Here is a 57,671-nt window from a genome sequence, read left to right on the forward strand (position 1 = left end):
GCAGCCTCGCGGAAATAGGGAACAAGATGTTCCCTAATTGGCCTGTCAGACGCAGCCTCGCGGAAATAGGGAACAAGATGTTCCCTAATTGGCCTGTCAGACGCAGCCTCGCAGAAATAGGGAACAAGATGTTCCCTAATTGGCCTGTCAGACGCAGCCTCGCGGAAATAGGGAACAAAAGGTTCCCTAATTCGTCCTTCGAACGAATTGCTCCATCAAAAAGGACCTCGCCCGCCGAGCAGCGGAGAGCGAGGTCCTTGTTTGTTTCTTTGTTACGCGTGCGCGCGGACGTCGGCGTCCTTGGGCAGGAACAGCGTGAAGATGCCGAGCAGCGGCAGATACGCGCACAGCTTCATGATGAAGGCGATGCTGGTCGCGTCCGCGATTTCGCCGAGCAGCGCGGAGCCGATGCCGCCGAGGCCGAACGCGAGACCGAAGAACAGGCCGGAGACGAGGCCGACCTTGCCTGGCAGCAGCTCCTGCGCGTACACGACGATGATCGAGAAGGCCGACGACAGGATGAAGCCGGCGCAGATGCAGAGAACCGCCGACCATACCAGGCTGGCATAAGGCAGCGCGATGGAGAACGGCGCGGTTCCGAGGATCGACAGCCAGATGATGTTGCGGCGGCCGAAGCGGTCGGCGAGCGGCCCGCCCACAAACGTGCCGACCGCGGAGGCGGCCAGGAAGGCGAACAGGAACCACTGCGCATGCTGTTTGCTGACGCCATAGTCGTCGATCAAATAGAACGAGTAGAAGCTCGTAAAGCTCGACAGATAAACGTGCTTGGAGAATACGAGCAGCACGAGGATGGCGATCGCCCATTTGACCTTCCCCGGCGTCAGCAAGGAGCGGGACGCCTCCCTTGGCGCGGCCTTGCGACGCGGCATCACGTTCTGCCTGCCGTACCAGCGGGCGACGTAGGACTGGATGACGATGCCGGCGACGGCGGCGAGGACGAACCACATGACGCCGCGCTGGCCGAGCGGGATGAAGATGAGCGCCGTCATGATCGGACCGAGCGAGCTGCCGATGTTGCCGCCGACCTGAAAGATCGACTGGGCGAGCCCGCGGCTGTTGCCGGCGGCCAGATAGGCGACGCGCGACGACTCGGGGTGGAAGATCGCCGAGCCGATCCCGAGCGAAATGACGGACAGCAGAATCGTCGCGAAGTTCGGCGCGAGCGCGAGCGAGAAGACGCCGAGCAGCGTGAAACAGACGCCGAGCGGCAAAATGTACGGACGGGGCTTGAGATCCGAAAACCAGCCCACGACCGGCTGCAGGAACGAGGCGGTAATGTTCATCATGAAGGCGATGAGGCCGATCTGGCCGTAGGTCAGTCCCTGCGTGTCGCGCAGGACCGGGAAGAGGGCGGTGACGGTGGACTGCATCGTGTCGTTCAAGAGATGCACGGTGCTGATCATGAATAAGATCGGGAAGATGGTCGCGGCGGCGGGCATCGCTTTGGCGGCCATGACTTTGGCTGACATCGGGGTAACTCCTCTCCAATAAGTGCGGGGGCCGCGCGGAGGCGGCGGGTAGGGGGCCGGGTCCGGTTAGGGGATGTCCCAGCCCTTGTCCTTGCGGTAATGCTCCAGCAGCCTTTCATAGTTGTCGCCATAGGCTTCGGCGAGCGCCGATCCGAAGTCCCGCTCGATGTCCATCATGAGGATGTCGTGATGGAACGCCTGTGTGAGCATCTCGATGACGGACGGATGATCGGTCTCGAGCGCCGACGCCTTGCGGGTGCCGCCGAACGCGCTCATGAAGCCGACTTTCCAGTCGCACAGCACGTAGAAGTTGCGGCTGTCGCGGCTGTTCCACATCTCCATGCGCTTATGGGCGAGCAGATGCTTCAGTTTCGACTGCACTTGGCCGAGCGTGATCGCGACGACGGTCAAGCCGCGCCGCTCCGCGTCGAGGAGCAGATCCTCGACGGACCGGAAGTCCTCGGACCAGATGTCGATGATGATCGTGCGGGAAGCGCTTAGGATCGTCCGCTTGAGCGCCATCCGGACAGCTTCGTCGCCCTGCCAATTGTAAAAGGCGGGCGCGGCGAGCGGCGGCTTGAGCTCCTCGACGAGCGCGTCCGCGGTTTCGTCGAACTCCGAACGCAAATACTTCACCAACTGCTCGATCGGCACCGCGCTATAGCGGACGGGTTCGCCATCGATATGGCGGCAGATGCCTTTGTCCGTCAGCGACCGCAGTGCCGCGTAGACGTTCGTGCGGGATACCGAAACGCGTTTGGCGACCTCGTAGCCGCTGAGCTGCGCTTCTTCGTGCAGCGCCAGATAGCAGCGCCCTTCCAGCTCCGAGAAGCCGAGCTTTTTCAATTGTTCGAGCATGATCGCCCTTCTTTCAAGATAGTCGTACTGGGAAATACGACTATGTAGTGGTATGCGAAAATACTACTTCGGATTTCAATTGCTGTCAATGCTAAAGCGCGGAAAACACGCCAAAAAGCCCGACGCGAGGGCGCCGGGCTGCAAAGCGGTTGGGGCGGGGTTGCGAAGGAATGTACCGTTCCGGCGCGCAAAACGCGGAAACATCCGCTGTTACGGGCGGTTCATCGCGTCATTGAACGCTTGGGACTTGCCTTTCGGAATGCTGAGCGTCCGCCAGTCGGACGAGCGGTAGGCTTTGGCGACGTAGACGAGCTGGCCGACGTGGTAGCCGTAGTGGGAAATTTGGCGGTGGATCGCCTGCAGCACGGTGTGCGGCTGCCCCCGGATCGCGACGGTTCGCAGCACGTCGTCCGGCGTCAGCGCCTCGAGCGCGCCGAACAGGATCGCCCAGCCGTGTTCCCACAGCGCGAGCAGTCCGTCCGGATCCAGCTCCCCGGCATCGAATTCGTCGTCCCGGTCGCGATCCGGTTTTTCCCCGTCGGTCGTGAGGAAGTCGGTCCAGCGGGAAACCATGTTGCCGGCCATGTGCTTGACGATGATCGCCGCGCTGTTGCTCTCCGGCTCCGGCTTCCAATGGATGCCGGCCGCGTCGAACTGGGAGAGGGCGCCGTCGCCCAGCTTCTTCATGCTTTTGAAGTCTTGCACGGACGTTTCGAGCAGGTGGGCGGCCACGCGATGGTTCGTTTCGGTCATAACGTCAGCTCCTTTCGTATACGATTCATCATACAGCAATGCTTCCTCGCTGTCAGATTCGGTTTTTTATCGCCATGATCACGAAAACTTGGCATTTCGCCGCAAATAAGGGTTGAGAATAAATTCGTTATGTTGTATATTTATTCACATCCTCCAAATGATCGAAAGACCGGAAAGAAGGGACGCCACGTGAACACGACGATCGCATGCCGCAAGGCCGAGCCTCGGGATGTCGAAGCGCTGTACGAACTGATTCAAAGCTATGCCGCCAAGGGCATCATGCTGCCCCGATCCCGCGAAGCGCTGCTCAGGCATATCGAATCGTTCGTGATCGTCGAAGACGGCTGCCTGCTCATCGGCTGCGGCTCCCTGTTCCGGCTCGGTACTGATCTGGTGGAGATCCGCTCGCTCGGCATGTCCGAGGGCTATAAAGGAAAAGGCCTCGGCTCGATGATGGTCGACGCGCTGATTGCGGAAGCCCGCCGAATGGGCGTGCCCAAGGTGATGGCGCTCACCTACGAGGTCAAGTTCTTCGAGAAGAACGGCTTCGAAGTCGTGAGCAAGGAAATCTTTCCGGAGAAAGTGTGGACCGACTGCGTCAACTGCAGCAAGCAGCACAACTGCGACGAAATCGCGGTCGTGCGCGTGCTGGACGAAGCCAACTGAACAAACGCCCGCATACCCGCCAAATCGAGCCGATCGTTCTTGACAACGACCGGAACGGTTTGGTATTTTTGTAGTAGCGATTAGCACTCGATCGGTTTGAGTGCTAACGACACCGGGAAGGGGACGACGAGATGTTAAGCGAACGCCAACGGATGATCTTGTCCGCCATCGTGGACGATTATATTCGCTCCGCCGAGCCGGTGGGGTCGCGCAGCATCTCCAAGCGGAGCGACGTCCTGTTCAGCCCGGCCACCATTCGCAACGAGATGGCCGATCTGGAGGAAATGGGTTTGCTGGAGCAGCCTCATACGTCGGCCGGTCGCGTACCTTCCATTAAAGGATACCGCTATTACGTGGACCATCTGGTCCGCCTGGGCGGGGTGAAGGAACAGGACGTCCATACGCTGCGCGGCTTTTTCGCGGAGAAGATGATGCACTGGGAAGGCGCCGTCAGCCATGCGGCGACGATCCTGTCGCAGTTGACGAACTACACCTCCATCGTTCTCGGGCCGGAGACGTTCCACACGTCGCTCAAGCACTTTCAGCTCGTACCGCTGAACGAAACGTCCGCCGTGGCGATCATCGTGGCCAATACGGGGCACGTGGAGCACCGGAACGTATCGATCCCCGAGGGCATCGGCATGGACGACATTCAGAAGATCGTCAATTTGCTTAACGACAAGCTGGCCGGCATCCCGTTTTTCCGCTTGAAATCGGTGCTGCACAGCGAAGTGGCCAAGGAACTGAGCCGCTACGTGGACCATTGCGAACACATCCTGGCCATGCTTGAGCAATCGATCGAGGACGAGGCCGAACCGAAGGTATTCCTGAGCGGGACGACGAATATTCTCACTCAGCCCGAGTTCAAGGACGTCGACAAGGTCAAAAGCATTCTCGACATGTTCGAGGAGACGCCGAAGATCATGCAGCTGTTCCAGTCGTTGCCCGACGGCATTCAGGTGCGCATCGGCACCGAAAACGCCCTCGAAGCGATCAATCAATGCAGTCTCATTACCGCGACGTTTTCGGCCGACGGGCAGCCGCTCGGGACGATCGGCATCCTCGGACCTACGCGCATGGATTACGGCAAGGTGATCAGCCTGTTGGATTACTTGTCCAAGGATATGTCTCAGTTGTATAGTCGGTGGTATAAGTAAATAACGGCGAGACCGTCCCCTGAAGGGGAAAGCCCCGTGAAGGCGCCGGACCGAAAGGCCGGGCCGTCCGGGGACGATCCTCCCGTCCGCGTGCGGACGGGACGTACGTCTGCGCGCCGAACCGCCTCCTTGCGAAGAATAGCGCGGAGGGTGGCGTGGCACGGTAAGGCGGAAAGCCTGGCGCAGGCAGTCATGAGATGAAGGAGCCGGAAGCGATGGAACAAGATTTGAAGCAACAACCGTTCGTGAACGAAACGGACGCGGGATCGTCGAACGCGGAGGAGCGGCAGGAGACGGCGGCGCCCGAGGAAACGGCGGCCGACACCGGCCGCGAGGGCGCCGAAGGCGATGCAGCCGCCGAGGAGGATCCCCAGTACGCCGAGCTGAAGAGGCAGGCCGAAGAGCATCATCAGCGCCTGCTACGCGTCCAGGCGGACTACGACAACTTCCGCCGCCGGACGCAGAAGGAAAAGGAGGAGCTCGCCCAGTACGCTTCGCTGAAGCTGGTTACGTCGCTCCTCCCGGTGCTGGACAACTTCGGCCGGGCGCTGCAGACCGGCGGCGAGTCCACGGACATCGCAGCGTTCGCCAAGGGCGTCGAGATGATCAACCGCCAGCTGTGGCAGGTGCTCGAATCGGAGGGCCTGAAGCTCATGGAGCCGGTCGGAGAGCCGTTCGATCCGGAGATCCATCAGGCGATCATGCAGGTCGAATCCGACGAGCATGAGGATGGCACCGTCGTCGAGGTCGTCCAGCCGGGTTACTGGCTGAAGGACAAGGTCATTCGCCCCGCGATGGTCAAAGTCAGCGGCTAATCGTACTTAATTGAATTCATGCGCGTGAAGACGTGAGGAGGAACATGAGACATGAGTAAAGTTATCGGCATCGACTTGGGTACCACCAACTCTTGCGTAGCGGTCATGGAGGGCGGCGAAGCCGTCGTCATCCCGAATCCGGAAGGCAACCGCACGACCCCTTCAGTCGTCGGCTTCAAAAAAGACGGAGAGCGCATCGTCGGCGACACGGCCAAGCGCCAAGCGATCACGAACCCGGACCGCACGGTCATCTCCATCAAGCGTCATATGGGGACCAACCATAAAGAAACGATCGACAGCAAGGATTATTCCCCGCAGGAGATCTCCGCGATTATTCTGCAGAAGCTGAAGTCGGACGCGGAAGCGTACCTCGGCCAGACCGTTACGCAAGCGGTCATCACCGTGCCCGCTTACTTTAACGACAGCCAGCGTCAAGCGACCAAAGACGCCGGCGCGATCGCCGGCCTTGAAGTGCTGCGCATCGTGAACGAGCCTACGGCGGCGGCGCTGGCTTACGGCCTGGAGAAGGCGGAAGACCAAACGATTCTCGTGTTCGACTTGGGCGGCGGCACGTTCGACGTCTCGATCCTCGAACTCGGCGCGGGCTTCTTCGAAGTCAAGGCGACGAGCGGCGACAACCATTTGGGCGGCGACGACTTCGACCAAGCGATCATGGAATGGATGTCCGCCGAGTTCAAGAAGGAGCACGGCATCGACCTGCTGAAGGACAAATCGGCCGTTCAGCGTCTGAAGGATGCAGCGGAAAAGGCGAAAAAGGAACTGTCCGGCGTTCTGACGACGACGATCTCCCTGCCGTTCATCACGGTCGTCGACGGCGTTCCGCAGCACTTGGAAATGAATCTCAGCCGCGCGAAGTTCGACGAGATCACGGCATCCCTCGTCGAGCGGACGATGGCGCCGACGCGCCAAGCGCTGAGCGACGCGGGCCTGTCCGCTTCGCAGATCGACAAAGTCGTTCTCGTCGGGGGTTCCACGCGGATTCCGGCCGTGCAAGAAGCGATCAAGCGCCTGACGGGCCAAGAGCCGCACAAAGGCGTTAACCCGGACGAAGTCGTCGCCCTGGGCGCTGCGGTTCAAGCGGGCGTCCTGACCGGCGACGTCAAGGACGTCGTCCTCCTGGACGTGACGCCGCTGTCCCTCGGCATCGAAACCGCGGGCGGCGTTTTGACGAAGATGATCGACCGCAACACGACGATCCCGACCAGCAAGTCCCAAGTGTTCTCCACCTTCGCGGACAATCAAACGCAGGTCGAGATCCACGTGCTGCAAGGCGAGCGCGCCATGGCCCGCGACAACAAGACGCTCGGCCGCTTCATCCTGAGCGATATCCCGCCGGCGCCGCGCGGCGTGCCGCAAATCGAAGTCAGCTTCGACATCGACGCGAACGGCATCGTGAACGTCTCCGCGCTCGACAAGGGCACGGGCAAGAGCCAAAAGATCACGATCACGTCCTCCAGCGGCCTCAGCAAGGAAGAGATCGATCGCATGCAGAAGGAAGCCGAGCTGCACGCCGAGGAAGACAGCAAGCGCCGCGAGCTGATCGAAGCCAAAAACGCGGCCGACCAACTCGTCTACTCCGCCGAAAAGGCGATCAAGGACCTCGGCGACAAGGTCGACGCGGCCGACGTCGAGAAGGCGAACGAAGCCAAAGAGAAGGTCAAGAAAGCCGTCGAGACCGACAACCTGGATGAAATCAAGGCAGCCACCGAAGAGCTGTCCGGCGTCGTACAGGCGCTCTCCATGAAGGTCTACGAGCAGGCTTCGGCCGAAGCCCAAGCCGCTCAAGGCGGCGCCGAAGGCGCTTCTGACGCGGGCGCAGGCTCGGCGAAGAAGGACAACGTAGTCGACGCCGACTACGAAGTCGTAGACGAAGACAAGAAGTAAATCATAAGTTGTTGGCAAGGCAACTCGAGAGTCAAAGCCGGTTCCATGCGGCAGCCTCCTAGGCGGGCGACCGCTCCGGTACGGCCTGCTCGGCTCGCGTCCCGCGAGCCGCAGCAGGGCGGTCCGAAGCGGAATCGCGGCGGCCTGCGGAGGTCCGGGAACCCGCTTTGACTTTCCTCATGGAGATGGAGGTGGAGGAGTGGCGGACAAGAAGGACTTTTACGAAACGCTCGGCGTCGGCCGGAACGCCTCCGCGGACGAGGTTAAAAAAGCGTACCGCAACTTGGCGCGCAAGTATCACCCGGACGTGAACAAGGAGCCGGACGCGGAGGAGAAGTTCAAGGAAGTCAAGGAAGCGTACGACGTGCTGAGCGACGACCAGAAGCGCGCCCGCTACGACCAGTACGGCCACGAGGATCCGATGGCGGGCTTCGGCGGCGGCGCGGGCGGACAAGGCGATTTCGGCGGCTTCGGCGACATATTCGATATGTTTTTCGGCGGCGGAGGCGGCGGTCGGCGCGACCCGAACGCGCCGCAGCGCGGTAACGACCTGCAATATACGATGACCATCGAGTTTAAGGAAGCGGTGTTCGGCAAAGAGACGGACATCACGATTCCCCGTACCGAGTCGTGCGACCACTGTCACGGCAGCGGGGCCAAGCCGGGGACGAAGGTCGAGAACTGCTCGACCTGCCGCGGCACCGGCCAGCAGGAAGTGGCGCAGAACACGCCGTTCGGCCGCATCGTAAACCGTCGCCCCTGCGCGACGTGCGGCGGGCGCGGCAAGATCATCCGCGAACGCTGCAACGTCTGCGGCGGCAGCGGCCAAGTGAAGAAGCAGCGCAAGATTCACGTCAAAATCCCGGCCGGCGTCGACGACGGCTCGCAGCTGCGCGTCAGCGGCGAAGGGGAAGGCGGCCAGCGCGGCGGTCCCCCGGGCGACCTGTACATCGTGCTGCGCGTAAAGGCGCACGACTTCTTCGAGCGCGACGGCGACGACATCTACTGCGAAGTGCCGCTTACATTTACTCAGGCGGCACTCGGCGACGAAATCGAGATCCCGACGCTGAACGAAAAGGTGAAGCTCAAAATCCCGGCCGGCACGCAGACGGGCACCTATTTCCGCCTGAAGGGCAAAGGCGTGCCGAAGCTGCGCGGTTACGGCCAGGGCGACCAGCACGTCAAGGTGACGATCGTCACCCCGACGAACCTGAGCGACGAGCAGAAGGACTTGCTGCGCGACTTCGGTGCCAAAAGCGGCGAGTCGACGCACGAGCAGCACCAGTCGATTTTCGAACGCATGAAAAAAGCCATTCTCGGCGACTAAGCGGCGCGCTCTCGCACGCCTATCGAAGGCCTCCCTGCCCTTGCGGCGCGGGGGCCTTTTTGGCTTCAACCCGCTCGAGAAAGTGCCCGACGCTGATTTTTTTGGCCAGCGCATAGGAGGGGTAGATCTGATGGGCCGTGAGAAAAGGGCCGAGCACCGTAATGGAGATCAGAACGACGAGAAGAAGGACGAAACCTCCGATCGCGACGGCGAGAAGGAAGTCTCGCGCCAGCTTTCGCGACGGTCGCACGACGGGCCACAACATCGCGAAAACGATCAGCTCCGCGAACGGATAGGACCCGGACGATGCAGCGCTTCCCGGCAGCCGTCCAGGAGCAGGATGACGTTGCCGGAGAGCAGCCCGTCGTATAGCCTGGACATGTCCGCGAGCGAGCGGATGTCGCCGGCGCTCAGCACGTCTTCGCGAAGTTGGGTCAGCGGGTCTTCGACCGTCGAATTCGGCCATTCGTCGAGCCGCTTGAGCCGCTGCATCGGCTCCACGATCGTGCTGTGGACGAGTTGGCTGTCCGCCAAACCGTCCATGTAGACCACGGCCGTCCGCTTGCCGCCCGGCAGCGTCATTTCTTTGACGATCAGATCCTGGCTGTCGCCGAGCGCGGCGCGGATCGCTTCGAGACTTCGCGAAACGGCCGGATCGATCGGCGGGGAGCCGGCCGCGGCGGCCTTGGCGCCGGACATCGGCTGGCCCCCTTTCTTCACGGTTTTTCCTAATATAACCTAGGCAGTGATTTCCTATCACGAAACCGCATAACCCCCTGCCGAACGCGCACCCTACGTCGAAGGCGTGCCAGAAACGCTATTTTCGCGAAAACGGGAGGAATCAGACGTATGACCGATAAACGAAACGAAGCGGGCCGGACGCTTCCGACCGCTAAAGAGGAGGACGTCGAATTTGCGCGGGAGCGCGCGGATGCGGACGATCTCGAAGCGCTGGAGCGGGCCGAGGCGGCGGACCGGCGCGCCGCCGAGTACGAAGGGACGTGACGGCGTTGGACATGCAACGCTTGGAGGCGAGCTTCGCCTCGCAGGAGCAGGCCGAGGCGGCGGTCCGCAAGCTCGCGTCGCTGCGCGGCAACCGGTTTCGCCTGTCGCGGGCCGGCGCCGGCGAGTCGGGCGGAGAATACGTCGAGTCGAACGCGCAAATGAATGCCGTGGCGAACGCGCTCCTCTACGGGGGAACCGAGCTGGAAATGGCAGATGAACCGGGGAGCGCGCCGGGCGGCTCCGCCGCCGCGGCGTTTACCCTGTCGGTCGACGTGCCCGCCGAAGCGGCCGAGCAAGCCCGCCAAGTCGTGACGCAGGCCGGCGGCTCGCTGATCTAGCGCGCCCGACCTTCCCGGCTGCGGATGGACGAACGGACCCGATCGCGGCGGGTCCGTTTTCTTTTGCGTCCGCTTCCGAGGTAGATGTATAATGGGGGTCAATGACGCTTAGGAGGAAACGGAATTGCGCTGGTTCGAAGTCACCGTCGTCGCGGCGGAGCAAGCACAGGAAATGATCGCTCACTATATGCACGAAATGGGCGCGGGCGGCGTGTCCATCGAGGAATCTTGGTCGCCCGACAAGCCGAGGGACACGTCTCTCGGCCAGTGGTACGACAAGCCGCTGAACGACATACCGGCCGGGCTGGCCGAGATCAAAGGCTACTTTACCGAGGAGTCCGACGCGGGCGTTGTCGTGGAAGAGCTGTCGATCGCGATCCGCGGACTGCCGGAATTCGGCTACGATGCGGGAGATTTTACGATCGGGACGCGCGAGGTGCACGAGGACGACTGGGCGCACGCATGGAAGAAGTACTTCAAGCCGCTGCCGGTGTCCGAGCGGCTCACGATCAAGCCGACGTGGGAAGCCTACGATCCTCGCCCGGACGAGCTCGTCATCGAGCTGGATCCCGGCATGGCATTCGGGACCGGCACCCATCCGACGACCGCGCTCTGCCTCCGGACGCTCGAAGGCGCCATCCGCGGAGGCGATACGGTGATCGACGTCGGGACCGGCTCCGGCATTCTCGCGATCGGGGCGATGAAGCTCGGAGCCAAAGGCGTGCTCGCGCTCGATCTCGATCCGATCGCCATCTCCAGCGCCACGGAAAACGTGAAGCTGAACGGGCTGGAGAACGATATCGAAGTGCGGCTGAGCGATCTGCTGGGCGTGCTGCGGTCGGACGACGCGGGTGCCGCCGCCGATCGCGTGCGGCCGCCCGTGGATCTCGTCGTGGCCAACATTCTGGCCGAGATCATACTGCTGTTTATCGCGGACGTCATGGACGTGCTGAAGCCGGGCGGCATTTACATCGCCAGCGGCATCTACAAAAACAAAGAAGAGGACGTTGAAGCGGGGCTGCTGGCCGCGGGCTTCGAGATCGTCGACCGCGTCCGCCAGGACGACTGGATCGCGTTCGTGGCGGGCAAGCCGAAGGGAGACGCGTAGATGAGCTTATTCTGGTTCCCGCTCGCGGAACTGCCGTTCGTCATCTTGACGATGCTGATCGCTTTTACGGTGCACGAATTCGCGCATGCCTGGACTGCCTACAAGTTCGGCGATACGACCGCCTACGAGCAAGGGCGGGTGACGCTGAACCCGATGGCCCACATCGACCTGTTCGGCCTGCTGTTTCTGCTCGTCGCCGGCTTCGGTTGGGCGAAGCCCGTGCCCGTCCGGCGCAGCCGCTTCAAACGGCCCCGGCTGATGAACATCATGGTCACGGCCGCCGGCCCCGTCAGCAATCTGCTCATGGCCTTTATCGGTTTATTCATTTATTTCCTGCTGATCAAGCTCCACGCGTTCGACCACTCGGACGCCCTGTACGAGACGGTCAGCACGTTTTTGATCAAATACTTCGTCAGCATTAACGTGACGCTGTTCCTGTTCAACCTGATTCCGCTGCCGCCGCTGGACGGCTACCGGATCGTCGAGGAATTCGCTTCGATGCGTTTGCGGATGAAGCTGGTTCAGTACGAGCAGTGGGGCGCATTTATTTTTCTCCTCTTTATCTTTTTGCCGCCGCTGCGCGCGGTGACGCTGACTCCGCTGTTTTCGCTGGGCAATCCCATCATTCAAAACATGGCGGAATTTTGCGTGCGGGTGCTCGGCATCGGACGCACGCTGCTCGTCGCCTGACCGGCGGGCCGGCCGTCTCCCAGTTGCTGGAGAACCGCGGCGCCCGGTAGCGTCCGCGCGCGAATCGCGGTATGATGGGGGATGGACAACTTGCGAGAGGACAATCGATCATGCAGCGTTATTTCGTCACGCCGGCCGGGCTGACCGAAACGGAGGTCGTCCTGGAAGGCGACGATGCCCGCCATCTGGCGACGGTCATGCGGGCGAAAGCCGGCGATCCGTTCGTCGCTTGCGACGGCGAAGGCACCGAATACGTCGCCGAAGCGGCGGAAGTGTCGCCGGGGCGCGTCGTCGGCCGGATCGTTCAACGGCGCGCTTCCGCAAGCGAGATGCGATGGCGCGTCACGGTGGCGCAGAGCCTGCCGAAGGGCGACAAGCTCGAGACCGTCATCCAGAAAGGGACCGAAGCCGGCGCGTATGCGTTTCAGCCGTTCCTATCTCGGCGCACCGTCGTCCAATACGACGACCGCAAGGAAGCGAAACGCGTCGAGCGCTGGCGCAAAATCGCCAAGGAAGCGGCCGAGCAGGCCCATCGCGGCCGGGTGCCGGAAGTGGGGGCGGTCGCCTCTTGGAAGGCGCTGCTCGCGGGATTCGCGGAGTATGACGCCGTGTGGCTCTGCTACGAGGAGGAAGGACGCGCCGGCGTCGGGCTGAAGCCCGTCCTGCGGGCGTTCGGGTCGTCCCTGGGCGAAGGCGAGACGCCTAATCTGCTGCTCGTCGTCGGCCCCGAAGGCGGCTTCGCGCCCGAGGAAGCGGAGCAGGCGATCGCGGCCGGAGCCGCATGCGTCGGTTTGGGACGGCGTATCCTGCGTACAGAGACGGCGGCGCTCGTGGCGCTCGCCGCGATCGGATACGAGTCCGGAGAAATGGGAGGGTAAGCGGCCATGTCTACAGTGGCGTTTTATACATTGGGCTGCAAAGTCAACTTCTACGATACGGAAGCGATGTGGCAGCTGTTTAAAAACGAAGGCTACGAACAAGTCGATTTCGAGGCGGCGACGGCCGACGTTTACGTCATCAATACGTGCACCGTCACGAATACCGGCGACAAAAAAAGCCGGCAGATCATCCGCCGCGCCGTGCGCCGCAACCCGGACGCGGTCATCGCCGTGACCGGCTGCTATGCGCAGACGTCGCCGGCGGAGATCATGGCGATCGAAGGCGTCGATCTGGTCGTCGGGACGCAGGATCGCGACAAGCTGATGACTTACGTCTCGCAGATCCAGGCCGAGCGCAAGCCGATCAACGCCGTGCGCAATATCATGAAGACGCGCACGTTCGAGGAGCTCGACGTGCCGGATTTCGCGGATCATACCCGCGCGTTCCTGAAAATCCAGGAGGGCTGCAACAACTTCTGCACCTTCTGCATCATTCCTTGGTCGCGCGGCCTGTCCCGCAGCCGGGATCCGGAAAGCGTGCTGAGCCAGGCCCGCCAACTGGTCGCTTCAGGCTACAAGGAGATCGTGCTGACGGGCATCCATACCGGCGGCTACGGGGACGATCTCGAGAACTATCGGCTGAGCGACCTGCTCGCCGATCTCGATCGGATCGAAGGGCTGGAGCGCATCCGCATCAGCTCGATCGAGGCGAGCCAGATCGACGACGCCATGATCGCCGTGCTGAACAGCTCGTCCAAGATGTGCCGCCATCTGCACATTCCGCTCCAGGCGGGGGACGACGAGATTTTGAAGCGGATGCGCCGCAAGTACACGACCGCCGAGTTCGCCGAGAAGATCGCGAAGATCAAGGCGGCCATGCCGGGCGTCGCGATCACGACGGACGTCATCGTCGGCTTCCCGGGCGAGACGGAGGCCCATTACGAGAACGGCTACCGCTTCATGGAGGAGATCGGCTTCGCCGAAATGCACGTCTTCCCTTACTCCAAACGGACGGGCACGCCGGCGGCGCGCATGGAGGATCAAGTCGATGAGGAAGTGAAGCACGAGCGCGTGCACCGGCTCATCGACCTGTCCGAGCGGATGCAGGCGGCGTACGCGGACGAATGGGTCGGACGCGTCGTCGAGATCATCCCCGAACGCGGGGAGAAGGGCGAAGCCGGCAGCGGCCTCATGTCGGGCCACTCCGACAACTACCTGAACGTCGTCTTCCGCGGCGACCCGTCTCTGGTCGGCAAGCTGTGCCGCGTGCGCGTCGTCGAAGGCGGCGTGAACGAGGTGCGCGGCGAGCTGCTCGAGGTGCGGGAGAACGCCGGCGCGATGGCTGCCAACGCCTGACCAACCAGGAAAACATGCCGAGATTTCACCCGGCCCGCGGGACGCCTCGAGGCGCTGCGCCGGGTTGAAATCTTTTGTTGTACATACGAGGAGGAGTCGGAATGAAAGAGATATCGGCGGGCGGCGTCGTTTACCGCAACCGGGACGGCAAGCTGGAAGTGCAATTGATCGAGGACCGGTTCGGCAAAATGACGCTGGCCAAAGGAAAGATGGAGCCGGGCGAAACGATCGAGGAGACGGCGCTTCGGGAAATTCGGGAGGAGACGGGCATTGCCGGGCGCATCCGCCAGCCGCTGTCGGTCATCCGCTACCAATACGAGGCGGCCGACCGGGTCACGGTGCAAAAGGAAGTCCACTACTTCCTGGTGGAAGCGAGCGAAGGCGCGCTGCAGGCCCAAGTGGAGGAGATCAAAGGCGTCGCCTGGTACGCGCCCGAGGAGAGCTGGCGCCTGCAGCGGTCCGGCGGCTACGACAACAACGACGAAGTGCTCCGCCTGGCGCTCCAAGCGCTCGGATACGCGCCCGAGGAAGCGGCGGGCGGCGCTTCGCGGGGACGCTTCCCGTTCTGGACGCCGGGACAGTCGATCGCGCCGTTCATCGATCATACGCTGCTCAAGGCGGAAGCGCGGACCGCGGACTTCGTCAAGCTGTGCGAAGAAGCGCTCGCCCACCGGTTTTTCAGCGTGTGCGTGAACGGCCGCTGGGTCCGGCTTTGCCGCGAACAGCTTTCCGGCACGGACGTGAAGGTGTGCGCGGTCGTCGGCTTCCCGCTCGGAGCGGGCGCGACGCGGGCCAAGGCGTTCGAGGCGGCTGCCGCCGTTGAGGACGGCGCGTCGGAGATCGACATGGTCATCGCGATCGGCAAGCTGCTGGACCGCGACTTCGACTCGGTGCAGCGCGACATCGCGTCGGTCGTCCAAGCCGTCCAGGGCGGCGCGCTCGTCAAAGTCATCCTGGAAACGGGCGCCCTCACGGACGAGCTGAAGCAGGAGGCTTGCCGCCTGTCGGAGGCGGCGGGCGCCGATTTCGTCAAGACGTCGACGGGTTTCGGGCCGGGCGGCGCGACTGAGGCGGACATCCGCCTGATGCGCGGGTCCGTTTCGGCCCGCCTCGGGGTGAAGGCATCCGGCGGCGTCCGCGATGCGGACACCGCTGCCCGGATGCTGCTGGCCGGCGCGAGCCGCATCGGCACGAGCTCCGGCATCGCCATCATCGGCGGCGGCGCGGCCGCCGCGGGCAGTTATTAAATAGGGAGCCCGCGCGTCAGCGCGAGCGAAAAAGCGGCTGCGGCGGTTTTCGCAGCCTTACATAAGCGAGCGGCAGCGCGATCGCCGAGCAGGCGAGATTGAAGATTGTCTGCGCATGCGCGATTTGCGCGGCCGGGTCCGCAGGCGCCAGAGCGGAGGCCGCGGCGAGCAGCTCCCGCATGAAGGGAAAGAAGAGCAAGGCGCCGCCAATGTTCAGCGCGGTCTGCGACACCGCGACCAGCTTGCCGCCGCGGGTGCCGCCGAGCGAGACGATCAAGCCGGTGACGCACGTCCCGACGTTGGCGCCGAGCACGACGGCGACGCCGGTCAGCGGCGAGAGCGCATCCGCCGAGGCGAGGCCCATCGCCATGCCGATGACCGCCGAGCCCGAATGGACGAGCGCCGTGAGCAGGGCGCCGCCCAGCACGCCCCAGATGGGCTGCCGCTCGGCGATGCTCATGAGGCGCTGAAAGGCGCCTTCTTGCTGCAGCAGCGGACCGATCTCGCGGAGCGCGGCGAAGCCGACGAGGAGCAGGGCGAATCCTGCCAGCGCGGCCCCGCCGTAGCGGAAGGGCGCGCGCAGAACGCCGGGGAGCTTCGGCAGCACGGCCAGTTCGTCGGCCAGGGCGGTCCACAGCCACAGTGCGCAGCCCGCCGCGAGGAGCGGGACGCCGTAACGGTGCAGCTGCAGGCTCATCAGCTCGGTCGTCAGGCATGTTCCGACGTTTGTGCCGAGGATGATGCCAAAGCTGCGGCCGAACGGCATCAGGCCCGCGTTGACGAGGCCGATCGTGAGCACAGTGACGGCCGTACTGCTCTGCAGCAGCGCCGAGGCGGCCGTTCCGAGCGCGAAGCCGCGCAGCGGCGTCGACGTCATGGCGCCGACGGCGGCGGACAGCCGGCTGCCGGCCCATTCCTTCAGGGCCGCTTCCATGATTTTCATGCCGCCGAGCAGGAGCGACATGCCGACAAGCGACAGGGCGACGAGGGTGGGGATCATGAGGAGCCCTCCTTTTGACGATTCCGGACGAAGGCCGTTCGTGTGACGCCATCCTCCCGCCCGAGGCGGTGGACAGACCTACTCACCATTTTATGCGTATGCTGGACAAGACATGTTAACGAGAGGGGACAACAGCCGATGACGAATATCGCGCAAGCGCGCGTCATCTTGAACCGCTCCCGCCGGCCGCGGCTGGAGCAGGGGCACCCGTGGATCTATGCGAACGAGATCGAGCGGATCGAAGGGGAGGGCGATCCGGGCGGATTGGTGGAGGTGCGGGACCACCGGGGACAATTTCTCGCGACCGGCTACTGGAATCCGGCTTCCCAAATTGCGGTTCGCATCGTGTCCTACGGACCGCTGGAGGCGATGTCCGAGGACTGGTTCCGCGACCGCTTCCAGGCTTGCGTCGAGTATCGCGAGCGTTTTGTAGGCGAGGGAGCCTCGTGCCGGCTCGTGTTCGGCGAAGCGGACTTCCTCCCTGGACTCGTCGTCGACCGGTTCGCGGACGTGCTGGTCGTGCAGGTGCTGACGCTTGGCATGGACAAGACGCGCGGCGAATGGCTGCCGGCCTTGGTCGACGTGTTCGCGCCCAAAGGCGTCTACGAGCGGAGCGACGTCGGCGTGCGGACGCTCGAAGGGCTGGAGGAGCGTACCGGCGCTTTGTACGGAGAATGTCCGCGCTACCTGGAAATCGAAGAGAACGGCCTGAAGGTCGAGGTCGATATCGAAGGCGGCCAAAAGACGGGCTATTTCTTCGATCAGCGCGAAAATCGCGCCGCGATCGCGCCGCTCATGCACGGCTGGGGAAAACGCAGCGGGGTGACGCTGCAGGAGCGGGAGACGGAGGAGGGCGTGCGCCGGGTGCCGGTGAACGCCAAAGGCAACGAAGTGACCTTCCCTTACTGGGACGGGGCGACGGTTCTCGAATGCTTTGCGCATACGGGCAGCTTTACGCTGCACGCCTGCCAATACGGGGCCAAAAAGGTCACGTGCCTGGACATCTCCGAGCACGGCATCGAAACCGCGCGCCGGAACGTGGAGCGCAATGGCTTCACCGATCGCGTCGAGTTCGTCGTGGCGGACGCGTTCGAATATTTGCGCCAGCAGGTCGGCGGCCGGGAAGAGCGCGCCGCCCGCGCCGGCGGGGCTGGCAAGGTCGACACGTCCAAGCCGTTGACGGGCCAAGGCCGCACCTGGGACGTCGTCATCCTCGACCCGCCCGCGTTCGCGAAGACGAAGCGGGCCGTGCCTAGCGCGATTCGCGGCTACAAGGACATCAACCTGCACGCGATGAAGCTCATCAACGAAGGCGGTTACCTGGTCACGGCGAGCTGTTCGTACCACGTGCGGCCGGACCTGTTTCTCGAGACGCTGCTCGAGGCGGCGCAGGACGCCGGCAAGACGCTGCGCCGGGTCGAATGGCGCGGCGCGGGCAAGGATCACCCGCAGCTCGGCGGCGTGGAGGAAGGTCATTACTTGAAATTCGGTATTTTCGAGGTGCGCAGCCGCAAAGGGCTGTGACCCGTTGGCAGGACGCGAGACGGCTCCGGTCCCGGACCGATCCTCCGCGGCAATCCCAAGAGGCCTTCTTCCGTTCGAGCGTCAGGCTCGGCGGGGGGAGGCCTCTTGGCCGTATTCGGCGGGCGGGCGAACGCCTGTGCGCCTGCTCGGCAGTGTGGTACAATGATAGACAAACTAGATTTCAGACGAACGGCAGGAGGTGGACCGACGTGGCGCTCAGGCTACTCACGGGACGGTCGGGGAGCGGCAAGACGTGGACGTGTCTTCAAGAGATCCGGCAGCGTCTCGCGGACGACCCGGCGGGCCCGCCGCTGCTGCTCCTCGTTCCGGAGCAGGCGACGTTCCAGACGGAGTACGGCATGGTCACGACGCCGGGTCTCGGCGGCTTCATGCGGGCGCAGGTGCTCAGCTTCCGCCGCCTCGCATTCCGGATCATGCAGGAAACGGGCGGAGCCGCCGTCGTCCCGATCGGCGATAACGGAAAAGCGATGCTTGTACATAAGGCGCTGGAACGCCGGCGCGGAGAACTCAAGCTGTTTCGGGGCGGGGCTTCGGCCGCCGGCCTCGTCTCCAAGCTGAACGAACTGATGACCGAGTGGAAGCGGTACGGCATCGACGGCCGCCAGCTCCGCCAAGCGTCCGCGATGGCGGCGCGGACGGACGAGGAGGAGGCGGGCGTCGATCTGCTTGCCGACAAGCTGCGCGATTTGACCCTGCTCCAGGGGGACGTCGAACGCGAATTGGACGGGCATTACCTCGATGGCGAGGATGCGCTCGCGTGGCTCGTCCGGGGAGCGGCTTCGAGCCGGATCCTCGAAGGCGCGGAAGTTTGGCTGGACGGCTTTCACGGCTTTACGCCGAACGAATACGCCGTCATCGAGGCGCTGCTGCACCGCTGCGCCCGCGTCACGGTGACGCTTTGCGTCGACCGTCCCTACGCCGCGGGCGAGCGGCCGGACGAGCTGGCGCTGTTCCATCCGACGGCGGAGACGTCGGCCCGGCTTTGCGAGCTGGCGGAGGCGGCGGGCGTGCCCGTCGAACCTTTCGACGCGCTGGCGCCGAGCGTGCCGCCGCGGTTCGCGGAAAGCCCGATGCTCGCGCATCTGGAGCGCGCCGCGGACACCCGCCTGCGCTGGCAAGGCGAGCCCGCATTGCTGCTGCCCGCCCATCCGGGATGCGGCGTGTCGCTGCACGAGGCGGCCAACCGGCGCGCCGAAGCGGAAGCGGCCGCGCGCGACATGCTCCGCCGGGTGCGCGAGGAAGGCTGCCGCTGGCGGGACATGACCGTGTTCGTCCGGCGGCTCGAGGATTACGCCGAACTGCTGGCCACGGTGTTCGGCGATTACGGCATTCCGTACTTCCTCGATTCCAAGGCGAGCGCCGCGCATCATCCGCTCGTCGAATTCGTCCGCTCGGCGCTCGAGACGGTAACCGGCGGCTGGAAGGTCGAAGCGCTGTTCCGCTGCGCCAAGACGGACCTGCTGCACCCACCGGATCGCACCGTCGGTCGGGACGAGGTCGACCTGCTGGAAAATTACGTGCTCGCAGCCGGCATCGACGGCTGGCGCTGGCACGACGACCGCGCCTGGTACTCGCTCTCCGGACGCGATCTGGAAGCCGAGGAGGACGAGGGCCGCGAGGACAAGAAGATGGTGCGCGTACGCGCGGCCCGCGACGCGCTGCTCGCTCCGCTGCGCCGGCTCGAAGTCCGCTTCAAGAAGGCGGACACCGTGCGCGACCTGTGCGAAGCACTGTATTTGCTGCTTGAGGACACCCGGTCTGCCGACCGGCTGGAGCTGTGGAGCCGCGCGGACGAAGCCGCGGGCGAGCCTGGCAAGTCGCGCATGCACCGTCCTCTCTGGGACGGCGTCGTCGGCCTGCTCGACCAGCTCGTGGAGCTGATGGGCGACGAAAACGCCAATCCGCTCCTGTTTGCCGGGATGATCGACGCCGGTCTCGAAGAGCTGAAGATCGGCGCCGTGCCGCCCGCGCTCGACGGCGTGCTGGTCGGAAGCCCGGAGCGCACTCGTTCGGACCGGATTTCGGTGCTCTACCTCCTCGGGGTCAACGACGGTGTCATGCCGATGGCCATCCGGGAAAACGGCCTGCTGTCGGAGTCGGAGCGCGAGCGGCTGGCGCAAGCCGGCATGCCGATGGCGCCGGGCGCGCGTCGGCGGCTGCTGGACGAGCGGTTCCTTGCGTATTTGGCCGTCACTACCCCCTCTCGCCACCTGTGGAGCAGCTATCCGATGGCCGACGAGGAAGGGCAGGCGCTGCTCCCGTCGGAGATGATCCGCCGGCTGCGCGGCTGGTTCCCCGGTCTGCCGACCGTCCCGCTGGCGGCGGAGCCGCAGCCGGGCGATCCGGAGGAACGGCAGCTAAGCTTCGCCGTCCACCCGGGCCGGGCGCTGACCTATACGATCGCTCGTCTGCGCCACTGGCGCCAGGGCGGGGACATGGCGCCCGGCTGGTGGTCGGTCTATCATTGGCTCGCCGAGCGGGAGCCCTGGCGCTCGCGGCTCGCGACGCTCGTCTCTTCGCTGCGGTACGCGAACGACGAGCATCCGCTCTCGGCCGTCACGAGCCGCCTCCTCTATGGAGATCGGCTGCTGGCCAGCGTGTCCCGGATGGAGCGCTTCGTCGCGTGCCCGTTCCGGCACTTCGCGGCGCATGGCCTGCGGCTGCGCGAGCGGCGGCTGTATCGGGTCGACGCCCCCGATATCGGCCAGCTGTTCCATGCGGCGCTGCGCCAGACGACCGAAAAGCTGCTGTCCGAGGGGCCGGCTGGCCTCGAAGCCGAGCGTTGGCAGGGGGAAGCCGCCGCCGCCGTGGAACGGCTGCTGCCCAAGGTGCAATCCCAGATTCTGCTGTCCTCGCACCGGCACCAGGCGATGGCGCGCAAGCTGCGCGACATCGTCTCGAAAACGTCCGCCATCCTCGGCGAGCATGTACGTTCTTCGGCGTTCAGGCCGATCGGGCTCGAGGTCGACTTTGGGCCGGAAGGCATGCTGCCGCCGCTTTCGCTCGAGCTGGGCGGCGGCCGCTGGATGGACATCGCGGGCCGGATCGACCGCGTCGACGCGGCAGAGACGCCGGAGGGCGTGCTGCTGCGCATTTTGGACTACAAATCCAGCGCCGTCAAGCTGAAGCTGGACGAGGTGGCGCACGGCTTGTCGCTGCAGATGCTCACCTATCTGGACGTCGTCGTGACGCACGCTCCGCACTGGCTGGGGCGTCCGGCGCATCCTGCGGGCGTGCTTTATTTCCACGTCCACAATCCGCTGCTTCATTCGCCCAACGGCATGGGCGAGGCGGAGGCGAGCGCGGCGCTGCTGAAGGAATACCGCATGCAGGGGCTTGTCCTGGCGGACGGCGAAGCCGTGCAGCTCATGGACCGGTCGCTGGCCGACTCCGGCAAGTCCGCGATCGTGCCGGTCGAGTTCAAAAAGGACGGAACGTTTTCGGCCCGTTCACAGGTGGCCGACACCGCCCAATGGGACGCGCTGCGCAAGTCGGTGCGGGGCAGCATTCGCCGCATCGGCAAGCGCATCGTGGACGGAGACGTCGAAATCGCGCCGTACCGGCTGGATAAAAAGAGCCCCTGCACGGTGTGCGAGTACCGGCCGGTCTGCCAGTTCGACGGACAGCTGGAGGGCAACAGCCATCACGCGCTGCCGAAGCCAGTCAGCAAAGACCAGGTTTGGCAATGGCTGTCGGCGCAGGAGGAGGGAGAGACGGAATGAGCGTACATACGGACAGGCCCGATTTGTCGGCGACGTTTGCGAAGCCGGCGAACAGCAAATGGACGGACGAGCAGTGGGCGGCTATCGCCGCAGACGGCACTCGTCTGCTCGTCGCCGCCGCCGCGGGATCCGGCAAAACGGCCGTGCTGGTCGAGCGGATCATTTCGCGCATCGCGGACGAGACGCGTCCGCTGGACGTCGACGGGCTGCTCGTCGCCACCTTTACCAAAGCGGCCGCCGCCGAGATGAAGGAGCGCATCCGCATCGCGCTGGAGAACGCCCTCGAGCGCAGGCCCGACTCCGCCCACCTTCGGCGTCAGCTGGCGCTGCTCCCGCGCGCGTCGATCACGACGCTCCATTCCTTCTGCGTCGAGGTGCTGGAAAAGTATGCGCCGCTCATCGGCCTCGATCCCGGCTTTCGGATCGCGAACGAGACCGAAGCCGAGCTGATGCGGATGGACACGCTAGACGCATTGTTCGAAGAGCGGTACGAGACGGAAGGGGAGCAAGGAACGCTCGCCCGCCTCGCGGACTTGTTCGGCGGCGAACGCAGCGACGAGCCGCTGCACCGGCTTGCGCTCGAGCTGTACGACTTCGCGCGGAGCCATCCGGAGCCGGAGCGTTGGCTCGGCGCGACCGCCGCTGCCTTTCGGGTGCCGGACGCCGAGGCGCTGGCCGGATCGCCCTGGATTTCGAGCATGCGCGCCGACGTTCAGCTCGCGCTGGAAGGCGCGGCCGAGCTGCTGCGCGGGGGCATCGCCCTCGCCGGGCAGCCGGGCGGCCCTTCGCCCTATGCCGACACGCTGGCGGACGATCTGATCATGGTCCTGTCGCTGCTGCGGACGGTGCGTGAGGAGCCTTGGGAGCGATGGCGCGAGGCGTTCGGCAACGTCGCCTTCGGCCGGCTGAAGCCTTGCCGGGGCGACGGCTACGACCCGGACCTGCAGGAGCGGACGAAGCAGGCGCGCGAAGAAGCGAAGAAGACGGTCACCCGGCTGGCGGACGAATGGTTCGTCCGCACGCCCGAGCAGTATGCGGCCGAGCTGCGCGCGCTTGCGCCGGATATGGGAGAGCTTGCGGCGCTCGTGGTCGCGTTCGGCGAACGCTACGAGGCGGCCAAACGGGCCAAGGGGTTGCTCGATTTCGGCGACTTGGAGCACTACGCCCTGCGCATCCTCCGCGATCCCGCGTCGGCGCCCGGCCGCGCCGTTCCTTCGGCGGCCGCGCTGGATTATCGCGAAAGGTTCCGGGAGATTTTGCTGGACGAGTATCAGGATACGAATGAGGTGCAGGAAGCGATCGTTTCGCTGATCGCGAAGGAAGCGCCCGGGAACGTATTCATGGTCGGCGACGTCAAGCAGAGCATTTACCGGTTCCGCCTGGCGGAGCCGGGTCTTTTTCTCGCCAAGTACAAGTCCTACGACGTGTGGACGCCGCAGGGCGCGGAACCCGGTGAGCGAACCGCCGGCGCGGGCCTGCGCATCGACTTGGCCCGCAACTTCCGCAGCCGGTCGGGCGTGCTGGACGCGGTCAATCACGTCTTCCGCCAGATCATGCGCGAGCCGGTCGGGGAGATGAATTACGACCGCCGCGCCGAGCTGATCTACGGCAACGGCTATCCGCCGGATGAATCGGACGCCGGAGGATGGGGCCAATCGCCCGACGTGCGGAATCCGTACCGGGTCGAAATGCTGCTGATCGAGGCGGGCACGGGCGTCGAATCCGGAAGCGAAGAGGCGGCCGCCTCCGCCGAGCGTGCCGAAGACGGCGAGGCGGGCGAGACCCAGGCGCCGCCGGAGGAAGATCTGGCGGCCGTCCAGCTGGAGGCGCGCTGCATCGCAGCGGAAATCCGCCGCCTTATGGGCACGGACGGCAGCGGCAAGCCGCCGTTCGGCGTCTACGACGGCAAAGCCGGCCTGCATCGCCCGCTCGCCTACCGCGACGTCGTCATTCTGCTGCGGGCGGCGACGTCGCTCGCCCCGGCCGTGTTGGAGGAACTTCAAGGAGCGGGGATTCCCGCTTATGCGGACCTCGCCACCGGCTACTTCGCCGCGACCGAGGTCGATGTGATGCTGTCGCTGCTGCACTTGATCGACAACCCCGATCAGGACATCCCGCTGGCCGGCGTTCTACGCTCGCCGCTCGTCGGCTTAAACGCAGAGCAGCTCGCCCGCGTCCGCATCGCCGGCCGTTCCGGCTCGTTTTGGGAAGCTGTGCGGGCGGCCGCCGGCGAAGAAGCCGGAGCGGTCGACGCCGCGCTCGCCGAAAAGCTGTCCGCCTTCGCCGCCGCGCTTGAGCGCTGGCGCAACTTCGCCCGCCGGGAACCGATCGCGGAGCTGCTGCACCTGCTGTACCGCGATACCGGCTATTACGACTTCGTCGGAGGGCTGCCGGGGGGTGTCCAGCGGCAGGCCAATCTGCGGGCGCTCGTCGACCGAGCCCGCCAATTCGAGCGAAACTCGAGCTTCCGGGGGCTGTTCCGCTTCCTCCGCTTTCTCGGGCGCATGCGCGAGACCGGTTCGGATCTCGGGGCCGCGCGGGCGATCGGCGAGCAAGAAGACGTCGTGCGGGTCGTCTCGATCCACAAGAGCAAAGGGCTCGAGTTCCCGGTTGTCTTCGTCGCCGGGCTCGGCCGCCAGTTCAACAAGCAGGACTTGAACGGCATGTTCCTGAAGCACAAAAAGCTCGGCTTCGGTCCGCGCGTGGTCGAGCCGGTGACGCGGGTCACGTACCCATCGCTCCCGCAACTGGCGATCCGCCGGCGGCTCAAGGCGGAAATGCTCGCGGAGGAAATGCGCGTGCTTTACGTCGCTCTGACCCGCCCGAAGGAGAAGCTCATTCTCGTCGGGACGACCAAGGACGCGCAGAAGGAGCTTCGGCTCTGGCGGCAAACGGCGTCGTCCGCGGCGGACGGGCTGCCGGCGCACGCCGTCGCTTCCGCCTCGCGCTATTTGGATTGGCTCGGACCGGCGTCCATTCTCGCGGGTTCCGATTGGGATAAGGCGGTAGGCGAGGCGCAGCCGCAGGAAGACGGAACGGCGACTCCGTGGACATGCAAGGTCGTTCCGGCTTCGGCCTATCTGCGCGCTCCCGCGGCTGAAGAAGCCGCGGCGGCCGGCGAGGAGATGCTATGGCCGCACGTCCTGCGGCTCGAGCCCGTGCCCGTTCCGGAGACGCCGGCGGGGGCGAAGGCGGCCCGGGCGCTTTCCTGGCAGGATCCTTATGCCGCCGCCTCCGGCGCGGCAGCCAAGACGTCGATCACGGCGATGAAGCAGCTTCGACAGCCGTTCGCCGGGCAAACGGACGAGGCAGGCGGGGCGGAAACGGAAGAAGCGGACAACGAGGAAGCCCGCCATCCGGCTTGGAATCCGGACGAGCTGCCCGAAGCGGCGACGATGACATACCGCCTTCGCCGCCCCAAGTTTCTGTCCGCCAAACGTCTGACGGCGGCGGAGCGCGGGTCCGCGGTGCATCTGGCGATGCAGCACCTGCCGCTCCGGGAAGGGCTGACGGCCGCGGATCTCGAATCCTGGCTGCAGCGCCTCGTCGACGAACGCATCCTGACGACCGAGCAGCAAGAAGCGATCGGCGCGGGGGCGATCGCGGCGTTTAGCCGTACGCCGCTGTTCGAGCGGATGCGGACGGCGCCGCGCCTTTGGCGGGAATGGCCGTTCAGCGCGGGCATCCCCGCCGAGGAGGCCCATCCCGGCCTTGCCGGCGGACCTGCTGCGGAGGAGACGGTATTGATTCAGGGGGTCATCGACGTCCTGTTTCCCGGGGAAGCCGGCCTTGTTCTCGTCGACTACAAGACCGACGCCGTCTTCGGCGGGGCGTTCGAGGCGGCCGCCGAAAAGCACCGCTTCCAGATGGAGCGGTACGCTTCGGCGATCGGACGGATCATGGGGGAACCCGTGGCCGAAGGCTATATTTACTTTATCGACGGCGAACGGACGGTTCGCTTGTTCTAGCGGAAGGGAGGCAATCGGGATGCGAGTGCTCCATACGGCGGACTGGCACTTCGGGCGGACGCTCGAAGGGCGCAGCCGAATGGCCGAGCAGGAGGAATTCGTCGACGAGCTGGTACGCGTCGCGCAAGAGGAAGAAGCAGATCTCGTGCTCGTCGCCGGCGATGTTTACGACTCCGTGAACCCCCCTGCGGCGGCTGAAGAACTGTACTACGACGCGCTCGCCCGGCTGTCCGACGGCGGACGGCGCGCGGTGGCCGTCATCGCCGGCAACCACGATCATCCGGATCGCGTGGCCGCGGCGACCCCGCTCGCGGCGCGCCACGGCGTCAGGCTCGTCGGCCTGCCTCAAGCGGAGCCGATCCGTGTCGGTGTCGCCCGTACTGGCGAAGTAGCCGTCATCGCAGCGCTGCCATACCCGTCGGAAGCGCGGCTGAACGAACTGCTCCACGCCGCGATGGACGAGGAGGGGTTGCGAGCGGCCTATTCCGACCGCGTCGGCCGGCTGATGCGGGGGATGGGGGCCGCTTTCCAGCCCGATACGGTGAATTTGGCGATGAGCCACATCTACGTGCTCGGCGGCCGGGAAACCGAATCGGAACGCCCGATCCAGGTCGGCGGCGCGTATACGATCGATCCTTCGGCTTTGCGGATCGGGCAGCAGTACACGGCGCTCGGACACTTGCACCGTCCGCAGCGAGTGGCGGGGGACGAGACGATCCGCTATAGCGGCTCTCCGCTCGGCTACAGCTTTTCGGAGGCGGGGCAGGCGAAGTCCGTCATCGTGTTCGACGCGGCGCCGGGCGTCGCGGTCGAACCGCGGGAGGTGCCGCTCTCCTGCGGCAGGCCGCTAGTCCGATGGCAGGCGCAGGGCGGTCTCGCCGACGTACACCGGTGGCTGGACGAGAAGCGGGATCCGGACGCCTGGATCGAGCTGGAGCTGTGGCTGACGGAGGCGCTCACGCTGGAGCAGATCGGCGCGCTGCGGACGAGCTGCGAAGGCTTGTTGCAGATTCGGCCCGTCTATGCGGCGCAGGACCGGGAGGAGGGCGAGGCCCGCGCCGAGCGGGGCGGTTTGCCGCCGGAGGAGCTGTTCCGCCGGTTTTACCGCCGCCAGACCAACGGCGGGGAAGCCGACGAGGCGCTCGTCGGGCTGTTTCTGGAGCTGATCCAAGGCGACGCGGAGAGGGAGGAGGACGAGGCATGAAGCCGATCTTGCTGGAGCTGGCGGGCATTCAGAGCTACAGGGAAAAGCAGACGGTCGACTTCGAGCGGCTCTGCCAGGGCGGCGTATTCGGCATTTTCGGCCCGACGGGCAGCGGCAAGTCTTCGATCCTCGACGCGATGACGCTGGCGCTCTACGGACGGGTGGAACGCGCCCCCAAGGGGACGCAAGGCATCCTGAACGGCGCGGAGAGCAAGCTCTCCGTCGCGATGACGTTCGAGCTGTCGGGCGCGGGAGAGCGACTGCGCTACCGGGTCGAGCGACAGTACAAGCGGGCCGGCGAAGTCGCCGTCCATGGCGCGCTTTGTCGGCTCATCGAGCTGACCCCGGACGGCGAACGGGTGCTTGCCGACAAGCAGTCCGAGGTAGACGCGGAAGTGGAGCGGCTCATCGGCTTGACGATGACCGACTTCACCCGCGCCGTCGTCCTGCCGCAAGGCAAGTTCGCCGAATTTCTAACGCTCGCAGGCAAGGACCGGCGCCAGATGCTGCAGCGGCTGTTCCGGCTGGAGCGCTACGGAGACGCGCTCGCCGCCCGGTTGTCCGCCCGCGGCGAAGGCGTGCGCGTTCAGCTCAAGGAGACGGAGGCCGAGCAACTGGGGCTGGGAGACGCTTCGCCGGAAGCGATCGCCGCGGCAAACGAAAGACTGCAGGAAGCCCGCCGGGAGTCGGCGGGGCTGCGGTCCTCGCTGACTGAAGCGGAAAGCGCGCACGAGGCGCTCGGCCGCCGCCGCGAGCGGCAGCTGGAGCTGCGCCGCGTGGAGGCCGAGTGGGCGGCGCTCGCCCGCCAGGCGCCCGACATCGCCGAGCAAGAAGGGGCGGCCGCCCGGCTCGATCGCGCGGCCCAGGCGCTGCCCGCGCTCGGCGATGCAGACGAGGCCGAGCGCGAGCTGGCGGCGCGGACCCGCGAGCGCGAAGCGGCGCTGGCGGGCGCCGAGATCCAGGCGGAGCGCGCCGCAGCCGCGGCGGCGGCTTGGGAAGCCGCCCAGGCCGCTTCGGCGGCGGAAGAGCCCGCGCTGATCGGGCGGCTGGAACGGCTCGAGCAAGCCGTGCAGCTCGAGGAGGAGGCGCGGCGCTGGGAAGCCCAATGGACGGAAGCGGCCGCCGCGCTGACCGAAGGCGAGCAGCGCGGGCGGACGTTGGAGGAGCGGTACGCGCATACGGGCGAGCGGCTGCGCCAGGCGCGGGACAAGCAGCAGCGCCTGCGCACCGAGTGGGAGGCGCTGCAACCGCAGGCCGAGGCGTACAGCCGGCTGCAGGCGGCTTCCGCGCGCAAGCGGGAGGCGGACGCGGCCGCATCCGCCGCGGCGGATGCACGCCGCGAAGCCGAGGAGCGCAAACGCAAGGAAGGGGAAGCCGCCGACAGGCTGCGGCGCGCGGAGACGGCGCTGCGGGAGGCCGATGCCGAAGGTGTTTCGCTATACGAGGTGTGGGGCGAAGCCGTTCGCCTGCTGCGGAGCTTCGACGGCGCGCTAGGCGAGGCGGCTTCCGCCGCCGGCGCGGCCGCGGAACGCGAAGCGGCGCTGTCCGCCGCGGCGCGTCTGGCCGAAGGCTTGGCGCCGGGGGATGCCTGCCCCGTCTGCGGCAGCCACGACCATCCCGCGCCGGCTGCTGTCCATGCGCCTCGGGAGGACGCGGACGCTTGGGCGGTGCTGATTCGCGAGACGGACGCGCTGCGGCGCGAGATGTCCGATGCCCTCGGCCGGGCCGACTGGCACCGGACGCGGCTGGGCTCGCTTCGCGCGGATCGGTCCGAGCCAGAGCCGACTGCGCAGGCGCGGGAGGCGGCGGCCGCCAAATCGGCGTGGACGCAGGCCGCCGCAGCGCTCGCGGATTCGGACGCGGCCGCCTTCGCGGCGGCGGACGGCCTGGATGCCTGGCGCGTGCGCTTCGAGGCGCTGCGCGAGGCGTGGAATGGTTGGCGCAGCGAGCCGGAGCGACTCGCGGACCGGCAATCGGCGTGGGAAGCGGCTGCGGGCGCCGCCGCGCGCGAGCGGGACGTCGCCGCCGAAGCGGCCGCCACGGCGGCGGAAACGCTGGGAACGGCGCTGGCGAAGCTGCATTCGCACGAGCAAGCGGAGGCGGCGGCCCGGCAAAGCTGGTCGGAGACGTATCCCGACCTGACGCCGGAAGGCGTCGAAGCGGCTGCAGCTAGCGCGGCTCAAGCGGAGGAGGCTTCGCGCGAGCTTCGCAAGCGGCTAGATACGAGCGTTACGTTCATCGACGAGCAGGAGGCGACGCTGCGGGGTCTCGAGCGGGAGCGGCACGAGCTGGCCGTCCGCCTGGCGGATTCGCGCGCGCGCGCGGAAAGCCTCGCGGCGAACCGAGAGGGCGCCCTCGCCAAGCTGCGCGAGTGGACCGGCGGTACGCCCGCCGCGACGCTGCGCGCGCAGGCCCAGGAGCGGCTCGCCGCGCTGCGGTCCGCGTTCCGCGAGGCAAAGGAAGCGCACGAGGCGGCCTACCGGGCGCTGCAGGAGGCGGAGGCCGCCCGGACGTCGGCGCAGGAGCGGGCGCTGTCCGCCCTCGCCTCGCGGGAGCGGACGGCGACCCGGCTGCGGGAAACGCTGGCCGCCTGCGGCTTCGGCGAGGCGGACGAGGTCCGCGCGTTGGCGCCGCGCATCGGCGAAGCGGCCGCGCTGAAGGCGCGGATCGCCGCTTTCCGCCAACAGGAGCAGCAGCTCGCCGGCCAGCTGGAGCTCTTGCGCGGTCAGGTCACAGGCGAGCAGGTCGCCGAGGCCGACTGGACCGCGAGCGCCGAGCGGCTCGCCGCCCTGCGCGAAGCGGCCGAAGCCGGCGCCGCGGCGGTCGCCAAAGCCGAACGCGACGCGGAGGATCTCGCCGCCCGGCGGGGGCGCTGGGAAGCGCTCGAGACGCGTCGGCTGGCTCTTGCGTCCGACCAGGCCCGGCTGGCGCAGCTGCAGTCCGTCTTCCGCGGCAACGCCTTCGTCGAATACATCGCCGAAGAGCAGCTCGAGCAAGTGTGCCGCACCGCGTCGGAGCGGCTCGGCTTCCTGACGCGCAGAAGGTATGCGCTGGAGGTGGACGCGTCCGGGGGCTTCGTCATCCGCGACGATGCGAACGGCGAATTGCGGCGACCGGTATCGACGCTGTCCGGCGGCGAGACGTTCCTGACTTCGCTCGCGCTGGCGCTGGCGCTGTCCGCGCAAATCCAGCTGCGGGGCCGATATCCGCTGCAGTTCTTTTTCCTGGACGAAGGGTTCGGTACGTTGGACCAGGAACTGCTCGACACGGTCGTGACGTCGCTGGAGAAGCTTCAGCAGGACGAGCTGGCCGTGGGCGTCATTAGCCACGTGCCGGAGCTGCAAGCGCGATTGCCCAGACGCCTGCTCGTCTCTCCGGCGGAACCTGGCGGCAGGGGCAGCCGTATCACTTACTGACGATTCGCTAGCGATAGGAGAGTAATGAAAACGATGACCACCGGAAAACGAACTTACACCGTCCCGATTCTGCTGATTTTGCTGACGCTGATGGCCATCCTGATCGTCGTGCTGTTTTCGCGGCTGCTGCTGGACAACCAGTCGCTCAAGACGGAGCGGGGCCACCGTCTGGCCGAGCGGTACGCCAGCTGCCAATCGTATGCGAACGCGCTGGAGGAATACGCGTCCGGAATGCTCTCGGCGAAGGATGAAGGGAGCCGGATGGCAGCTCAAGCGCTTCAGGGCGGATTGGGTCCGACGGGCGACGAATGCCGCGGGCTCCTCTACGAAGCGGGCATCCGCGCCGGCGCTTCCAAGGAAGAGGCGCTGAACGGCGCCGCGCAGCCGATCGCCGCGATCCGGGAAAAGCTCGATCCGATCGGCAAACAAGGCGGAGAACCCGCCGCAGCCGACCGCAAGACGCTCGAAACGATCCACGGCGGCGCCGTCGAGCTGCAGCAAACGCTGCAAAGCTATGCCGTCCCGACGGGAGATCAGCGTTACCGGCAAATGCAGGCGGGCGTCGAATGGCTTCCAGTCGCCCGGCAGGCGCTGAACCAGCTGCAGCAGCTGGCCGCCGGCCTCGAATGACGGACGCGTCCCGCCCGAAGCGCCGGACGATATAGCGGAGCGTACGTAGAGAAGGGGCGAAGCAACCTTCCGGCGTTCCTTTCATCGTCCGGCTATCGCGATCTTCCGACGTCAGCCGAGATCGTCGCCTTTTGTCGGGATTTGCGTTGGACGCGCCCGGGTCGAATGCGTTAGAATGGAAGAAAGCTCAGGTTACTTGTTGGAGGTTGTACATAATGGATTGCCTGTTCTGCAAGATCGTGCAAGGAACGATCCCGTCGACCAAGGTCTACGAGGACGACCGCGTGCTCGCGTTCAAGGACATTCAGCCGCAGGCGCCCGTCCATCTGCTGGTCATCCCGAAAAAGCATATCGCCACGCTGAACGACGCCGAGCCTGCCGACGCGGAGCTGCTCGGGCACGCGGTGCTGACCGCGCAGCGGATCGCCCGGGAAGCGGGGCTGTCCGAGAGCGGATACCGGCTGATCAACAACTGCGGATCCGACGGCGGGCAAGTCGTGTTTCATGTGCATTTCCACGTGCTGGGCGGGGAAAAACTGGGGCCCCTCAACGTTCCCTCCGCGTAAGCGTAGGATGCGAACCTCGTTCGATGGGCGGAAGTTGACACTCCCTTTCTCCATCACCTATAATGAGGTTTGATAACCGTGTGTTGTGGTCTGTTCCGGAGGGAGGGAAAACAGGTGTCCGAAACGAAAGTTCGCAAAAATGAAACACTCGACGCTGCACTCCGCCGCTTTAAGCGTTCGATCGCAAAAGACGGCGTTCTCGCGGAACTGAAGAAACGCAAGCACTACGAGAAACCGAGCGTAAAGCGGAAAAAGAAATCCGAGGCTGCTCGTAAACGCAAGTTCTAGGAGGAATTTCGCAATATGAACCTCGCGGACCGTTTGAACGAAGACATGAAGCAGGCGATGAGGTCGCAGGACAAATTTCGTCTGACCACCATTCGCATGATTCGTGCGGCGGTCAAGAATCAAGAGATTGAGCTGCGCCGCCCGCTTGAGGATAACGAAGTGCTTGATATTCTGAGCCGCGAAGTCAAACAACGCAAAGATTCCCTCCAGGAATTCGGCAAAGCGGGCCGCGACGATCTCGCATCGACCGTAGCCTCAGAAATTGACATCATTACCGAGTACCTTCCCCAGCAGCTGGACGAAGAAGAAATCAAAGCCATCGTTACACAGACCATTCAAGAAACCGGTGCTTCTTCCAAAGCCGATATGGGTAAGTTAATGGGCGCGCTAATGCCCAAGGTGAAGGGACGCGCAGACGGCAAGCTCGTCAACCAGATCGTCCAGCAATTTCTGCCATGATTCTCTCGAGAACGACAGGCACTCCCTTTCGGGGGAGTGCTTTTTGCGTTTAGCTGCATCCGATCTGGCAGACAATGAAACCAATGACCTATTTTCACGTACAACATCTTAAGGAATACGGCACGGCGCCGGCTGTCCGATCAGGACAGCGACAGCAGGCCCGCCGGAAGAAGAGGAGGAATGCCTTTGCGCCATATTTCCGGATTCGGAAAAGACCCGCTAGGCCGCCGACTTTTATTGTATGCGCTGACATGGATGCTCTTGCTGCTGGCGGCGGTTCCGTTCGTCGGCCCGACGCGCCAGGCCGCCGCCGAAACGGCGGGTGAAAAGAGCGGGAATGCAGAAGGATACGTCTACGTCATTCCGATTCAGATGGAAGTGGCGAACGGACTGGCCTCCTTCGTCGAACGGGCCTTCGCGGAGGCGGAAAAGGCCGGCGCTTCGCTGATCGTCCTCGACATCGACACGCCGGGGGGCAGCCTGACGAGCGCGGAAGACATCGGCAAGCGCATCCGGTCTTCGAAGGTGGAGACGGTCGCCTTCGTGAGCGGGAAGGCCGCTTCCGCCGGCGCGTATCTCGCGCTGAACGCCGACCGGCTCGTCATGGCGCCGGGATCGACGATCGGCTCGGCCATGGTCGTGAACGGCAGCGGTCAAGCCGTGGAAAGTCCGAAGATCGTGTCCCACTGGACAAGCGAAATGGTGGCCGCCGCCGAGTTGAACGGCCGCCGGGCCGATATCGCCGCGGGCATGGTCGATCCGGAACGGACCGTCGAGATGAAGGAGATCGGCCGGACGAAGGCGAAAGGAGAGATTATTTCGCTATCGGCGGAAGAAGCCCGCAAGGTCGGCTACGCGGACGCGACGGCAGGCTCGATCCGGGAGCTGCTGGCGGAGCAGGGCTTACAGGACCGCGCGGAGGTTACACTCCATCCGACGATCCTCGAAAAAGTCGCCCAGGTGGTCACCCAGCCGGGCATCACGACGCTGCTCCTCATCCTCGGCATCGCCGGCGTTTTGATCGAACTGCTCGTTCCGGGCTTCGGCATCCCCGGCATCGTAGGCCTAGCGGCGTTCGGCCTGTATTTCTTCGGTCAAGGGATCGCCGGCTTCGCCGGCATGGAGTCGATCGTCTTCTTCCTCGTAGGCGTCGTCCTGCTGGTGCTGGAGATGTTCGTGCCGAGCTTCGGCATCCTGGGTCTGCTCGGCGCGGCGGGGCTCATCGGCGGCATCGTGACGGCCGCCTACGACACGGGAGACGCGCTTCGGTCGCTGGGCTGGGCGCTGCTCGTCGCGCTGGTGCTCGTCGCGATCGTCGCCTATATTTTCCGCCGCAAAGGCGTCTGGAACCGGTTCATCCTGAAGGAATCGCTGACCGCGGAACAAGGCTACGTGCCGCATGCGGACGCTAGGGAGAGATGGATCGGCCGGGAAGGCATTGCCTTGTCGCCGCTGCGTCCGGCCGGCATCGCGGAAGTGGACGGCAAGCGGATCGACGTCGTCACGGCGGGCGGATTCGTGGATCGCGGCCGGGCGGTGCGGGTGACCGCGGTGGACGGCACGCGCATCCTGGTTGAAGAGATTTCCTGATAGGGGCTCTTCGAATCGGGGGGTGAGCGCATTCGCGTTGACCATACTAACTTAATCTTGAATATGGAGGGATTCCATGGGTGCAGACGTTCAATTTTTGATCATCGCCGCCTTGGTTGTCATCGTGTTAATCGTGTTTTTCAGCTTTTTCCCGTTCATGCTGTGGATATCCGCGCTGGCTTCGGGCGTGCGGATCAGCATCATCACGCTGGTCGCCATGCGGCTGCGGCGAGTCATTCCGAGCCGAATCGTCAATCCGCTGATTAAGGCGACGAAAGCCGGCCTGGGCCTGAACATCAACCAGCTCGAAAGCCATTTCCTCGCCGGAGGCAACGTCGACCGCGTCGTCAACGCCTTGATCGCGGCCCAGCGGGCCAACATCCCGCTCGTTTTCGAACGGGCGGCGGCGATCGACCTTGCCGGGCGTGATGTGCTCCAAGCCGTGCAGATGAGCGTCAATCCGCGCGTCATCGAAACGCCGATCGTTTCGGCCGTCGCCAAGGACGGCATCGAGGTGAAAGTAAAGGCGAGGGTCACGGTACGCGCCAATATCGACCGTCTCGTCGGCGGCGCCGGCGAGGAGACGATCATCGCCCGCGTCGGCGAGGGCATCGTTACAACCGTGGGCAGCTCGAACTCGCACAAGGATGTCCTGGAAAATCCGGACCTCATTTCGCGCACCGTCCTGAGCAAAGGACTGGATGCGGGGACCGCTTTCGAGATCCTATCGATCGATATCGCGGACGTCGACGTCGGCAAGAACATCGGCGCCCATCTGCAGACCGAGCAGGCCGAAGCCGACAAGCGCATCGCCCAGGCGAAGGCCGAAGAACGCCGCGCCATGGCCGTCGCGCAAGAGCAGGAGATGAAGGCGAGAGTCGTCGAGATGCGGGCCAAGGTCGTCGAATCCGAGTCCGACGTTCCGCTCGCCATGGCGGAGGCGCTCCGCGGCGGCAAGATGGGCGTCATGGATTACATGAATTTGAAAAATCTCGAAGCCGACACGCATATGCGGGGATCGATCGGCGGCCGCACCGACGCGGGCCAGGATGACGGCAAAGGGGAGCGCTGATCGCCATGCAGCTGATCGAGCTTCTGCTTCGCAATTGGCCGATCCTGCTCGTGGTGCTCGGCTTTCTCGTCTCCGTGCTGCGCAAGTCGCCCCTGGAGAAGCCGCGCCGTCCCGGCACGCCCGCCAGGCCGGCGGGGCGCATGCCGGACTTCGGGGGCGGCGGCTTCCCACGTCCGCAGCAGCGGGAAGCGGAGAAGCCTCGCCGGACCGTCCCGGACGGTCCAGGCCCGTTAACGGATGGACGTGCCCCGCAGCCTGAAACGCGGCCTTCGGCCAGCGGGTTTCCCGCGCCCCCGGTTTATCGGCTGCCCGACGAAGCGAGGGAGGACGCCGGTTTTCCGGCGCCGTCCGCTTCGCCGCCTGCGTCGGCTTCCAAAGCTCGGGAAACCGGCGAGGGTATCGGCGCAAGGGCGGCCGCGGAGACCTACCGTCGTCCGGGGCCGGGGCTCGCTTCGCGTTCGTTCACCCCGCAAGACGGGCTAACCGCGTCCGTCCCGGAACAGGGAGCGATCGGCGGTGCGCCGCTGACGCAGGACGATTTGGCCCGCGCCGTCATGTGGGCCGAAATTCTCGGCCCGCCCCGCTCGCGCAAGCCGCATCGGCGGTAGTCGATAGGAGTTTGGAAGGCCGTCCCGGCTGCTGCGCCGGGGCGGCCTTTTTATTTTGTTCCGGTTCGGCAGGGAGTGTGTCTGTGCGGCAAAAGAGCGTATGTAAACTACCTACATCGGCGGGAAGTATGCTCGTGCGGCGAATGTGCGTATGTAAACTACCTACATTGGCGGTTGGCGGGCTTATTCGGCGAAAGTGCGTATGTAGGCTGCCTACATCGGCGTAAAGTGTGCTTATGCGGCGAATGTGCGTATGTAAACTACCTACTATGGCGAAAAGCGGGACGGGGCAAGGCAGCGCGCCACTCTCCCTTTATAGATTCAATCAATCAACCCGATGATATCTATCTATTTCCATATCCGTGAGCGACGACGTAAAATGAAGGCCATAGCGATGCATCATCCTACGGAGGCGAGGATCATGGGCAAACTTTATCCCCGGCTGGAGCCGGAGCACGAGCAGTTCATCCACCGTCAGCATCTGTTTTTCGTGGGTTCCGCGCCCGCGGACGGACATGTCAACCTGTCTCCCAAAGGATACGACGCCTTCCGCGTCCTCTCTCCGACCTCGGTCGCCTATCTCGATCTGACCGGCAGCGGCAACGAGACGAGCGCGCATCTGAAAGACAACGGGCGCATCACGCTCATGTTCATCGCCTTCGAAGGCCCTCCGATGGTCCTGCGGCTGTACGGCACGGGCAGAACCGTGCTGCCGGACATGCCGGAATGGGAGACGCTGATTCCCCATTTCGAGCCGTTGCCGGGTGCGAGGCAGATGATCGTCGCCGATCTTCATGCGGTCAAAACCTCCTGCGGATACAGCGTCCCCTTTTTCGAGTACGCCGGGGAGCGGGATACGCTGAAACGGTGGGCGAATCAAAAAGGCGACGCCATCGGCGCCTATCATCTGGAAAAGAATGCCGTCAGCATGGACGGCATCGTTACGCCGCTCGGCGCCTCGCTCGGCCACCGCGAGGAATAAGGGAACAGCGGCCGTTCAGCCGCCTTACAGCCGCCTATGCAGCCGCTTACGCAACCGCCTACGCAGCCGCCTACGCAACCGCCTACGCAGCCGTTCCCGCAGCCACTCTCGCAGCCGCTCCGCGGCCGGCAGCGCAAGCCGCGCTCCCAGCCCTTGCGCCCGCTGCGCAGCGTGCTATCGGCTCGCAAGGCGGTTTTCCCGCCAGAGGCATGTACCGGCTATCCGGGACATGCCTCTTGGCGTTGCAAGGCGTTCTCGCCGGTCAGACGCCGGTTCCCGCGCCAACGGCCTCATCCCCGACGCCGGCACGCCGTCGACCAAGTCGCTTCCGCCCTGCGCCTTGCGACAGTCCCGGACGGCGTTCCGCCTCATATTCACCCGCGGCTCCGCATATGTTGTACGGTACAGGAGGGAGGTCGCGTCATGCCACGTGTCGGCCGCAAGCTGCGCAAATGGACAGCCCGCATCCTCGATCTGCCGCAGGATGTGGTGCTGGATCTGCCGCGGATCACGATGATCGCGGGGCTGCAGCTCACGGTGGAGAATCATCGCGGCGTCCTTCACTTCTCCCCGCAGTCGCTCCGCCTCGCGATGGAACGGGGCGAGCTCGAAGTGACCGGCAACGACCTGGTCATTCGGACGATCGGCGGCGAAGAGGTGTTCGTAGAGGGGCAAATCACGGGCGTACTGCTTCGCCCGAAATAAGACGGCCGGCTGCTCAGGCTGCGTTTGCTTGAGAACGGGGGTCTCGCGTCTGATCGCGGGCGAGATCCGCGCGCCAGCGGGACAAGCCCGGTGTCGGGATAGAAAGGGTGGACATGGCGGATGAAAGGATTATGGGTAAGCAACGTTCGCGGCTACGTGCAATTGAAACTCGTCCGCGGGGATGCCGAAGCGCTGCTCAACGGCGTGACGGCGGCCGGCATCCGGCCTTGGGATATCGCCTACGCGCGTGACGGCGCATTGACGTTCCGGGTGACGGTCCCGGATTTTTTCCGTTTGCGTCCGCTTTTGAAGCGGACGGGCTGCCGCACCCGCATCCTCGAACGGCGGGGATTTCCGTTCCAGATGGCCCGGCTCTCCCGGCGCAAGGTATTCGCCGGCGGCCTTCTCGCGTTCGTCGCCGCGCTGTTTCTTCTGTCGATGCTCGTTTGGGACGTGCAGGTGAAGACGGAAGCCCCGATTGGGGAGGAGCAGGTTCTGCAGGCGGCCCGCCAGGAAGGGCTGCACCCCTTTCAATGGTCGTTCCTGCTGCGGGATCCGGCCACGATCGCGCACGGCATCGCGCGCCGGCTGCCCGAGGCGGCCTGGGTCGGCGTGGAGAAAAGCGGTACGCGGGTGACGATCACCGTCGTCAAATCGAACAAGCCCGAGGTCAAGAAGCCGCAAAGCCCGAGCAACCTCGTCGCCTCGACGGACGCCGTCGTCACGCGGATCGTCGCCGAGAGCGGGCGGCCGAAGGTGCAGCGCAACGAGCGCGTCCGCAAAGGCGAAGTGCTCATCTCGGGCGTCATCGGCGAGGATGGCCGGACGAAAAACGTCGTTTCCAAAGGCGAGGTCAAAGGCCTCGTCTGGCACGAATACAAGATCGTTTCCCCGCTCGCCCGCAAAGTGGAGACCTACACCGGCGAGTCGAACGAACGCGGGTACTTCGTCATCGGCAACCGGGCGCTGCAGACGTCCGGCTACAAGGCCCAGACGTTCGCCGCTTCGGAATTCCGCTCCGAGCGACGGCAGCTGCATTGGGGCAGCTGGACGCTGCCGTTCGGCTTTTTGAAGGAAAAGGAGCGCGAGGTGTCCACGATCGAAGAGACGCTGACGCCGGAGCAAGCCAAGGAAGCGGGCTTGGCCCAGGCGAGGACCGAAGTGTTGGCGGCCGCGGGACGCGGCGCAGTCATCAAGGCCGAAAAACTTTTGCATGAACATACGGAGAATGGTAAAGTGATGATAAATATTCTTTTCGAGGTCGAACAATCGATCGCCGTCGAACGTCCAATTATACAGATGTCCAACATTCAGGGGGAATGAGGCTTTTTGTCGGAAACCAAGCAAATGATCGCGATTCCTCTCCGCAATGCGGCTGAAGGATTATCCCTGTTCGGACCGCAGGACAAGTTCCTCCGGATGATCCAACAAGAGACCGATGCCGTCATTCACTCCCGCGACGCCGAGATCGTCGTGGAAGGCCCGGCGGACCAGGTCCGCTCGCTGGCGCAATTGTTCGATACGCTCTTGCAGTTGATCCGCAGCGGCCTCCAGCCGGGCGAGCGCGACGTGCGCTACGCCTGGGAGCTGGCGCGCGAGCTGAAGGCGGATCAGCTGCTTGCGCTTTTTCAAGGCGAGATTACGACGACGTTCCGCGGCAAGCCGATCGTCCCCAAGACGCTCGGCCAGCGCCACTACGTCACAACGATCCGCAAGAAGGACATCGTCTTCGGCATCGGCCCGGCCGGCACCGGCAAGACGTACCTCGCGGTCGTGTCCGCCGTGGCCTCCCTGAAGGAAGGGCGGGTCAAGCGCATCCTGCTCACGCGCCCCGCGGTCGAAGCGGGCGAGAGCCTCGGCTTTTTGCCCGGCGACCTGCAGGAGAAGGTGGATCCGTATTTGCGGCCGCTGTATGACGCGCTGAACGACGTGCTCGGGCCGGACGGCGTAGCCAAGGCGCTTGAGCGCGGGCTCATCGAGATCGCGCCGCTCGCGTACATGCGCGGACGGACGCTGGACGACTCGTTCGTCATCCTTGACGAAGCCCAGAACACGACGGGCGAGCAGATGAAGATGTTCCTGACGCGGCTCGGGGTCGGGTCGCACATGGTCATTACGGGCGACGTGACCCAGATCGACCTGCCGAAGGGCAAGAAGTCGGGGCTCAACGAAGCCCAGCGCATCCTGAAGGACATTCCGGAGATCGGCATGGTGTATTTTTCCGAGCAGGATGTCGTACGGCATGCCCTGGTCCAAAAGATCATTTTAGCGTACAACCACGACGACGAAACGAACCCGTAAAGGAGAGGAACGCCGGATGGATCGGAAACGAAGCGGCCCGGCGGGCACACCGTCATCCTTTGCTTTGGCAGGATGGAAGCACAGCACGGCGGTCCGGTGGCTGCTGCTGCTCGTCTTCGTCCTGCTCTTTTATTTCAGTCTCTCGCCCCGGCTCGTCCCGAATACGTACGACATCACGTTGGGAGCCAAAAGCGAGCACGACATCAAGGCGCCGCACCAGGAAGTGGACGAGAAGGCGACGCTCCAAGCTCAGGAGTCGGCGGCCGAGAAGGTCGGATCGATTTATACGTATCTCGCGCTCCACAACGAAAACCTGATCGACAGCATTCTGATCCGGATCGACCAGCTCAACCAGGACGACCAGATCACGCAGGACCAGAAAGTCGACATTTACCGGCGCGAGCTGCCGGGACGCATCACCGAGTTCGTCGACCGGTTCGCCCAGTTCAACGCGAATTCGGGCAACTACTCGGCCAGCGTGCTGGAGGAGATGCGCAAGGTCGTGGCCGACCAGCTCTACGATTTGCCGGAGGAGACGTACTACAAGCTTCCGAAGCTCACCTCGCAGCAGATCGCCGAGATGCGCTCCGTTTCGGTCGACATCGTCCGGCGGCTCGTCAGCGACCCGCTGTCGAACGCCGATACCGCCCGCGCCAAAGTGGCCGAGCTGGTCAACGGCAGCTCGCTGTCGCTGAAGACGCAGCGGGAGACGGTCCAGGAGCTTGCCCGGTTCGTGCTGACGCCGAACAAGTTCTACGACAAAGAAGCGACCGACAACGCCAAGGTGCAGGCCAAGCAAAACACCCCGCAGGTGGTCATCAAGCAGGGAGACGTCATCGTCAAGGCGGGGCAGGTCATCACCGAGGAAATGTACGAACGGCTCGACAGCATGGGCCTGCTTCAGGAAAAGCGGACCTACTGGCCGCAGCTCGGCGTGCTGATGCTGTCCGTCCTGTTCGTCCTCGCGTTTTACGGATACGGCGAGCTGACGTCCTCTTCGTCCGCTTCGCTCAACCGGTCCAACGTCCACTGGCTCATGCTGCTGCTGATCTTCGCGCTCAGCATTCTGATCATGCATCTGGTGACGCTCGCCCATAGCGAGGATTGGCCGTTCATCGGCTACCTCGCACCCGTGGCGCTGGGCAGCATGCTCGTGACGCTGCTGCTGGACATGCATCTGGGACTCGTAAGCGCCATCCTCTTCACCGTTCTGGCAAGCATTATCCTGAACGTGGAGCAGGAGTCGATCTTCGACTTCCACTACGGATTCGTGGCCGCCGTCGTGTCGTTCACTTCGGTGCTGGCGATTCACCGGGCGAGCCAACGATCGTCGATCCTGAAGGCCGGCATCATGGTCAGCCTGTTCGGCTCCGTCGCGGTCACGGCGCTCATGCTGGTCGGTCCCGACCCGGACCGGCTCAAGCTCGTCCAGTCGATCGGCTTCATGTTCGCGAGCGGGCTCTTGACCGCCGTGCTCGTCATCGGCCTCATGCCGTTTTTCGAAGTCACGTTCGGCATCTTGTCCATGCTGAAGCTCGTCGAGCTGTCGAACCCGAATCATCCGCTGCTTCGCAAGCTGCTCACGGAGACGCCGGGCACGTATCATCACAGTTTGATGGTGGGCAACCTGTCGGAAGCGGCGGCGGAATCGGTCGGCGCGAACGGCCTGCTGTGCCGGGTCGGCTCGTTCTATCACGATGTCGGCAAGACGAAGCGGCCGCTCTATTTCATCGAGAATCAAAACGGCGGCGACAACCCGCACGACAAGCTCGATCCGAAGGTGAGCGCCTCGATCATCATCGCGCACGCGCGGGACGGCGCGGACATGCTGAAGGCGCACAAGCTGCCCAAGCAAATCCGCGACATCGCGGAGCAGCATCACGGGACGTCGTTCCTGAAGTATTTCTACTTCAAGGCGGTCAAACAGGCCGAGGCCGAAGACCGCCCGAACGAATGGACCGAGGAGGACTTCCGCTATCCGGGTCCGAAGGCGCAATCCAAGGAGGCGGCCATCGTCGGCATCGCCGACAGCGTGGAGGCCGCGGTACGCTCCTTGAACCACCCGACGGTGGAGCAGGTGGAGTCGATCATCGCCAAGATTATCAAGGACCGGCTGGACGACCAGCAGCTGAGCGAGTGCGACCTCACGCTAAGAGAGCTCGACAAGATCGCGGAGACGCTCAAGGTAACGGTCATCGGCATGTTCCATTCGCGCATCGAGTACCCGGATGCCAAATCTCTTAAAAATCGCAGCGAGCCAAAGGAGCAGCAGGCATGAGTTTGAAGCTGGAATGGATCGACGAACGGGAAAACGGCGGGGGACCGGAGGAGGCGGATTGGCCGGCGCTGCTCGAGAAGCTGCTGTCGCTTGCCGGCGAGTCGGAAGGCGTGACCGAAGGACTCGTCTCGCTTACGCTGACCGACAACGAAGGCATCCGCGAGCTGAACCGGCAGTTCCGAGGACTGGACAAGCCGACGGACGTACTGTCCTTCCCGCTTCGCGATGCGGGGGAAGCGCCGGCGATCGTCTACGACGGCGAGTACGAGACGGAAGCCGTCGAGATCGAAGGCGACTGGGACGAAGAGGACGAAGAGGACGAAGAAGCCGACGCGCTCGTCGGACCGGCGGATCAGGCGCCTTTCGAGGAGCCGCTGGGCGACATCGTCATTTCGGTTCCGCGGATGCGGGAGCAGGCGGAGGAATACGAGCATAGCCGGGAGCGCGAGCTTGGCTTCCTGTTCGTACACGGCTTCCTGCACCTGCTCGGCTACGATCATGAGGATGAGGCGTCCGAGAAAGAAATGTTTGCGAAGCAGGAGTCGGTGCTGGCGAAGGCAGGCCTTTTGCGGTGAGCCGCCGGCAGTCCGAGCTCTCGTCGTTCCGCAACGCAGTGAGCGGCATCGTTTACGCGCTGCGGTCGGAGCCGCACATGCGCTTTCATCTTGCGGCGACCGCCGTCGTGCTTGCGCTGGCTGGCGTCTTGAGCCTGCCGGCGGGAGCTTGGCTCTGGCTGCTGGCGGCGTCCGGCATCGTCTGGATCGCCGAGCTGGTCAATACGGCGGTCGAGCGGGCCGTCGATCTCGCCTCGCCCGAGCGCAGCGAGCTGGCCAAAGCCGCCAAAGACGTCGCGGCGGGCGCCGTGCTCGTGGCGGCTGTTTTGGCTGCGATCGTCGGCGTGCTGGTGCTCGGACCCGCGTTGTGGGACCGTTGGATCGCGTAAAGGATAGAACTGGGTGTCCGACTGCGGGCACGTATCGAAGATACAGGAGGAAGATTCATGATCGCAACAGGTTGGACGCCGGAAAAGCTGCTCGAAGCGGCAGCGGAAGCGCGCCGGAGGGCCTATGTGCCGTATTCCCAATTCCAGGTCGGAGCGGCGCTGCTCGATGCGGACGGCCGGGTGCATTTCGGATGCAACGTCGAGAACGCCGCGTACGGGCCATCGAACTGCGCCGAGCGCACCGCGCTGTTCCGGGCGATTGCCGACGGCTGCCCGCCCCGCACGTTCCAGGCCATGGCTGTCATCGGCGATACGCCGGACCCGATCACGCCTTGCGGCGTCTGCCGCCAGGTGATTTCCGAGCTGTGCGGACCGGACATGCCGATCGTGCTGGGCAACGTGGCCGGCGCTTACCGGATGACGACGGCGGCGGAGCTATTGCCCGGCGCCTTCGGACCGTCGGATCTGGATTACGGAAAGGAAACGCAGTCCCATGAGCGCTGATTCCAAGTTCAAGTCCGGCTTTGTCGCCATTGTAGGACGCCCGAACGTCGGTAAGTCCACACTGATGAACCAAGTGATCGGGCAAAAAATCGCGATCATGTCGGATAAGCCGCAGACGACGCGCAACAAGATTCACGGCGTCTATACGACGGATGAGATGCAGATCGTATTTCTCGATACGCCGGGCATCCACAAATCGAACTCCAAGCTGGGGGACTACATGGTCAAGTCCGCGATGAGCGCGCTGGAGGAAGTCGAAGCCGTGCTCTTCCTGACGGACGTATCCGAAGAACTCGGCGGCGGCGACCGGTTCATCATCGAGCAGCTCAAAAAGGTGAAGACGCCCGTGTTCCTCGTCATGAACAAGATCGACAAGGTGCATCCCGAAGCGTTGCTTCCGATCATCCAGACCTACAGCAAGCTCCACGACTTCACGGAAGTCGTGCCCGTATCCGCGCTGCAGGGCAGCAACGTCACGACGCTGCTGGAGCAGATCGGCCGCTATTTGCCGGAAGGACCGATGTATTATCCGGCCGATCAGATCACGGACCATCCCGAGCAATTCATCTGCGCGGAGCTGATCCGGGAAAAAATTCTGCAAAGCACGCGCGAAGAAATCCCGCACTCCATCGCGGTCGAAATCGAGTCGATGGGCGCAGGGGACAACGGCGTGGTCAACATCGGCGCCGTCATCTACGTGGAGCGGCCTTCGCAAAAGGGAATCGTCATCGGCAAAAACGGCGCCATGCTGAAGGAAGTCGGAAAGCGCGCCCGCGAGGATATGGAGCGGCTGCTCGGATCGAAAATCTTCCTCGAGCTGTGGGTCAAAGTGAAAGAGGACTGGCGCAACCGCGAATCCGTCTTGAAGTCGCTGGGTTTCCGACACGATTGACGATCGAAGTCCGCCCCGCGCCGGAGGCATGGGGCGGCGAAGCAAAATGTTGCCAGCATACCGCTTTCCGCCAGGGGCATCCTAACGACGGAGCAAGTCATTTCCGTCGGGAGAGGATGAGGCGCCGTGCGGGATTTTACATGGCACGTGTTTACACAGACCGGCGATATCGAAGCTTACTTGCTGTACAAGGAAATGCACATGCTCGGGACGGACGGCTCCGCGAAGGAGCCGGCTCCCGATCGCGACGACGGCGAGGCCGTCGTCGGGGCGGCTTCGACCTGACGGAGACCGCCCCCGGCTTTCGGGCGCGGTGCGCCCGAAGCCTACAAGGCGGGAGACGACGGAGGAGAGGCCGATGCTCTACCGGATGGAAGGCATCGTCATACGGAGCACGGATTACGGGGAAGGCAACAAGATCATCACTGTCTTCACCCCCACGCATGGCAAGCAAGGTCTCGTCGTCCGCGGGGCCCGCAAACCGAAGAGTCGATACGCATCGCTGGCGCAGTTGTTTACGCTCGGCGATTTTTCGTTTTATAAAACCGGCCAGCTCGGCACGCTGAACAGCGGAGAGATCATTGAGCCATTCCGCGAGCTGCGGGAAAACTTGGATGCCGCCGCCTATGCCGCCTATCTGGTCGAGCTGTGCGACCGGGCGGTGCAGGACGAGGATGCGAGCGCCTTCCTCTACGCCCAGCTCAAAGCGGCGCTTGCCGCGATCGCCGAAGGCAAGGACCCGCCAATTCTGGCGCGGCTCTTCGAGATGAAAATCGCGCGAGCCGCGGGGTACGCGCCGGTGCTGGACGAATGCGTGAACTGCGGCCGAATCGACGGTCCGTTCCGCTTCAGCCCGGCGGCCGGAGGCGCCCTTTGCCGGCAGTGCGCTTCTCGCGATCCGTCGGCACTCGAGCTGGAAGAGCCCGTCTGGAAGCTGCTGCGCGTCTTCTCCGCGATGGACATTCGCCGACTGGGCCAAATTACGGTAAAAGAAAGCTCTGCGGGGCAGTTAAAGCTCGCCATGCGGCGCTGGTTCGATCACCATCTCGCCCTTCACCTCAAATCCAGACATTTCTTGGATCAGTGGGAGCGGGGCAGCGATTTTTTCAAGCCCAATGCGTGATCGAACGTATGATGCTCATCTCGCGGAGCCGCAAGGTGACGGTCCAAGAATGCGAGGATTTGACAATCGCGTGCCTGATCGGGTACAATCTCATTTACGAATGGCGTTTGTTCTCGACGAAGGAGAAAGTAGCCGGTTGCCTGTCGGCAGCTGCAGCGAGCCGGGGAGGGTGAAAGCCCGGCGCGACGAACCGGCGAAGGGCGCTCCGGAGAGGACGGCCAGATGAAAGAGCGGGCGAATGGATTGCGAAGGCGGCCGCGGGCGACTTAGACCCGCCCTGCGTGCGTCGCAAGCCGAAGCCAAGTAGGGTGGAACCGCGGGATGCGATGCTCCCGTCCCTATGTCTGCAGGGCAGACGTGGGACGGGAGCTTTTTGTCATCTTTCCCGGCGTGCTGCTACTTCGGATCACCATGGATCAAAGGAGCGAGAGAAATGAATTTTCAGCAGATGACGCTGACGCTGCAGCAATTTTGGGCGGAGCAGAATTGCATCGTCGTACAGCCGTACGACACCGAAAAGGGCGCGGGCACGATGAACCCGATGACCTTCCTCCGCACGATCGGACCGGAGCCGTGGAACGTGGCTTACGTCGAGCCTTCGCGGCGCCCGGCCGACGGCCGTTACGGGGAAAATCCGAACCGGCTGTATCAGCACCACCAATTCCAAGTCATCATGAAGCCGTCCCCGGACAACATTCAGGAGCTCTACCTGGAGAGCTTGAAGCAGCTCGGCATCGACCCGCTGCAGCACGACATCCGCTTCGTCGAGGACAACTGGGAGTCGCCGACGCTCGGTGCCTGGGGTCTCGGCTGGGAAGTGTGGCTCGACGGCATGGAGATTACGCAGTTTACCTATTTCCAGCAGGTCGGGGGCATCGATTGCCATCCGGTCGCCGTCGAGATCACCTACGGGATGGAGCGGCTCGCTTCGTACATTCAGGCGAAGGAGAACGTGTTCGACCTCGAATGGGTGAACGGCGTCACGTACGGCGACGTATTCAAGCATCCGGAGTACGAGCATTCCAAATATACGTTCGAGGTATCGGACGTCGCGATGCTGTTCCAGCTGTTCTCGACGTACGAGGCCGAGGCGAAGCGGGCGATGGACGAGAATCTCGTCTTCCCGGCGTACGACTACGTCTTGAAGTGCTCCCATACGTTTAACCTGCTCGACGCCCGCGGCGCCATCAGCGTCACGGAGCGGACAGGGTATATCGCGCGGGTGCGCAACCTGGCAAGGGCGGTCGCGGCGACTTTCCTGCAGGAGCGCGAGCGGCTCGGCTTCCCGCTGCTGAAGAAAGGAGAGGTCGCCCATGGCTAAGGACCTGCTGCTCGAGATCGGGCTGGAAGAAGTGCCGGCGCGCTTCGTGCGCGGCGCGATGAACCAACTGAAAGAAAAGACGGAAAAATGGCTCGAGGCGAGCCGCCTCGACTATCGGGCCGTGCAAGCATATGCGACGCCGCGGCGCCTCGCGGTGGTCGTTGAAGGACTCGCCGACAAGCAGAGCGACGTAAGCGAGGAGGCCAAAGGTCCGGCGCGCAAAATCGCCCAGGACGAGAGCGGCGCCTGGACGAAAGCGGCACTCGGCTTCGCACGCAGCCAGGGCGTCGATCCCGAGGCGCTGTTCTTCAAGGAGCTCGGCGGCGTCGAATACGTGTACGCGATCAAGTCCAGCGTCGGGGTGGAAGCCGCCGAATTGCTTCCCGAAGCGCTGCCTACCCTCGTAACCTCGCTGACCTTTCCGAAGAATATGCGTTGGGGAGATTACGAGCTGCGCTACGTGCGTCCGATCCGCTGGCTGATCGCCCTGCACGGCGGCGAGGTCGTGCCGTTCGAGATCGCAGGGGTGCGGACCGGCAACGTCAGCCGCGGCCACCGCTTCCTGGGCGGAGACGCGACGATCGGCTCGTCGTCCGAATATGTCGCCAAGCTGCGCGAGCAACGCGTCATCGCCGACGTCGAGGAGCGCAAGCAGGCGATCCTGGACGGCATCCGGGCGCTGGCGGAGGAACGGGGCTGGCATATCGCCGTGAAGGACGACCTGCTGGAGGAAGTGCTTTTCCTGGTCGAAACGCCGACCGTGCTGAGCGGGTCGTTCGACCCGGCGTTCCTTCGCATTCCGCAGGAAGTGCTGATCACGTCGATGCGGGAGCATCAGCGCTACTTCCCGGTACTGAACGCCGAAGGCAAGCTCCAGCCGCACTTCGTCACCGTTCGCAACGGCGACGCCGCCGCGATCGAGACGGTCGCCAAGGGCAACGAGAAGGTGCTCCGCGCCCGGCTGTCCGATGCGAAGTTTTTCTACGAGGAAGACCAGAAGGGCGAAATCCCGGCCTTCCTGGCGAAGCTCGAGAACATCGTCTACCACGAAGAGCTCGGCACGGTGGCCGACAAGGTGCGCCGCATTCGCGAAACGGCCGACAAGATCGCCGCCCAGCTGCTGGCGGACGGCGAGACGCGCGGCTTCGTCAGCCGGACGGCGGACATCTGCAAGTTCGATCTCGTCACCCAGATGGTGTACGAATTCCCCGAGCTGCAGGGAATCATGGGCGAGGACTACGCGCGGAAGTTCGGCGAACCCGACGCCGTCGCCGAGGCGATCAACGAGCACTATGCGCCGCGCAACGCAAACGACGCGCCGCCGGCTTCGCTCGTCGGTGCCATCGTCGGGATCGCCGACAAGATCGATACGATCGTCGGCTGCTTCTCGATCGGCATCGTGCCGACCGGCTCGCAGGATCCGTACGCGCTGCGCCGCCAGGCGGCGGGCATCGTGTCGACGCTGCTGGCGCACGGCCTCGAGCTGTCGCTTTCGGACCTGTTCCAGATTTCCCGAGGCGTCCACGGCGCGTCCGGCCGGACGCAAAAGCGCGAGCCGTACGATCTGCTGAAGGATCTGAATGACTTTTTCGCCTTGCGGGTAAAGAACGTACTAACGGAGCAACAAATTCGCTACGACGTCGTGGACGCGATCCTCGGCGCGGGCGTCGACGACGTGCGCCGGACCGTGCTCCGCGCCCAAGCGCTGCAGGCGGCTGCCGCCGAAGGGAGCAAGGAAGCGTTCCGGCCGGCGGCGGAAGCGTTCAATCGGGTATGCAACCTGGCGGCCAAAGCGGACGATTCGCGCCAGGTCGACGTGCATCTGTTCCAGGATCCGTCCGAGGGCGCGTTGTACGAAGCTTGGCAGCATGCGCACGGCGCCCTGACCAAGGCGGGCGCGGAGGCGAAAATGGCGGAAGCGCTGGAAGCGCTGGCGTCCCTCAGCGGTCCCGTCACCGCCTTCTTCGAAGCCGTCATGGTCATGGCCGAGGACGAGGCGATCCGGCGCAACCGGCTGTCCCTGCTCGCCACGATCGCCGACGACGTCAAAGGCTTCGCCGACTTCGCGAAGCTGAACGGCTAGCGGATCCGCGCGGCCCGGGAAAGGGGAGATTCGGTTGGCGGCAAGCAGCGTAACGGTATATGTCGTATCCGATTCGGCGGGGGACACGGGGGAGCTGGCGGTGCGCGCCGCGGCTGCGCAGTTCCATCCCTTGAACGTCCAGATCCGCCGAGCCGGCTTCATCCAGCGCCGTGAAGGGATCGACACGATCCTCGACATCGCGGAGACGGAGCAGGCGATCGTGCTGTTCACCCTCGTTATCCCGGAACTGCGGGACCATATGGCGCGGGAGACGGCGCGACGCCACATTGCGGCGATCGATCTGCTCGGCCCGCTCATCGGTCAGATGGAACGGCAGTTCGGCAGGGAGTCGCGGCACGAACCGGGACTGAACCACAAGCTGGACGCCGGCTACTTCCGCAAAGTCGAAGCGGTCGAATTCGCGGTCCGCTACGATGACGCGCGGGATGTGGCCGGCGTCATGAAGGCCGATATCGTCCTGACGGGCGTGTCCCGGACGTCGAAGACGCCGCTCTCCATGGTGCTCGCCCACAAGACGTACAAGGTGGCCAACGTCCCGCTCGTTCCCGAGCTGACGCCGCCCAAGGAGCTGTTCCAGGTGCCGACGCGCAAGGTGGTCGGATTGACGATCCGGCCCGACGCGCTGAACGCGATCCGCAAGGAACGGCTCAAGGCGCTGGGGCTGCCGAATACGGCGTCGTACGCGACGCCCGAACGGATCGCCCAGGAGCTGGCGTACGCGCATGACATCATGGAGCGCATCGGCTGCGTCATCATCGACGTGTCCAACAAGGCGGTCGAAGAAACCGCGAGCCTCATCATGGAGCATTTCGAGCAATAGCGTCGTCCCCGGAGCAACCGGCCGGCCCGTCCAAGGCCGCTGGTTGCTCCTGCGTTCGCGGTAGGAAAGTCAAGATTTGACAAAATTTCGACATATTTGCGGTAAAAGGCTTGACATCCCACGTCGATAGGTATATCATTTTGAAATTTAATGGGACGCTGGCAGGATTTCGGACGCGCACGGCGTATATAATAAGGACCTCAAAAGAATGATGAATCGGCGGGGTTGTCGAATGGTACCGATCCGTAACCGCGTCGTCGTCGACGGCGACGCATGTCCGGTAAAGGCCGAGGTCGCGCGCGCGGTGCAGGCATGCGGGGCGACCGCTCTGATGGTTTCCTCGCACGCGCACGTGCTCGTGCCGGAAGACCGGGTGCAGGTCGTCACGGTGGACGCCAGCGATCAAGCGGCAGATCTGTATATCGCCAACGTCCTGACCAAGCGGGATATCCTGGTCACCGGCGATTACGGCTTGGCCGCCCTCGGCTTGGCCCGCGGGGCAGCCGTCCTGACGCCGAGAGGGAAGGCGATCGGGGAAGCGGATATCGACGGGCTGCTGGCGCAAAGGCACTTTTCCGCCAAGCAGCGGCGAGGAGGCGCGCGGACGCGCGGCCCGAAGCCGTTCACGGACGAGGACCGCGCCCGGTTTCAACAAAAACTGACATATCTACTGCGGGGGATGCAGGAGAATCGAGAAGGTTAGCGAATTGTAATACGTGCCGAATGATCGGCTAAGGTGGACAGGTTATGAGTCATGGCATGATTCCACAAGAGACCATCGACGAAGTGCTGCGCCGTTTCGAGATCGGGGAGACCGTTGGCCGTTACGTGCAGCTGTCCAAGCAAGGCAAGTATTTGAAGGGGCTCTGCCCCTTTCATTCCGAGAAGACGCCCTCCTTCACCGTGACGCCGGAAAAGCAAATCTTCCATTGTTACGGCTGCGGAAAGGGCGGCAACGTCATTAAGTTCGTCATGGAAATGGAGAACGAGACGTTCCCGGAAGCCGTCAAGCGGCTGTGCGAGGAAGCGGGCATTCCGATTACCTGGTCGGCCCAGCCGGAGGAGCAGACGCCGCGGCAGCGCGAACGGTCCAAGCTGGTCGAAGCGCACACACTGGCCGCGAGGGTGTACCATTACGTCCTGCGGAATACGGAGGCGGGCGCTCCCGCGATGGCGTACTTGCGGTCGCGCGGCCTCGGCGACAAGCTCATCGAGGAATTCGGCCTCGGCTATGCGCCGTCGAGATGGGACATGCTGGTCAAGCAGCTCTCCAAAAACGGCTACGAAGCCGAAGAAATGGAACGCGGAGGCCTGCTGTCCCGTAGACAGGAAGGGGAGGGCTACGTCGATCGGTTCCGCGATCGGGTCATGTTCCCGATCCACGACGGGGACGGCAAGCTCATCGCCTTTGCGGGCAGGCTCATGTCTGACGGTCAGCCCAAATACCTGAACACGCCCGAGTCGCCCTTGTTCAGCAAGAGCAGGACCCTCTACCGGCTGCACGAGGCGAAGGGCGCCATACGCAAGTCTCGTCAGGTCGTCTTGTTCGAAGGCTATATGGATGTGATCAAATCTTGGTCCGCTGGCGTCGCGAATGGCGTCGCCACGATGGGCACGGCGCTTACGGCCGAGCACGCGGCGCTGCTGAAGCGGTTCGCCGACGAGGCGATCCTCGTCTACGACGGCGACGACGCCGGACAAGCCGCCGCCCACAAGAGCATTCCGCTGCTTGAAGGCGCGGGCTTCCGCGTCCGGATCGGACTGCTGCCGGGGCGCATGGATCCGGACGAATACATCGCCGAGTACGGGCCCGAAGCGTTCGTGCGGGAGACGATCGAAGGTGCCGTCTCCGCCGTCAAATTTCAGCTCATCTATTTGCGCAAATCCCATATACTTCTAGAAGAAGATGGGAAGATCCGGTACCTGAAGGACGCGATCCGGCTCGTGGCGCGCCGGGAATCCCCGACGGAGCGGGAGTTGATCCTGAAGGAGCTTGCGCAGGAATTCGGCGTCTCCCTGGATACGCTGAAGCAGGACGTCGTCGACGTCCGGCGCCAAGAGAAATTGGGAACGACTGGGGATATTCCGGACGGATCGTGGAATAATGAATGGAATGAAAAGCGAAGTTCGTCCAGGCATCCGCCGCTGTCTCCCGCCTACGTGCAAGCCGAGCGGCAGCTCCTTTCCTGGATGATGCAAGACGCGGATACGGCGCTCCTCGTCCAGAATCGGCTGGGCGACCGTTTTCATGTAGAGGATCACGCGGCAATCGCTGCTTATTTATATGCATACTACGCGCATGGTCACGAGCCAGACACGGGCCGGTTCATCGCCTACCTTCAGCATGACCGCCTGGAGAGGACCTGCAGCGCCATCGCCCTCGAAGATACGCCCTTCGACGACAAGGTGCTGGAGGATTGTCTGCGGACGATTAGCCAGGCGTCGCTTACCCGCGATATCGACCGGAAGAAGGAAGAAATGCTTCGCGCGGAGCGTGCCGGCGACATCATGCTAGCCGTACAAATTGGAACAGAGATCATCGCCCTGGAGAAACAACGCAAGTAAAGCCGGCGTTGGGACGACGGGGAGGAGGGAGTCGGAAATGGCGAACGATCAACACACCGGGCTCGAAACGGAATCGACGCTGGAGCAAGTCAAAGCCCAGCTCATGGAGCAAGGGAAGAAAAAAAACGCGCTCACCTACAAAGACATCATGGAGAAGCTGTCTCCATTCGACCAGGATCCGGAGCAAATCGACGATTTCTTCGAGCAGCTCGCGGACCAAGGCATAGAAGTGGTGAACGATCACGATGAGATCAGCTCGAATAACGAAGAGGACGGACAGGACGACTTCAACTTCGATGACGATCTCTCTTTGCCGCCCGGTATCAAGATTAACGATCCGGTCCGGATGTACCTGAAGGAAATCGGCCGCGTGCCGCTGCTCGGCGCCGACGACGAGATCGAGCTTGCCCGCAAGATCGAGATCGGCGGTTACGACGGCGAAGAAGCGAAGAAAAGGCTGGCCGAAGCCAACCTCCGTCTCGTCGTGAGCATCGCCAAGCGTTATGTCGGACGAGGCATGCTTTTCCTGGACCTCATCCAGGAAGGAAACATGGGCCTCCTCAAAGCCGTCGAGAAATTCGACCATATGAAAGGCTTCAAGTTCAGCACGTACGCCACGTGGTGGATTCGCCAAGCGATTACCCGGGCGATCGCCGACCAGGCGCGCACGATTCGGATTCCGGTGCATATGGTCGAGACGATCAACAAGCTGATCCGGGTATCCAGACAGCTACTACAGGAGCTCGGGCGCGAGCCGACGCCGGAAGAGATCGCAGAGCAAATGGACCTCAGCGTCGACAAAGTCCGCGAGATCATGAAGATCGCGCAGGAGCCGGTCTCGCTCGAGACGCCGATCGGGGAAGAGGACGACTCCCATCTGGGGGACTTCATCGAAGACCAGGAGGCGCTGGCGCCGGCCGACGCGGCGGCTTACGAGCTGCTGAAGGAACAATTGGAAGACGTGCTCGATACGTTGACCGAACGGGAAGAGAACGTGTTGAGACTGCGTTTCGGGTTGGATGACGGGCGTACGCGGACCCTGGAGGAAGTGGGCAAGGTGTTCGGAGTGACGCGCGAACGGATTCGCCAGATCGAGGCGAAGGCGCTGCGCAAGCTGCGGCATCCGAGCCGGAGCAAGCGGCTTAAGGATTTCCTCGAATAAGGATGCAATGATAGCGTGGAGCAGGAGGCCTTCTGCCGAGTCAGTCGGTTGGAAGGTCTCTTGTCGTTTGCAGTGAACCGTGCCGAAGCGAGAGGAGCGGGCATCGTGCCAGCGTTGGATGAAGATCGGAAGAAATGGATCGTGCGAGAAATCGAAACGTGGCGGCGCGGAAAGCTGCTGCCCGAGCAGTATTGCGACTTCCTGCAAAATTTGTATTTGGATGATCTGACCGACCGGCCCAAAGGGCCGCTCGGGGAAGCCGTTCGCCGGGTGGGCCGCGCATCCGGCAAACAATGGGCGTTAACGATTGTCATTTTTTCCTTGATCTGTCTGATCGTACTTCATTTTAGCGCGTTTCCCCTGGCATTGCAAATCGCGCTCGGAGTCCTTGGCACAGCTGGATTCGTCGGCTGGGGCGCTCGTCGGCGCGAGCGTCAACCCGCCCGCGGGCTGGCGCTGACGGGAGCGGGGATGCTGTTTCAGTTCGGAATCGGCCTCGCTGTGCTCGGCATTCACGGGTGGACGAGCGGCGCGGGGCCGGTCGCACTGGTTGCGCTGTCCTCGCTGCTGTGGATCTGCTGCGGCCTCGCGCTACGGTTCTCGCTGCTGCACGGGCTCGGATGGATCGGCATCATCGGCTTGTACGCTTGGATGCTGTCCCGTCAAGTGCCCGATCCGAGCTGGCTGGAGGTTCAGGTGTTCTGGGTGCCCGCCGCGCTGCTGTTCGGATGGCTGAGCTGGTTCGTGCACGTCAAGTTCAAGGCGACGGGGACCGTGCTGTTCGCGAACGCGCTCATTCTTTGGTTCATGCCGGAGATTTACTCGGCGCTGTTCGACGTGGACCGCGCCTGGATACAGCTGGAGCTGCTGGTGAAAATCGCCGCAGTCGGGTACGGGTTGTTCCGGCTGCGAAAACAATGGATGGAATGGGTTGCTTAATGATGAATGAATCGAAAGAATACGCGGCGGGCCTCAAGCTGTCCCGCCGGCTCGCTGCGCTGGCAGATTGGGTGCCGGAAGGGGCGCGGTTCGCCGACATCGGCACGGACCACGCGCTGCTGCCGGTCTACCTGGCGGCGATCGGGCGCATTCCGTTCGCCGTCGCCGGCGACGTTCATGCCGGACCGGCTGAGGCGGCCCGGCGCCAAGTCGAGGCAGCCGGTCTCTCGGGTGTCGTGTCCGTCCGCCTGGGAGACGGACTGTCGGTGCTGTCGCCCGGCGAGGTGGACACGGTGTGCATTGCCGGCATGGGCGGATCGCTGATGGTCCGCCTGCTGGAGGCTGCGGGACCGCGCCTGCAAGGCGTGCGCACGTTGATCCTCTCGCCCCACGTCGCCGAGGATCAGGTGCGGCGTTGGCTCGTCGACCGGCAGTACGCGCTCGAGGACGAGCGGCTGCTGGCGGAGGACGGCGAGACGTACACGCTGATGCGGGCCGTCTACGTCGCCGATGCGGCGGAGGCGGCTGCGCGGAACGATCGGCTGTACGACGAGGCGCTGCTGACCCCGCGCTGTCCGGATGTGCCGCGGGAGCTGCTCCTGGCGATGGGGCCGCTGCTGCTCCGCGAAGCGGGCGAGACGTTCCGGGCGAAGTGGCGGGCGGAGCTGGCCAAGCGGGAGAAGATCCTCGCACAGCTGCGGCTAGGTCAGTCGGCTGGGGCCGAAGAAAAAGCGCGGGCGTGGGAAGAGGAGTCCCGACGAATCGAGGAGGTACTGTCATGTACGCAAGAGGGGAGACCATTGTCCAACTGATGGAGCGGCTCGCGCCGAAGCATTTTGCCGTACCGGACGACAAGATCGGCCTGCAGGTCGGCTCGCTTCGCAAGGAGATTCGCCGGGTGCTGGTAGCGCTCGACGTGAACGCCGAAGTCGTTCGCGAAGCCGGCGAACTCGGAGCCGAGCTGATCATCGCACATCACGCCGTCATCTACCGGCCGCTCGCCCACCTGCAGACCGACACGCCGGCGGGCGCGCTCGCCGCCGATCTGCTGCGGCGGGATATCGCCGTCTACGTGGCGCATACGAACCTGGACACGGCCGAAGGCGGCATGAACGACTGGATGGCGGAGGCGCTGGGCCTGAACGGTCGTGCCGTGCTGGAGGAAGTGCATACCGACCAGCTGTTCAAGCTGGCCGTCTTCGTCCCGCGCACGCATCAGGAGGCGGTCCGCGGCGCGCTGTTCGGAGCGGGCGCAGGCTGGATCGGCAATTACAGCCACTGCAGCTTCAATACGGAAGGGACGGGGACGTTCCTGCCGCGCGAAGGGAGCGAGCCGTTCCTCGGAAAGCAGGGACGCCTCGAGCAGGCGGAGGAAGTGCGGATCGAGACGGTCGTCCCGAACAGCGTGCGCAAGGCGGTCGTCCAAGCGATGCTGAAGGCTCATCCTTACGAAGAAGTCGCCTACGATTTGTACCCGATGGACCTCAAGGGACGCTCCTTCGGCTTGGGCCGCGTCGGAACGCTGCCCGAGCCCGAACCGCTCGACGTCTTCGCCGAGCGCGTGAAGCGGGCGCTGGACGTCCCGTTCGTCCGCTTCGTCGGAGATCCGGCCAAGCCGATCCGCAAAGTCGCGGTGCTCGGCGGCTCCGGCGCCCGCTACATCAGACACGCCAAGTTCGCGGGTGCGGACGCGCTCGTAACGGGCGACATCGACTACCATAGCGCGCAGGATGCGGAGGCGGCCGGGCTCGCGCTCGTCGATCCGGGACACAACGCCGAAAAGATCATGAAGCCGAAAGTGGCGGAATGGCTGCAAGCCCGCCTGAAGGAAAAAGGATCCGAGACCGAAGTTTTCGCCTCGCAAATTCATACGGAGCCGTTTCGGCTGCGGTAGCGGGACCAGTCATTCCCGTTTGTATTTGCGGACGATTCGCGTTATACTAGACGTTGCAGATCGGAAAGTTCGACAGACAATCGCTGGCGGCTTCGCGCCGCGAGAGGAAAGTCCGGGCTCCGTAGGGCAGGATGCTGGATAACGTCCAGTCAGCGCGAGCTGAAGGATAGTGCCACAGAAATGGACCGCCGATGGCCGCTCTCCGGAGCGGATCAGGCAAGGATGGAACCGTGGTGTAAGAGACCACGAGGGGCACTGGCGACTTTGCCCCTGGTAAACCCCATCTGGAGCAAGACCGAAGAGGAACGCAGCGGCTTTCGAGGCCGCAGCCCTTGCCCGGGGCGCGTTCGGGTTGGTCGCTGGAGCCGTGCGGCAACGTACGGCCTAGAAAGATGATTGTCGCTTCCATCCGTGGGAGGACCGCCCGGTCCGCGACGACCACCGGAAGTACAGAACCCGGCTTACGGCGAGCTTTCCGTATATGCCCAAAACCCGCCAGGCTGCTGCTTGGCGGGTTTTGGGCATGTTTGGCCCGACGCGGCGTTGCCCTCGGCGCGCGCGTCTTGTTAATATAGAGTGGACAGGAGGTTACCGACATGAGCGAAAGCCTGAATGGGACGGAAGCCGCGGTCCCGGCCCACGAACACGATCCGTCCGAGACGATTCGGGACATGGTGGACGCGATGAGCCGCGCGGGGTGGCGCATTACCGACCAGCGCCGGACGCTGGCCCAAATTTTCGCCGCCACGGACGGCTATCTGTCCCCCAAGGACGTCTACGACCAATTGACGGTCAAATATCCGAGCGTCAGCTTCAACACGGTGTACCGCAATCTCCGGATGCTGAGCGACATGGGCGTCCTCGAGCAGTTTTATTTTATGGACGGCGGCTTGAAGTTCAAGGCGAACTGCATCAAGCACCATCATCATCACCTCATCTGCACGAACTGCGAGCGGACGCTCACGTTCGATTATTGCCCGATGAAGGAGCCGCTCGAGCTTCCCGGAAATTACCGGATCTTGAGCCACCGTTTCGAGATTTACGGCGTATGCGAGCAGTGCCAGCGGGATCCGTCCGCGGCCGCCAAGGACGCCTGAGGGTTCGGCGCCGCCCGGACTTCCCGCCGGGAAGCCGGGCGGTTTTTGAGTCATACAGAATGCATAAGTTTTACTCTCTCCATTTCTGTAGGACTTCCGATAAAAAGTGTTGCCGCCCGGAAAGGCGGCAAAACCGTTTTTACTTGCCATTTAGAAGAGGCTGACTAATAAGGTTGAATTGGGGCCCGGGAGTCAGCAGCGCGGTTTTCAATGCGGATGAATGGGCATCCATTGACGATCTTTCCATTCCTGACGGCTGCCTCGGACGCGTGGCCAACAGCGAGGCCGGTTTCGAATGAATCAGTTGGGTCTTGGTGCAAATACGTCGGATTCCGGCCGATGGTTCGCCACAAGTTTTAGCCAATTGGTTCCTTTAGTCA

At 64.1% G+C, this 57,671-nt stretch carries 51 protein-coding genes and 1 other RNA gene; 46 read left to right on the forward strand and 6 right to left on the reverse strand.

Annotated features, from left to right (window positions below):
- Positions 1–272 precede the first annotated feature (272 nt).
- From LKX83_RS06760 to LKX83_RS06770, 3 genes are all read right to left on the reverse strand, one after another.
- Positions 273–1,490 (reverse strand): MFS transporter, encoded by a 1,218-nt coding sequence (locus LKX83_RS06760; protein WP_227881419.1) that lies wholly within the window; start codon positions 1,488–1,490, stop codon positions 273–275.
- Between the two features lie 66 nt (positions 1,491–1,556).
- Entirely contained in the window at positions 1,557–2,348 is a 792-nt protein-coding gene (locus tag LKX83_RS06765; protein ID WP_227881420.1) for a TrmB family transcriptional regulator, read from the reverse strand.
- Positions 2,349–2,558: 210 nt separating this feature from the next.
- Positions 2,559–3,101, reverse strand: coding sequence for a DUF1572 family protein (locus tag LKX83_RS06770; RefSeq protein ID WP_227881421.1), 543 nt, complete (start codon positions 3,099–3,101; stop codon positions 2,559–2,561).
- Between the two features lie 189 nt (positions 3,102–3,290).
- Here LKX83_RS06770 and LKX83_RS06775 point away from each other — a divergent pair, with 189 nt between their 5' ends.
- From LKX83_RS06775 to dnaJ, 5 genes are all read left to right on the forward strand, one after another.
- The gene (locus tag LKX83_RS06775; RefSeq protein ID WP_227881422.1) at positions 3,291–3,767 is read left to right on the forward strand and encodes an N-acetyltransferase; all 477 of its coding nucleotides are present in this window, start codon (positions 3,291–3,293) and stop codon (positions 3,765–3,767) included.
- A 131-nt stretch (positions 3,768–3,898) separates the two neighbouring features.
- On the forward strand, positions 3,899–4,924 hold the full coding sequence (gene hrcA / locus LKX83_RS06780) for a heat-inducible transcriptional repressor HrcA (RefSeq protein ID WP_227881423.1): 1,026 nt from the start codon (positions 3,899–3,901) through the stop codon (positions 4,922–4,924).
- A gap of 215 nt (positions 4,925–5,139) precedes the next feature.
- Positions 5,140–5,739, forward strand: coding sequence for a nucleotide exchange factor GrpE (gene grpE, locus LKX83_RS06785; RefSeq protein ID WP_370639038.1), 600 nt, complete (start codon positions 5,140–5,142; stop codon positions 5,737–5,739).
- Between the two features lie 51 nt (positions 5,740–5,790).
- On the forward strand, positions 5,791–7,644 hold the full coding sequence (dnaK, locus tag LKX83_RS06790) for a molecular chaperone DnaK (protein ID WP_227881425.1): 1,854 nt from the start codon (positions 5,791–5,793) through the stop codon (positions 7,642–7,644).
- A 199-nt stretch (positions 7,645–7,843) separates the two neighbouring features.
- The gene (dnaJ, locus tag LKX83_RS06795) at positions 7,844–8,971 is read left to right on the forward strand and encodes a molecular chaperone DnaJ (RefSeq protein ID WP_227881426.1); all 1,128 of its coding nucleotides are present in this window, start codon (positions 7,844–7,846) and stop codon (positions 8,969–8,971) included.
- Between the two features lie 19 nt (positions 8,972–8,990).
- Here the strand turns inward: dnaJ and LKX83_RS06800 are convergent, their stop codons facing one another.
- Both LKX83_RS06800 and LKX83_RS06805 read right to left on the reverse strand, forming a co-directional pair.
- Positions 8,991–9,236, reverse strand: coding sequence for a GerAB/ArcD/ProY family transporter (locus LKX83_RS06800; RefSeq protein WP_255654344.1), 246 nt, complete (start codon positions 9,234–9,236; stop codon positions 8,991–8,993).
- 11 nt (positions 9,237–9,247) lie between these two features.
- Positions 9,248–9,670 carry a spore germination protein gene (locus tag LKX83_RS06805; RefSeq protein WP_227881427.1) on the reverse strand — a complete coding sequence of 141 codons (423 nt, stop codon included), beginning with the start codon at positions 9,668–9,670 and terminating at the stop codon, positions 9,248–9,250.
- 150 nt (positions 9,671–9,820) lie between these two features.
- Between LKX83_RS06805 and LKX83_RS06810 the strand changes: the two genes are divergently transcribed.
- The 7 genes from LKX83_RS06810 to deoC all read left to right on the forward strand — a co-directional run bounded on the left by LKX83_RS06810 (position 9,821) and on the right by deoC (position 15,593).
- Positions 9,821–9,976, forward strand: coding sequence for a YfhD family protein (locus tag LKX83_RS06810; RefSeq protein ID WP_227881428.1), 156 nt, complete (start codon positions 9,821–9,823; stop codon positions 9,974–9,976).
- 5 nt (positions 9,977–9,981) lie between these two features.
- The gene (locus tag LKX83_RS06815; protein ID WP_227881429.1) at positions 9,982–10,314 is read left to right on the forward strand and encodes a hypothetical protein; all 333 of its coding nucleotides are present in this window, start codon (positions 9,982–9,984) and stop codon (positions 10,312–10,314) included.
- Positions 10,315–10,438: 124 nt separating this feature from the next.
- Positions 10,439–11,422, forward strand: a complete 984-nt coding sequence (gene prmA, locus LKX83_RS06820) for a 50S ribosomal protein L11 methyltransferase (RefSeq protein WP_227881430.1) — start codon at positions 10,439–10,441, stop codon at positions 11,420–11,422.
- The gene (locus LKX83_RS06825; protein WP_227881431.1) at positions 11,423–12,112 is read left to right on the forward strand and encodes a site-2 protease family protein; all 690 of its coding nucleotides are present in this window, start codon (positions 11,423–11,425) and stop codon (positions 12,110–12,112) included.
- Between the two features lie 110 nt (positions 12,113–12,222).
- The gene (locus LKX83_RS06830) at positions 12,223–12,990 is read left to right on the forward strand and encodes an RsmE family RNA methyltransferase (RefSeq protein ID WP_227881432.1); all 768 of its coding nucleotides are present in this window, start codon (positions 12,223–12,225) and stop codon (positions 12,988–12,990) included.
- Between the two features lie 6 nt (positions 12,991–12,996).
- Positions 12,997–14,346: a tRNA (N(6)-L-threonylcarbamoyladenosine(37)-C(2))-methylthiotransferase MtaB gene (mtaB, locus tag LKX83_RS06835; RefSeq protein WP_227881433.1), complete on the forward strand. Its 1,350-nt coding sequence runs from the start codon at positions 12,997–12,999 to the stop codon at positions 14,344–14,346.
- Between the two features lie 101 nt (positions 14,347–14,447).
- Positions 14,448–15,593 (forward strand): deoxyribose-phosphate aldolase, encoded by a 1,146-nt coding sequence (gene deoC / locus LKX83_RS34275; RefSeq protein ID WP_370639039.1) that lies wholly within the window; start codon positions 14,448–14,450, stop codon positions 15,591–15,593.
- Between the two features lie 16 nt (positions 15,594–15,609).
- Here the strand turns inward: deoC and LKX83_RS06850 are convergent, their stop codons facing one another.
- Entirely contained in the window at positions 15,610–16,593 is a 984-nt protein-coding gene (locus tag LKX83_RS06850) for a Na/Pi cotransporter family protein (RefSeq protein WP_227881434.1), read from the reverse strand.
- Between the two features lie 138 nt (positions 16,594–16,731).
- On the opposite strand from LKX83_RS06850, the gene LKX83_RS06855 reads away from it, so the two are divergent.
- From LKX83_RS06855 to LKX83_RS07020, 34 genes are all read left to right on the forward strand, one after another.
- Entirely contained in the window at positions 16,732–18,117 is a 1,386-nt protein-coding gene (locus tag LKX83_RS06855; protein ID WP_227881435.1) for a class I SAM-dependent rRNA methyltransferase, read from the forward strand.
- Positions 18,118–18,326: 209 nt separating this feature from the next.
- On the forward strand, positions 18,327–21,860 hold the full coding sequence (gene addB / locus LKX83_RS06860; protein WP_227881436.1) for a helicase-exonuclease AddAB subunit AddB: 3,534 nt from the start codon (positions 18,327–18,329) through the stop codon (positions 21,858–21,860).
- Complete coding sequence (locus LKX83_RS06865) at positions 21,857–25,828, forward strand: UvrD-helicase domain-containing protein (RefSeq protein WP_227881437.1); 3,972 nt, start codon at positions 21,857–21,859, stop codon at positions 25,826–25,828. The genes addB and LKX83_RS06865 overlap by 4 nt, the downstream gene beginning before the upstream one ends.
- Positions 25,829–25,847: 19 nt before the next feature.
- A complete protein-coding gene (locus LKX83_RS06870; RefSeq protein WP_227881438.1) occupies positions 25,848–27,032 on the forward strand; it encodes an exonuclease SbcCD subunit D in 1,185 nt (394 codons plus the stop codon).
- The gene (locus LKX83_RS06875) at positions 27,029–30,448 is read left to right on the forward strand and encodes an AAA family ATPase (protein ID WP_227881439.1); all 3,420 of its coding nucleotides are present in this window, start codon (positions 27,029–27,031) and stop codon (positions 30,446–30,448) included. Before LKX83_RS06870 ends, LKX83_RS06875 begins: the two co-directional genes overlap by 4 nt.
- Before the next feature lie 33 nt (positions 30,449–30,481).
- Positions 30,482–31,078 carry a hypothetical protein gene (locus LKX83_RS06880; RefSeq protein WP_227881440.1) on the forward strand — a complete coding sequence of 199 codons (597 nt, stop codon included), beginning with the start codon at positions 30,482–30,484 and terminating at the stop codon, positions 31,076–31,078.
- 215 nt (positions 31,079–31,293) lie between these two features.
- Positions 31,294–31,644, forward strand: coding sequence for a histidine triad nucleotide-binding protein (locus tag LKX83_RS06885; protein ID WP_227881441.1), 351 nt, complete (start codon positions 31,294–31,296; stop codon positions 31,642–31,644).
- Between the two features lie 114 nt (positions 31,645–31,758).
- A complete protein-coding gene (gene rpsU / locus LKX83_RS06890) occupies positions 31,759–31,932 on the forward strand; it encodes a 30S ribosomal protein S21 (protein ID WP_080840534.1) in 174 nt (57 codons plus the stop codon).
- Between the two features lie 15 nt (positions 31,933–31,947).
- Positions 31,948–32,391, forward strand: a complete 444-nt coding sequence (locus tag LKX83_RS06895) for a GatB/YqeY domain-containing protein (RefSeq protein WP_227881442.1) — start codon at positions 31,948–31,950, stop codon at positions 32,389–32,391.
- A 186-nt stretch (positions 32,392–32,577) separates the two neighbouring features.
- Complete coding sequence (locus tag LKX83_RS06900) at positions 32,578–33,981, forward strand: NfeD family protein (protein WP_227881443.1); 1,404 nt, start codon at positions 32,578–32,580, stop codon at positions 33,979–33,981.
- Between the two features lie 76 nt (positions 33,982–34,057).
- Positions 34,058–35,053: a flotillin-like protein FloA gene (gene floA / locus LKX83_RS06905; protein WP_227881444.1), complete on the forward strand. Its 996-nt coding sequence runs from the start codon at positions 34,058–34,060 to the stop codon at positions 35,051–35,053.
- Positions 35,054–35,058: 5 nt separating this feature from the next.
- The gene (locus LKX83_RS06910) at positions 35,059–35,661 is read left to right on the forward strand and encodes a hypothetical protein (RefSeq protein ID WP_227881445.1); all 603 of its coding nucleotides are present in this window, start codon (positions 35,059–35,061) and stop codon (positions 35,659–35,661) included.
- A 421-nt stretch (positions 35,662–36,082) separates the two neighbouring features.
- The gene (locus LKX83_RS06915; RefSeq protein ID WP_227881446.1) at positions 36,083–36,643 is read left to right on the forward strand and encodes a pyridoxamine 5'-phosphate oxidase family protein; all 561 of its coding nucleotides are present in this window, start codon (positions 36,083–36,085) and stop codon (positions 36,641–36,643) included.
- A 423-nt stretch (positions 36,644–37,066) separates the two neighbouring features.
- Positions 37,067–37,348 carry a sporulation protein YqfC gene (gene yqfC, locus LKX83_RS06920; RefSeq protein ID WP_227881447.1) on the forward strand — a complete coding sequence of 94 codons (282 nt, stop codon included), beginning with the start codon at positions 37,067–37,069 and terminating at the stop codon, positions 37,346–37,348.
- Between the two features lie 120 nt (positions 37,349–37,468).
- Positions 37,469–38,671 carry a sporulation protein YqfD gene (gene yqfD / locus LKX83_RS06925; protein WP_227881448.1) on the forward strand — a complete coding sequence of 401 codons (1,203 nt, stop codon included), beginning with the start codon at positions 37,469–37,471 and terminating at the stop codon, positions 38,669–38,671.
- A 24-nt stretch (positions 38,672–38,695) separates the two neighbouring features.
- The gene (locus LKX83_RS06930) at positions 38,696–39,649 is read left to right on the forward strand and encodes a PhoH family protein (protein WP_227881686.1); all 954 of its coding nucleotides are present in this window, start codon (positions 38,696–38,698) and stop codon (positions 39,647–39,649) included.
- 16 nt (positions 39,650–39,665) lie between these two features.
- Positions 39,666–41,927, forward strand: a complete 2,262-nt coding sequence (locus tag LKX83_RS06935) for an HD family phosphohydrolase (RefSeq protein ID WP_227881449.1) — start codon at positions 39,666–39,668, stop codon at positions 41,925–41,927.
- Positions 41,924–42,502: an rRNA maturation RNase YbeY gene (gene ybeY / locus LKX83_RS06940; RefSeq protein WP_227881450.1), complete on the forward strand. Its 579-nt coding sequence runs from the start codon at positions 41,924–41,926 to the stop codon at positions 42,500–42,502. Before LKX83_RS06935 ends, ybeY begins: the two co-directional genes overlap by 4 nt.
- Positions 42,499–42,870, forward strand: a complete 372-nt coding sequence (locus LKX83_RS06945; RefSeq protein WP_227881451.1) for a diacylglycerol kinase family protein — start codon at positions 42,499–42,501, stop codon at positions 42,868–42,870. Before ybeY ends, LKX83_RS06945 begins: the two co-directional genes overlap by 4 nt.
- A 57-nt stretch (positions 42,871–42,927) precedes the next feature.
- A complete protein-coding gene (gene cdd / locus LKX83_RS06950) occupies positions 42,928–43,374 on the forward strand; it encodes a cytidine deaminase (protein WP_227881452.1) in 447 nt (148 codons plus the stop codon).
- Positions 43,364–44,266, forward strand: coding sequence for a GTPase Era (gene era / locus LKX83_RS06955; protein ID WP_227881453.1), 903 nt, complete (start codon positions 43,364–43,366; stop codon positions 44,264–44,266). Before cdd ends, era begins: the two co-directional genes overlap by 11 nt.
- 126 nt (positions 44,267–44,392) lie before the next feature.
- The gene (locus LKX83_RS06960) at positions 44,393–44,551 is read left to right on the forward strand and encodes a YqzL family protein (RefSeq protein ID WP_227881454.1); all 159 of its coding nucleotides are present in this window, start codon (positions 44,393–44,395) and stop codon (positions 44,549–44,551) included.
- Between the two features lie 73 nt (positions 44,552–44,624).
- Complete coding sequence (gene recO / locus LKX83_RS06965) at positions 44,625–45,389, forward strand: DNA repair protein RecO (protein ID WP_227881455.1); 765 nt, start codon at positions 44,625–44,627, stop codon at positions 45,387–45,389.
- A gap of 433 nt (positions 45,390–45,822) precedes the next feature.
- Entirely contained in the window at positions 45,823–46,710 is an 888-nt protein-coding gene (glyQ, locus tag LKX83_RS06970; RefSeq protein ID WP_227881456.1) for a glycine--tRNA ligase subunit alpha, read from the forward strand.
- Positions 46,703–48,793 carry a glycine--tRNA ligase subunit beta gene (gene glyS, locus LKX83_RS06975; RefSeq protein ID WP_227881457.1) on the forward strand — a complete coding sequence of 697 codons (2,091 nt, stop codon included), beginning with the start codon at positions 46,703–46,705 and terminating at the stop codon, positions 48,791–48,793. The genes glyQ and glyS overlap by 8 nt, the downstream gene beginning before the upstream one ends.
- A 34-nt stretch (positions 48,794–48,827) precedes the next feature.
- Entirely contained in the window at positions 48,828–49,634 is an 807-nt protein-coding gene (locus LKX83_RS06980; protein WP_227881458.1) for a pyruvate, water dikinase regulatory protein, read from the forward strand.
- A 232-nt stretch (positions 49,635–49,866) separates the two neighbouring features.
- The gene (locus LKX83_RS06985; RefSeq protein WP_227881459.1) at positions 49,867–50,337 is read left to right on the forward strand and encodes a YaiI/YqxD family protein; all 471 of its coding nucleotides are present in this window, start codon (positions 49,867–49,869) and stop codon (positions 50,335–50,337) included.
- 44 nt (positions 50,338–50,381) lie between these two features.
- The gene (gene dnaG, locus LKX83_RS06990; RefSeq protein WP_227881460.1) at positions 50,382–52,199 is read left to right on the forward strand and encodes a DNA primase; all 1,818 of its coding nucleotides are present in this window, start codon (positions 50,382–50,384) and stop codon (positions 52,197–52,199) included.
- Between the two features lie 37 nt (positions 52,200–52,236).
- Positions 52,237–53,361 (forward strand): RNA polymerase sigma factor RpoD, encoded by a 1,125-nt coding sequence (gene rpoD / locus LKX83_RS06995; RefSeq protein WP_227881461.1) that lies wholly within the window; start codon positions 52,237–52,239, stop codon positions 53,359–53,361.
- 105 nt (positions 53,362–53,466) lie between these two features.
- Positions 53,467–54,300 (forward strand): hypothetical protein, encoded by an 834-nt coding sequence (locus tag LKX83_RS07000; RefSeq protein WP_227881462.1) that lies wholly within the window; start codon positions 53,467–53,469, stop codon positions 54,298–54,300.
- A 2-nt stretch (positions 54,301–54,302) separates the two neighbouring features.
- Positions 54,303–55,112, forward strand: a complete 810-nt coding sequence (locus tag LKX83_RS07005) for a tRNA (adenine(22)-N(1))-methyltransferase (RefSeq protein ID WP_227881463.1) — start codon at positions 54,303–54,305, stop codon at positions 55,110–55,112.
- Complete coding sequence (locus LKX83_RS07010; RefSeq protein ID WP_227881464.1) at positions 55,079–56,194, forward strand: Nif3-like dinuclear metal center hexameric protein; 1,116 nt, start codon at positions 55,079–55,081, stop codon at positions 56,192–56,194. The genes LKX83_RS07005 and LKX83_RS07010 overlap by 34 nt, the downstream gene beginning before the upstream one ends.
- A gap of 64 nt (positions 56,195–56,258) precedes the next feature.
- Positions 56,259–56,673: RNase P RNA component class A (gene rnpB / locus LKX83_RS07015), an RNA gene on the forward strand.
- A 192-nt stretch (positions 56,674–56,865) separates the two neighbouring features.
- Positions 56,866–57,291 (forward strand): Fur family transcriptional regulator, encoded by a 426-nt coding sequence (locus LKX83_RS07020; protein WP_227881687.1) that lies wholly within the window; start codon positions 56,866–56,868, stop codon positions 57,289–57,291.
- Positions 57,292–57,671 lie beyond the last annotated feature (380 nt).

The organism is Cohnella baijiui (assembly GCF_020731285.1).
GTDB lineage: Bacteria > Bacillota > Bacilli > Paenibacillales > Paenibacillaceae > Cohnella.

What these genes read in the sequence shown, in the direction of transcription:
- yqfD (WP_227881448.1), top strand. Translation starts at nt 37,469, where the DNA reads ATGAAAGGATTATGGGTAAGCAACGTTCGCGGCTACGTGCAATTGAAA.
- LKX83_RS06850 (WP_227881434.1), bottom strand. Translation starts at nt 16,593, where the DNA reads ATGATCCCCACCCTCGTCGCCCTGTCGCTTGTCGGCATGTCGCTCCTG.
- LKX83_RS07010 (WP_227881464.1), top strand. Translation starts at nt 55,079, where the DNA reads ATGTACGCAAGAGGGGAGACCATTGTCCAACTGATGGAGCGGCTCGCG.
- LKX83_RS06885 (WP_227881441.1), top strand. Translation starts at nt 31,294, where the DNA reads ATGGATTGCCTGTTCTGCAAGATCGTGCAAGGAACGATCCCGTCGACC.
- LKX83_RS06770 (WP_227881421.1), bottom strand. Translation starts at nt 3,101, where the DNA reads ATGACCGAAACGAACCATCGCGTGGCCGCCCACCTGCTCGAAACGTCC.
- LKX83_RS06935 (WP_227881449.1), top strand. Translation starts at nt 39,666, where the DNA reads ATGGATCGGAAACGAAGCGGCCCGGCGGGCACACCGTCATCCTTTGCT.
- LKX83_RS06855 (WP_227881435.1), top strand. Translation starts at nt 16,732, where the DNA reads ATGACGAATATCGCGCAAGCGCGCGTCATCTTGAACCGCTCCCGCCGG.
- LKX83_RS06910 (WP_227881445.1), top strand. Translation starts at nt 35,059, where the DNA reads ATGCAGCTGATCGAGCTTCTGCTTCGCAATTGGCCGATCCTGCTCGTG.
- dnaK (WP_227881425.1), top strand. Translation starts at nt 5,791, where the DNA reads ATGAGTAAAGTTATCGGCATCGACTTGGGTACCACCAACTCTTGCGTA.
- mtaB (WP_227881433.1), top strand. Translation starts at nt 12,997, where the DNA reads ATGTCTACAGTGGCGTTTTATACATTGGGCTGCAAAGTCAACTTCTAC.
- LKX83_RS06765 (WP_227881420.1), bottom strand. Translation starts at nt 2,348, where the DNA reads ATGCTCGAACAATTGAAAAAGCTCGGCTTCTCGGAGCTGGAAGGGCGC.
- ybeY (WP_227881450.1), top strand. Translation starts at nt 41,924, where the DNA reads ATGAGTTTGAAGCTGGAATGGATCGACGAACGGGAAAACGGCGGGGGA.
- LKX83_RS06805 (WP_227881427.1), bottom strand. Translation starts at nt 9,670, where the DNA reads ATGTCCGGCGCCAAGGCCGCCGCGGCCGGCTCCCCGCCGATCGATCCG.
- glyQ (WP_227881456.1), top strand. Translation starts at nt 45,823, where the DNA reads ATGAATTTTCAGCAGATGACGCTGACGCTGCAGCAATTTTGGGCGGAG.
- LKX83_RS06760 (WP_227881419.1), bottom strand. Translation starts at nt 1,490, where the DNA reads ATGTCAGCCAAAGTCATGGCCGCCAAAGCGATGCCCGCCGCCGCGACC.
- LKX83_RS06810 (WP_227881428.1), top strand. Translation starts at nt 9,821, where the DNA reads ATGACCGATAAACGAAACGAAGCGGGCCGGACGCTTCCGACCGCTAAA.
- dnaG (WP_227881460.1), top strand. Translation starts at nt 50,382, where the DNA reads ATGAGTCATGGCATGATTCCACAAGAGACCATCGACGAAGTGCTGCGC.
- glyS (WP_227881457.1), top strand. Translation starts at nt 46,703, where the DNA reads ATGGCTAAGGACCTGCTGCTCGAGATCGGGCTGGAAGAAGTGCCGGCG.
- LKX83_RS06865 (WP_227881437.1), top strand. Translation starts at nt 21,857, where the DNA reads ATGAGCGTACATACGGACAGGCCCGATTTGTCGGCGACGTTTGCGAAG.
- LKX83_RS06915 (WP_227881446.1), top strand. Translation starts at nt 36,083, where the DNA reads ATGGGCAAACTTTATCCCCGGCTGGAGCCGGAGCACGAGCAGTTCATC.
- LKX83_RS07020 (WP_227881687.1), top strand. Translation starts at nt 56,866, where the DNA reads ATGGTGGACGCGATGAGCCGCGCGGGGTGGCGCATTACCGACCAGCGC.
- deoC (WP_370639039.1), top strand. Translation starts at nt 14,448, where the DNA reads ATGAAAGAGATATCGGCGGGCGGCGTCGTTTACCGCAACCGGGACGGC.
- LKX83_RS06930 (WP_227881686.1), top strand. Translation starts at nt 38,696, where the DNA reads ATGATCGCGATTCCTCTCCGCAATGCGGCTGAAGGATTATCCCTGTTC.
- LKX83_RS06875 (WP_227881439.1), top strand. Translation starts at nt 27,029, where the DNA reads ATGAAGCCGATCTTGCTGGAGCTGGCGGGCATTCAGAGCTACAGGGAA.
- LKX83_RS06825 (WP_227881431.1), top strand. Translation starts at nt 11,423, where the DNA reads ATGAGCTTATTCTGGTTCCCGCTCGCGGAACTGCCGTTCGTCATCTTG.
- rpoD (WP_227881461.1), top strand. Translation starts at nt 52,237, where the DNA reads ATGGCGAACGATCAACACACCGGGCTCGAAACGGAATCGACGCTGGAG.
- LKX83_RS07005 (WP_227881463.1), top strand. Translation starts at nt 54,303, where the DNA reads ATGAATGAATCGAAAGAATACGCGGCGGGCCTCAAGCTGTCCCGCCGG.
- LKX83_RS06830 (WP_227881432.1), top strand. Translation starts at nt 12,223, where the DNA reads ATGCAGCGTTATTTCGTCACGCCGGCCGGGCTGACCGAAACGGAGGTC.
- LKX83_RS06880 (WP_227881440.1), top strand. Translation starts at nt 30,482, where the DNA reads ATGACCACCGGAAAACGAACTTACACCGTCCCGATTCTGCTGATTTTG.
- cdd (WP_227881452.1), top strand. Translation starts at nt 42,928, where the DNA reads ATGATCGCAACAGGTTGGACGCCGGAAAAGCTGCTCGAAGCGGCAGCG.
- LKX83_RS06870 (WP_227881438.1), top strand. Translation starts at nt 25,848, where the DNA reads ATGCGAGTGCTCCATACGGCGGACTGGCACTTCGGGCGGACGCTCGAA.
- LKX83_RS06800 (WP_255654344.1), bottom strand. Translation starts at nt 9,236, where the DNA reads ATGTTGTGGCCCGTCGTGCGACCGTCGCGAAAGCTGGCGCGAGACTTC.
- era (WP_227881453.1), top strand. Translation starts at nt 43,364, where the DNA reads ATGAGCGCTGATTCCAAGTTCAAGTCCGGCTTTGTCGCCATTGTAGGA.
- LKX83_RS06895 (WP_227881442.1), top strand. Translation starts at nt 31,948, where the DNA reads ATGAACCTCGCGGACCGTTTGAACGAAGACATGAAGCAGGCGATGAGG.
- LKX83_RS06985 (WP_227881459.1), top strand. Translation starts at nt 49,867, where the DNA reads ATGGTACCGATCCGTAACCGCGTCGTCGTCGACGGCGACGCATGTCCG.
- grpE (WP_370639038.1), top strand. Translation starts at nt 5,140, where the DNA reads ATGGAACAAGATTTGAAGCAACAACCGTTCGTGAACGAAACGGACGCG.
- floA (WP_227881444.1), top strand. Translation starts at nt 34,058, where the DNA reads ATGGGTGCAGACGTTCAATTTTTGATCATCGCCGCCTTGGTTGTCATC.
- yqfC (WP_227881447.1), top strand. Translation starts at nt 37,067, where the DNA reads ATGCCACGTGTCGGCCGCAAGCTGCGCAAATGGACAGCCCGCATCCTC.
- hrcA (WP_227881423.1), top strand. Translation starts at nt 3,899, where the DNA reads ATGTTAAGCGAACGCCAACGGATGATCTTGTCCGCCATCGTGGACGAT.
- recO (WP_227881455.1), top strand. Translation starts at nt 44,625, where the DNA reads ATGCTCTACCGGATGGAAGGCATCGTCATACGGAGCACGGATTACGGG.